General features: G+C 69.0%; 52 protein-coding genes and 2 pseudogenes (1 of these 54 cut by a window edge). 25 read left to right on the forward strand and 29 right to left on the reverse strand.

Annotated elements, in window-relative coordinates; all coding sequences use genetic code 11:
- Together H074_RS07885 and H074_RS07890 are read left to right on the forward strand one after the other, a co-directional pair.
- On the forward strand, positions 1–227 hold the end of the coding sequence (locus H074_RS07885; RefSeq protein WP_007029503.1) for an ABC transporter ATP-binding protein. Its footprint begins 781 nt before the window's first position; only the last 227 of its 1,008 coding nucleotides appear in the window; its start codon lies off the left edge, out of view; the stop codon is at positions 225–227.
- Positions 224–3,544: a serine hydrolase gene (locus H074_RS07890; RefSeq protein ID WP_007029504.1), complete on the forward strand. Its 3,321-nt coding sequence runs from the start codon at positions 224–226 to the stop codon at positions 3,542–3,544. The genes H074_RS07885 and H074_RS07890 overlap by 4 nt, the downstream gene beginning before the upstream one ends.
- 45 nt (positions 3,545–3,589) lie before the next feature.
- On the opposite strand, the gene H074_RS07895 is transcribed toward H074_RS07890, so the two are convergent.
- Positions 3,590–3,784: a hypothetical protein gene (locus H074_RS07895; protein WP_007029505.1), complete on the reverse strand. Its 195-nt coding sequence runs from the start codon at positions 3,782–3,784 to the stop codon at positions 3,590–3,592.
- 134 nt (positions 3,785–3,918) lie between these two features.
- Between H074_RS07895 and H074_RS07900 the strand changes: the two genes are divergently transcribed.
- The gene (locus H074_RS07900) at positions 3,919–4,365 is read left to right on the forward strand and encodes a VOC family protein (RefSeq protein WP_007029506.1); all 447 of its coding nucleotides are present in this window, start codon (positions 3,919–3,921) and stop codon (positions 4,363–4,365) included.
- A gap of 680 nt (positions 4,366–5,045) precedes the next feature.
- Here H074_RS07900 and H074_RS07905 read toward each other — a convergent pair.
- Entirely contained in the window at positions 5,046–5,693 is a 648-nt protein-coding gene (locus H074_RS07905; RefSeq protein ID WP_007029507.1) for a response regulator transcription factor, read from the reverse strand.
- Positions 5,681–6,880 carry a sensor histidine kinase gene (locus tag H074_RS07910; protein WP_007029508.1) on the reverse strand — a complete coding sequence of 400 codons (1,200 nt, stop codon included), beginning with the start codon at positions 6,878–6,880 and terminating at the stop codon, positions 5,681–5,683. Before H074_RS07910 ends, H074_RS07905 begins: the two co-directional genes overlap by 13 nt.
- 108 nt (positions 6,881–6,988) lie before the next feature.
- On the opposite strand from H074_RS07910, the gene H074_RS07915 reads away from it, so the two are divergent.
- Positions 6,989–7,309, forward strand: a complete 321-nt coding sequence (locus H074_RS07915; RefSeq protein WP_007029509.1) for a putative quinol monooxygenase — start codon at positions 6,989–6,991, stop codon at positions 7,307–7,309.
- Here the strand turns inward: H074_RS07915 and H074_RS07920 are convergent.
- Positions 7,306–8,157, reverse strand: coding sequence for an alpha/beta fold hydrolase (locus H074_RS07920; RefSeq protein ID WP_007029510.1), 852 nt, complete (start codon positions 8,155–8,157; stop codon positions 7,306–7,308). The two genes, H074_RS07915 and H074_RS07920, sit on opposite strands and share 4 nt — an antisense overlap.
- Before the next feature lie 132 nt (positions 8,158–8,289).
- Here H074_RS07920 and H074_RS07925 point away from each other — a divergent pair, with 132 nt between their 5' ends.
- Both H074_RS07925 and H074_RS07930 read left to right on the forward strand, forming a co-directional pair.
- On the forward strand, positions 8,290–9,207 hold the full coding sequence (locus H074_RS07925) for an AurF N-oxygenase family protein (protein WP_007029511.1): 918 nt from the start codon (positions 8,290–8,292) through the stop codon (positions 9,205–9,207).
- A gap of 1 nt (position 9,208) precedes the next feature.
- Positions 9,209–10,714 carry an FAD-dependent oxidoreductase gene (locus H074_RS07930; RefSeq protein WP_007029512.1) on the forward strand — a complete coding sequence of 502 codons (1,506 nt, stop codon included), beginning with the start codon at positions 9,209–9,211 and terminating at the stop codon, positions 10,712–10,714.
- Positions 10,715–10,744: 30 nt separating this feature from the next.
- Here H074_RS07930 and H074_RS07935 read toward each other — a convergent pair whose 3' ends face one another.
- Entirely contained in the window at positions 10,745–11,980 is a 1,236-nt protein-coding gene (locus H074_RS07935; protein ID WP_007029513.1) for a cytochrome P450 family protein, read from the reverse strand.
- Positions 11,981–12,303: 323 nt separating this feature from the next.
- Here H074_RS07935 and H074_RS07940 point away from each other — a divergent pair, with 323 nt between their 5' ends.
- The gene (locus tag H074_RS07940) at positions 12,304–13,044 is read left to right on the forward strand and encodes an ABC transporter ATP-binding protein (protein ID WP_039921852.1); all 741 of its coding nucleotides are present in this window, start codon (positions 12,304–12,306) and stop codon (positions 13,042–13,044) included.
- 4 nt (positions 13,045–13,048) lie between these two features.
- Positions 13,049–15,619, forward strand: coding sequence for an FtsX-like permease family protein (locus tag H074_RS07945; protein WP_007029515.1), 2,571 nt, complete (start codon positions 13,049–13,051; stop codon positions 15,617–15,619).
- A gap of 19 nt (positions 15,620–15,638) precedes the next feature.
- Here H074_RS07945 and H074_RS40930 read toward each other — a convergent pair whose 3' ends face one another.
- The gene (locus H074_RS40930) at positions 15,639–15,818 is read right to left on the reverse strand and encodes a hypothetical protein (RefSeq protein WP_039921803.1); all 180 of its coding nucleotides are present in this window, start codon (positions 15,816–15,818) and stop codon (positions 15,639–15,641) included.
- Positions 15,819–16,229: 411 nt separating this feature from the next.
- Between H074_RS40930 and H074_RS07955 the strand changes: the two genes are divergently transcribed.
- Entirely contained in the window at positions 16,230–17,207 is a 978-nt protein-coding gene (locus tag H074_RS07955) for an Acg family FMN-binding oxidoreductase (protein ID WP_007029516.1), read from the forward strand.
- On the opposite strand, the gene H074_RS07960 is transcribed toward H074_RS07955, so the two are convergent.
- The 5 genes from H074_RS07960 to H074_RS07980 all read right to left on the reverse strand — a co-directional run bounded on the left by H074_RS07960 (position 17,117) and on the right by H074_RS07980 (position 21,941).
- Complete coding sequence (locus H074_RS07960; RefSeq protein ID WP_007029517.1) at positions 17,117–18,514, reverse strand: DJ-1/PfpI family protein; 1,398 nt, start codon at positions 18,512–18,514, stop codon at positions 17,117–17,119. The two genes, H074_RS07955 and H074_RS07960, sit on opposite strands and share 91 nt — an antisense overlap.
- Positions 18,515–18,516: 2 nt before the next feature.
- Positions 18,517–18,915: a hypothetical protein gene (locus H074_RS07965; protein ID WP_007029518.1), complete on the reverse strand. Its 399-nt coding sequence runs from the start codon at positions 18,913–18,915 to the stop codon at positions 18,517–18,519.
- A 99-nt stretch (positions 18,916–19,014) separates the two neighbouring features.
- Positions 19,015–19,662 carry a response regulator gene (locus tag H074_RS07970; RefSeq protein ID WP_007029519.1) on the reverse strand — a complete coding sequence of 216 codons (648 nt, stop codon included), beginning with the start codon at positions 19,660–19,662 and terminating at the stop codon, positions 19,015–19,017.
- Positions 19,659–20,762 carry a sensor histidine kinase gene (locus tag H074_RS07975; RefSeq protein WP_007029520.1) on the reverse strand — a complete coding sequence of 368 codons (1,104 nt, stop codon included), beginning with the start codon at positions 20,760–20,762 and terminating at the stop codon, positions 19,659–19,661. Before H074_RS07975 ends, H074_RS07970 begins: the two co-directional genes overlap by 4 nt.
- A gap of 180 nt (positions 20,763–20,942) precedes the next feature.
- Positions 20,943–21,941: a LacI family DNA-binding transcriptional regulator gene (locus H074_RS07980; RefSeq protein WP_007029521.1), complete on the reverse strand. Its 999-nt coding sequence runs from the start codon at positions 21,939–21,941 to the stop codon at positions 20,943–20,945.
- Positions 21,942–22,102: 161 nt separating this feature from the next.
- Between H074_RS07980 and H074_RS07985 the strand changes: the two genes are divergently transcribed.
- From H074_RS07985 to H074_RS08010, 6 genes are all read left to right on the forward strand, one after another.
- Positions 22,103–23,170 carry an ABC transporter substrate-binding protein gene (locus tag H074_RS07985; RefSeq protein WP_007029522.1) on the forward strand — a complete coding sequence of 356 codons (1,068 nt, stop codon included), beginning with the start codon at positions 22,103–22,105 and terminating at the stop codon, positions 23,168–23,170.
- Positions 23,171–23,172: 2 nt separating this feature from the next.
- Complete coding sequence (locus H074_RS07990) at positions 23,173–24,648, forward strand: sugar ABC transporter ATP-binding protein (RefSeq protein ID WP_007029523.1); 1,476 nt, start codon at positions 23,173–23,175, stop codon at positions 24,646–24,648.
- A 34-nt stretch (positions 24,649–24,682) separates the two neighbouring features.
- On the forward strand, positions 24,683–25,639 hold the full coding sequence (locus H074_RS07995; protein WP_007029524.1) for an ABC transporter permease: 957 nt from the start codon (positions 24,683–24,685) through the stop codon (positions 25,637–25,639).
- Positions 25,636–26,628, forward strand: coding sequence for an ABC transporter permease (locus H074_RS08000; protein ID WP_007029525.1), 993 nt, complete (start codon positions 25,636–25,638; stop codon positions 26,626–26,628). Before H074_RS07995 ends, H074_RS08000 begins: the two co-directional genes overlap by 4 nt.
- Before the next feature lie 9 nt (positions 26,629–26,637).
- Positions 26,638–29,361: an AbfB domain-containing protein gene (locus H074_RS08005; RefSeq protein ID WP_007029526.1), complete on the forward strand. Its 2,724-nt coding sequence runs from the start codon at positions 26,638–26,640 to the stop codon at positions 29,359–29,361.
- Between the two features lie 82 nt (positions 29,362–29,443).
- Entirely contained in the window at positions 29,444–30,196 is a 753-nt protein-coding gene (locus H074_RS08010) for a LysR family substrate-binding domain-containing protein (protein WP_007029527.1), read from the forward strand.
- A 401-nt stretch (positions 30,197–30,597) separates the two neighbouring features.
- On the opposite strand, the gene H074_RS08015 is transcribed toward H074_RS08010, so the two are convergent.
- The 3 genes from H074_RS08015 to H074_RS08025 all read right to left on the reverse strand — a co-directional run bounded on the left by H074_RS08015 (position 30,598) and on the right by H074_RS08025 (position 32,474).
- The gene (locus tag H074_RS08015) at positions 30,598–30,948 is read right to left on the reverse strand and encodes a DUF5997 family protein (protein WP_007029528.1); all 351 of its coding nucleotides are present in this window, start codon (positions 30,946–30,948) and stop codon (positions 30,598–30,600) included.
- 108 nt (positions 30,949–31,056) lie between these two features.
- Positions 31,057–32,124, reverse strand: coding sequence for a DUF1648 domain-containing protein (locus H074_RS08020; protein ID WP_235096696.1), 1,068 nt, complete (start codon positions 32,122–32,124; stop codon positions 31,057–31,059).
- Positions 32,079–32,474, reverse strand: a complete 396-nt coding sequence (locus tag H074_RS08025; RefSeq protein ID WP_007029530.1) for a GntR family transcriptional regulator — start codon at positions 32,472–32,474, stop codon at positions 32,079–32,081. The genes H074_RS08020 and H074_RS08025 overlap by 46 nt, the downstream gene beginning before the upstream one ends.
- Positions 32,475–32,545: 71 nt before the next feature.
- On the opposite strand from H074_RS08025, the gene H074_RS08030 reads away from it, so the two are divergent.
- The gene (locus H074_RS08030) at positions 32,546–32,908 is read left to right on the forward strand and encodes a hypothetical protein (protein WP_039921857.1); all 363 of its coding nucleotides are present in this window, start codon (positions 32,546–32,548) and stop codon (positions 32,906–32,908) included.
- Here the strand turns inward: H074_RS08030 and H074_RS08035 are convergent.
- Positions 32,905–33,399: a polyhydroxyalkanoic acid system family protein gene (locus H074_RS08035; RefSeq protein ID WP_007029532.1), complete on the reverse strand. Its 495-nt coding sequence runs from the start codon at positions 33,397–33,399 to the stop codon at positions 32,905–32,907. The genes H074_RS08030 and H074_RS08035 overlap by 4 nt on opposite strands.
- A gap of 219 nt (positions 33,400–33,618) precedes the next feature.
- Here H074_RS08035 and H074_RS08040 point away from each other — a divergent pair, with 219 nt between their 5' ends.
- Both H074_RS08040 and fusA read left to right on the forward strand, forming a co-directional pair.
- Positions 33,619–34,755, forward strand: coding sequence for a serine hydrolase domain-containing protein (locus H074_RS08040; RefSeq protein ID WP_007029533.1), 1,137 nt, complete (start codon positions 33,619–33,621; stop codon positions 34,753–34,755).
- A gap of 309 nt (positions 34,756–35,064) precedes the next feature.
- A complete protein-coding gene (gene fusA, locus H074_RS08045) occupies positions 35,065–37,116 on the forward strand; it encodes an elongation factor G (protein ID WP_007029534.1) in 2,052 nt (683 codons plus the stop codon).
- Positions 37,117–37,212: 96 nt separating this feature from the next.
- Here the strand turns inward: fusA and H074_RS08050 are convergent, their stop codons facing one another.
- The 6 genes and pseudogenes from H074_RS08050 to pdhA all read right to left on the reverse strand — a co-directional run bounded on the left by H074_RS08050 (position 37,213) and on the right by pdhA (position 43,008).
- The gene (locus H074_RS08050) at positions 37,213–37,995 is read right to left on the reverse strand and encodes a PE-PPE domain-containing protein (RefSeq protein WP_007029535.1); all 783 of its coding nucleotides are present in this window, start codon (positions 37,993–37,995) and stop codon (positions 37,213–37,215) included.
- A gap of 77 nt (positions 37,996–38,072) precedes the next feature.
- Positions 38,073–38,348, reverse strand: a pseudogene (locus H074_RS08055) (VOC family protein); the annotation flags it as partial.
- On the reverse strand, positions 38,257–39,645 hold the full coding sequence (locus H074_RS08060) for an MFS transporter (protein ID WP_083920387.1): 1,389 nt from the start codon (positions 39,643–39,645) through the stop codon (positions 38,257–38,259). The gene H074_RS08060 and the pseudogene H074_RS08055, both read right to left, overlap by 92 nt.
- An 81-nt stretch (positions 39,646–39,726) precedes the next feature.
- Positions 39,727–40,920: a dihydrolipoamide acetyltransferase family protein gene (locus H074_RS08065; RefSeq protein ID WP_007029538.1), complete on the reverse strand. Its 1,194-nt coding sequence runs from the start codon at positions 40,918–40,920 to the stop codon at positions 39,727–39,729.
- Positions 40,913–41,911: an alpha-ketoacid dehydrogenase subunit beta gene (locus tag H074_RS08070; RefSeq protein WP_007029539.1), complete on the reverse strand. Its 999-nt coding sequence runs from the start codon at positions 41,909–41,911 to the stop codon at positions 40,913–40,915. The genes H074_RS08065 and H074_RS08070 overlap by 8 nt, the downstream gene beginning before the upstream one ends.
- On the reverse strand, positions 41,911–43,008 hold the full coding sequence (pdhA, locus tag H074_RS08075) for a pyruvate dehydrogenase (acetyl-transferring) E1 component subunit alpha (RefSeq protein ID WP_007029540.1): 1,098 nt from the start codon (positions 43,006–43,008) through the stop codon (positions 41,911–41,913). Before pdhA ends, H074_RS08070 begins: the two co-directional genes overlap by 1 nt.
- Before the next feature lie 135 nt (positions 43,009–43,143).
- On the opposite strand from pdhA, the gene H074_RS08080 reads away from it, so the two are divergent.
- The 3 genes from H074_RS08080 (at position 43,144) to H074_RS08090 (ending at position 45,591) form a co-directional block, all read left to right on the forward strand.
- Complete coding sequence (locus H074_RS08080; protein WP_007029541.1) at positions 43,144–43,626, forward strand: Lrp/AsnC family transcriptional regulator; 483 nt, start codon at positions 43,144–43,146, stop codon at positions 43,624–43,626.
- A 56-nt stretch (positions 43,627–43,682) separates the two neighbouring features.
- Positions 43,683–44,594 carry a lysyl endopeptidase gene (locus H074_RS08085; protein ID WP_235096697.1) on the forward strand — a complete coding sequence of 304 codons (912 nt, stop codon included), beginning with the start codon at positions 43,683–43,685 and terminating at the stop codon, positions 44,592–44,594.
- 535 nt (positions 44,595–45,129) lie between these two features.
- A complete protein-coding gene (locus H074_RS08090) occupies positions 45,130–45,591 on the forward strand; it encodes a hypothetical protein (RefSeq protein WP_007029543.1) in 462 nt (153 codons plus the stop codon).
- On the opposite strand, the gene H074_RS08095 is transcribed toward H074_RS08090, so the two are convergent.
- The gene (locus H074_RS08095) at positions 45,548–46,723 is read right to left on the reverse strand and encodes an ROK family transcriptional regulator (protein WP_007029544.1); all 1,176 of its coding nucleotides are present in this window, start codon (positions 46,721–46,723) and stop codon (positions 45,548–45,550) included. The two genes, H074_RS08090 and H074_RS08095, sit on opposite strands and share 44 nt — an antisense overlap.
- Positions 46,724–46,818: 95 nt before the next feature.
- Between H074_RS08095 and xylA the strand changes: the two genes are divergently transcribed.
- Positions 46,819–47,988, forward strand: coding sequence for a xylose isomerase (xylA, locus tag H074_RS08100; protein ID WP_007029545.1), 1,170 nt, complete (start codon positions 46,819–46,821; stop codon positions 47,986–47,988).
- On the opposite strand, the gene H074_RS08105 is transcribed toward xylA, so the two are convergent.
- The 3 genes from H074_RS08105 to H074_RS08115 all read right to left on the reverse strand — a co-directional run bounded on the left by H074_RS08105 (position 47,985) and on the right by H074_RS08115 (position 50,867).
- On the reverse strand, positions 47,985–49,001 hold the full coding sequence (locus H074_RS08105) for an alpha/beta fold hydrolase (RefSeq protein ID WP_007029546.1): 1,017 nt from the start codon (positions 48,999–49,001) through the stop codon (positions 47,985–47,987). The genes xylA and H074_RS08105 overlap by 4 nt on opposite strands.
- 99 nt (positions 49,002–49,100) lie before the next feature.
- The gene (locus H074_RS08110; RefSeq protein ID WP_039921862.1) at positions 49,101–49,856 is read right to left on the reverse strand and encodes a thioesterase II family protein; all 756 of its coding nucleotides are present in this window, start codon (positions 49,854–49,856) and stop codon (positions 49,101–49,103) included.
- 63 nt (positions 49,857–49,919) lie between these two features.
- On the reverse strand, positions 49,920–50,867 hold the full coding sequence (locus H074_RS08115; RefSeq protein ID WP_007029548.1) for an alpha/beta fold hydrolase: 948 nt from the start codon (positions 50,865–50,867) through the stop codon (positions 49,920–49,922).
- A 57-nt stretch (positions 50,868–50,924) separates the two neighbouring features.
- Here H074_RS08115 and H074_RS08120 point away from each other — a divergent pair, with 57 nt between their 5' ends.
- Complete coding sequence (locus H074_RS08120; RefSeq protein WP_007029549.1) at positions 50,925–51,749, forward strand: helix-turn-helix domain-containing protein; 825 nt, start codon at positions 50,925–50,927, stop codon at positions 51,747–51,749.
- Here the strand turns inward: H074_RS08120 and H074_RS08125 are convergent.
- Entirely contained in the window at positions 51,720–52,409 is a 690-nt protein-coding gene (locus H074_RS08125; RefSeq protein WP_039921813.1) for a hypothetical protein, read from the reverse strand. The genes H074_RS08120 and H074_RS08125 overlap by 30 nt on opposite strands.
- Before the next feature lie 96 nt (positions 52,410–52,505).
- On the opposite strand from H074_RS08125, the gene H074_RS08130 reads away from it, so the two are divergent.
- A complete protein-coding gene (locus H074_RS08130; RefSeq protein WP_039921814.1) occupies positions 52,506–53,363 on the forward strand; it encodes a fructosamine kinase family protein in 858 nt (285 codons plus the stop codon).
- Position 53,364: 1 nt separating this feature from the next.
- Here H074_RS08130 and H074_RS08135 read toward each other — a convergent pair whose 3' ends face one another.
- Positions 53,365–54,033 (reverse strand): TetR/AcrR family transcriptional regulator, encoded by a 669-nt coding sequence (locus tag H074_RS08135; RefSeq protein ID WP_007029551.1) that lies wholly within the window; start codon positions 54,031–54,033, stop codon positions 53,365–53,367.
- Between H074_RS08135 and H074_RS08140 the strand changes: the two are divergent.
- A pseudogene (locus H074_RS08140) lies at positions 54,017–54,486 on the forward strand (SDR family oxidoreductase); the annotation flags it as partial. The gene H074_RS08135 and the pseudogene H074_RS08140 overlap by 17 nt on opposite strands.
- A 13-nt stretch (positions 54,487–54,499) precedes the next feature.
- On the opposite strand, the gene H074_RS08145 reads toward H074_RS08140, so the two are convergent.
- Both H074_RS08145 and H074_RS08150 read right to left on the reverse strand, forming a co-directional pair.
- Complete coding sequence (locus H074_RS08145; protein ID WP_083920389.1) at positions 54,500–55,096, reverse strand: DUF2510 domain-containing protein; 597 nt, start codon at positions 55,094–55,096, stop codon at positions 54,500–54,502.
- On the reverse strand, positions 55,093–56,454 hold the full coding sequence (locus H074_RS08150) for an SNIPE associated domain-containing protein (protein WP_007029554.1): 1,362 nt from the start codon (positions 56,452–56,454) through the stop codon (positions 55,093–55,095). The genes H074_RS08145 and H074_RS08150 overlap by 4 nt, the downstream gene beginning before the upstream one ends.
- Between the last annotated feature and the right edge of the window lie 27 nt (positions 56,455–56,481).

The raw sequence follows: 56,481 nt of genomic DNA on the forward strand, positions 1-56,481 counted from the left end.
ACGCCGAGCCCGCCGACCCACACGATCCGCCGGGCGGGTGCCGCTACCACACACGCTGTCCGGTCGGCCCGCTCGTCCGCGCCGGCCGTGAACTCTGCCTTCAGGCGGATCCTGCCGACACGGTGCCCATCAAAGGCGTGGCACACCGACGTCACTCGGCGGCCTGCCACTTCAGCGAAAACGAGAGCCACCAGCTCACGATCCCCAGAGGAGCAAGCGCACCATGACCCGACGTCTCGGTCTCGACGACCTGTACGAAATCGCCGTCCCGGGCCAGCCTTCGTTGTCACCGGACGGCGACCGGATCGTCTACGTCCTGCGCACCGCCGACCGCGACGAGGACCGGAACGTCCACACGCTCTGGGAGGTCGGCGCGACCACCGGCGAGGCCCGGCAGCTCACCCGCGGAACCGCCGACATGGCACCGGACTGGGCACCGGACGGCAGGCGGATCGCGTTCCTCCGCGCCCAGGACGGGCCGCCGCAGGTGTGGTTCCTGCCGTCATCGGGCGGAGAGGCCGAACGGATCACCGAACTGCCACTCGGGGCGGGCGCCCCGGTCTGGAGCCCGGACGGCGGCAAGATCGCGTTCTCGGCCGCGGTCGACCTGACGGGCGGCGACGCCGCGCCGAACGCGCCGGTGGTGGCGGACCGGCTGGACTTCAAGGCCGACGGCGCCGGGCTGATCAAGACCGTCCGCAAGCATCTGCACGTCCTGGACGTCGGCACGCGGGAAATCCGGCAGGTCACCTTCGGCGACTGGCACGCCGGCGATCCGTCCTGGTCGCCCGACGGCACGCACCTCGCCTTCTCCGCCGGACGGGACGGCGACGCGGACCTGACTTTCCGTACCGGTGCCTACGTTCTCGACGTGACCACGAAGACCTCCGAGCCGCGGCTGATCGGCTCCGGCGAAGGCATGGCGGGCCCGGTCGGCTGGACCGCCGACGGTGCCGCGCTGCTGGTGGTCGGCCGCGCCGACACCCGGGTCGGCCACCTCGGGTTGTGGCGGGTCCCGCTCGACGGCGGTGACGCGGTCGACCTGACGGCCTCCTTGGACCGCAACGTGATGTCCGGCGGCGCCGGCTACCCGGGCGCGCTCCCGAAGCTGACCGAGGACGGCGGCTCCGTGCTGTTCGGCCTCCGCGACCGCGGCTGCACCCACCTGTACCGAGTGGACACCGACGGCGGAAACCCGCGAGCGGTGCTGGCGGGCACGGACCGAGTCGTGTCCGGAATGGACACCGCGGGCGGGAAAGTCGTGGTCGTCATGGCCACGGCCGGCTCATTCGGCGAGGTCACCGTCGTCGACCCGGCCACCGGCGCCGTCGACGTGCGCACCAATCACGGTGCCTCCGTCGCCGAGGTCGAGCTCTTCCGCCACGAGGAACGGGAATTCACCATCGGCGACGGCACCGTCGTCCACGGCTGGCTGCTGCGGGACCCGGCGCGGTCCGGCGCCGCGCCGCTGCTGCTCGACATCCACGGCGGCCCGCACAACGCCTGGAACGGCGCGGCCGACTCGATCCACCTCTATCACCAGGCGCTCGTCGCGCGCGGCTGGGCGGTGCTGCTGCTCAACCCGCGTGGAAGCGACGGCTACGGCGAGGACTTCTACACCGCCGCCGTCGGCGGATGGGGCGTCGCCGATGCGGCCGACTTCCTCGAACCTTTGGACCACCTTGTCGCCGAAGGAATCGCCGACGCGGACCGGCTCGCCGTGGCGGGCTACAGCTACGGCGGGTTCATGACCTGCTACCTGACCAGCCGCGACGACCGTTTCGCCGCCGCTGTCGCCGGCGGCGTGGTCAGCGATCTGACCAGCATGGAGGGCACGTCCGACGCGGGGCACTACCTGGCCGTCGGTGAGCTCGGCGGTCCGTCGTGGGACAAGAGCAACGAGCGGTTCTCGCCGTTCGCCCAGGTGGAGCGGGTGCGGACGCCGACGCTCGTGATACAGGGCGCGGAAGACGACCGGTGCCCGGTCGGCCAGGCCGAGCAATGGTTCGGCGCCCTGCGTGCGCGGGGTGTCCCGTCCCGGCTGGTGCTGTACCCGGAGGCCTCGCACCTGTTCATCCTCGACGGCCCGCCTTCCCACCGCCTCGACTTCAACCGGCGTGTCCTCGACTGGGTCGAGCAGTACGCCGCGCCCGCGGACGGCGTGTCACGAGTGCCGATCGAGGCGGCGCATTGGCGGCGGCGCCTGGCCGAACTGGCTCGCAAGCACCGCGTCCCCGGGGCGGCGCTGGGCATCGTACGGATCGGGGACGGCGCGGAGGTGCATGCCACCTACGGCGTGCTCAACACGGCGACCGGTGTCGAGGTCACCGAGGACTCGGTGTTCCAGATCGGCTCGATCTCCAAGGTGTGGACCGCGACCGTGGTCATGCAGCTGGTCGACGAAGGCCTCCTCGACCTGGACGCGCCGATCGCCGATGTCGTCCCCGAACTGCGGCTCGCCGATCCGGACGTCGCCAAGCAGGTGACCATGCGGCATCTGCTGACGCACACCAGCGGAATCGACGGAGACGTCTTCACCGACACCGGTCGCGGCGACGACTGCCTCGAACGCTACGTGGAGATCCTCGACCAGGCCGCGCAGAACCATCCGCTCGGTGAGACGTTCTCCTACTGCAACTCGGGTTTCGTGCTCATGGGCCGGGTGATCGAGAAGCTCACCGGGCAGACCTGGGACGCCGCGATGCGGGAGAAGCTGTTCGCCCCGCTCGGTCTCGCCCACACCGTGACGCTGCCCGAGGAGGCGCTGATGTTCCGCGCCGCCGTCGGGCACGTCGCCGGCGAGGACGAAGACCCGAAGCCCGCGCCGATCTGGGGACTGCCACGGAACATGGGACCGGCAGGCCTGATCACCGCCACGACCAAGGACGTGCTCGGCTTCGCCCGGCTGCACCTGACCGGCGGGCTCACCCCGTCCGGCGAGCGGATCCTGACCACGGCGTCCGCCACCGCGATGGCCGAGAAACAGGCCGACCTCCCCGACAAGCATTCGCTCGGTGACTCCTGGGGCCTCGGCTGGATCCGCGACGACTGGAGCGGACGGCGCGTCATCGGCCATGACGGCAACACGATCGGGCAGTCCGCGTTCCTGCGGCTGCTGCCCGATCAAGGGCTCGCCGTCACGCTGCTCACCAACGGGGGCAACACCCGCGACCTGTTCCAGGAGCTGTACCGGGAGATCTTCGCCGAATTGGCCGATGTGGCGATGCCGCGACCGCTGGCGCCGCCCGCGACCCCGGTCACCGTCGACGGTACGAGGCACGTCGGCGTCTACGAACGGGCCGGTGTGCTGATGGAGGTACTGTCCGAAGAGGACGGACTCCGGCTCCGGCAGACCGCCACGGGACCGCTGGCCGAGCTGATGCCGGAGAAGACGATGGAGTTCGACCTGGTCCCGGTGGCCGACTCGCTCTACGTCTGCCGTGAGCCGGGCGCGCAGACCTGGATGCCGGTCACGTTCTACACGCTGCCGACAGGGGAGCCGTACGTGCACTACGGCGTGCGCGCGACGCCGAAGGTGTCCTGAAGGCACTTGGCCCGCCCGGGCGGCTTTCCGGGCGGGCCGAAGTGTTCAGGCCTTGCGCCGTGCTACGTAACGGATGATCAGCAGCACGATGCAGACGACCGAGACGGCGCCCGCGACCATGCGATAGGTCCAATCCAGCCCCGCGAACTGGCCGATCGAGTTGGCGGCCGCGCTGACCAGGAGGACGAGCCAGAGGGATGCGGTGACCAGTGCGCCGCCGGATTTCGCGTTGTCGTTCATGGGAAAGACGCTAGGGTCCGGCAGGTTGGGCGAACAGGGGAGTGACCCCCGTCGCGGGGTGGTGCTGGCGCTACCCCGCGAGCGAACCGGGCGACGCGGTCTACTGTGGCCACACCGAGCGAAGGAGTTCGAGCGTGGCGATTCAGCGGATGGACAACGTCCTCATCGTCGTCGAAGACCTTGACGCGGTCATCGCGTTCTTCGTCGAACTGGGGATGGAGCTGGAGGGTAAGGGACCACTCGATTGGCCAGGCGCGGAACGGGTCATCGGGCTCGAGGACGTCCGTCAGGACATCGCCATGCTGCGGATCCCGGGTGGACCTGGACGGGTCGAGCTGGCGAAGTTCCATCGGCCGAAGGCCATCACGCCCGAGCCGAAGGACGCTCCGGCGAACACGCTGGGCATCCGCCGGGTCATGTTCGCGGTCGACGACATCGAGGACGTCATCGCCCGCCTGCGTGCCCACGGCGCCGAACTCGTGGGTGAGCTGGAACAGTACGAGAACATCTATCGGCTCTGCTACGTCCGCGGTCCCGAGGGCATCGTCGTCGGGCTCGCCGAACAACTCGGGGCCTCGTGAGTGGTAAGTCGTGTTCTCTTGAGGGGTAAGGCTCGTGGTGTGTCCGTGAAGGCCTCCTTCCCTACTTTCAGGGTAGGGAAGGAGGCCTTCACGGACTTTCCTGACTCGCGGTTTCCGATGAACGCGCCTGCGGGGTGGCCGTGAGTGGCGAGTCGGGTTATTGAGGGGTAGGCAAACGTGGCGTGTCGTGGTAGCGAGTCTCGTGAGTGGTAAGGACGGTTAGAACCGTCCTTACCACTCACGAGCCCCACCACGGTCCGCCGCTCAGGTCGCCTGAAGTTTGTGAAGGCCCCCTTCCTTGCGCCTAACGCAAGGAAGGGGGCCTTCACGTACTGGCCGACCATGCGCCCCGCCACACCCAACGTCGCGAAAGCCACTTTCGGGACATCCAACGTCGCGAAAGTGGCTTTCGCGACACGCCCCGACACCACGCCACGTTCGCCTTCCCCTCACACGCCACGTTTGCCTTATCCCTCAAATAGAACGCTCCTTATCGCTCACGACCCCTGCGCGAGGCCGTGCAAAATGCACAAATCGGGCATTCTGATCGGGATCAGTGTCTCTTGTGGATAGTCAAGAATGCGCCAGATCGCTGTGGCGAGCCCGCTCCCGCCGCCAATCCCACCACGCCACCTTTGCCTTATCCCTCTTTAGAACCGTCTTCACCACTCACGAGGACCTCAGCCCTTCCCGCCCAAATAGGCCAGCACCGCCAGGACCCGCCGATGCCCGCTGTCCTCCGGCAACCCGAGTTTCGCGAAGATGTTCCGGATGTGCTTGTGCACCGCGCCGTCGCTCACCACCAGCAGTTCGGCGATGGTCGTGTTGTTGTAGCCCTCCGCCATCAGCCCGAGCACCTCGCGCTCCCGCGCGGTCAGCCCTTCGAGCGGATCGGTCGCCCGGCGGTGCGCCATCAGCTGGGTGATCACCTCGGGGTCCATGGCCGTCCCGCCCTTGACGACCCGGTCCAGCGCGTCGAGGAACTTCTCGACCTTCCCGACCCGCTCCTTGAGCAGATACCCGACAGCGCCCTTGCCGTCGGCCAGGAGTTCAGCCGCGTAACCGGTTTCGACGTGCGCGGACAGCACGAGCACAGGCAGCCCGGGGTGTATCTTCCGCGCTTTGACGGCGGCACGGAGACCTTCGTCGGTGTGCGTCGGCGGCAGCCGGACGTCGGTGATCACGGCGTCGGGCCGTTCCTTGGCGACCAGTTCGAGGAACTCGTCCACGTCGTCCACCGCCGCGGTGACGTCGATGCCCGAGGTGTTCAGCAGCATCACCAGGCCTTCGCGCAGCAGCGCGTCGTCCTCGACGATCAAGACCCGCATGGCAACTCCACTTTCAGTACGGTCGGCCCACCGACGGGGCTGGACAGCTTCAAGGTCCCGTCGAACGCCTCGGCCCGTTTGCGGATCCCGGACAGACCACTGCCGCCGGATTCGTCGGCGCCACCGTGGCCGTCGTCACGGATCTCGATGAGCAGGGTGTCGGCGTTGCCGTCGAGCGTGATCCAGGCGTGTTCGGCGCCGGAATGTTTGGTGATGTTGGCCAGCATCTCGGCGACGACGAAGTAGGCGGCCGCCTCGACGGCGGCGGGACGGCGGCTGCTGCTGTGAACGTCCACAGTGCACGGAACGGGGCAGCGGTCGGCCAGCGCGGTGATCGCGCCGTCGAGGCCGCGGTCGGACAGCAGCGGCGGATGGATACTGCGCACGACGGTCCGCAGTTCGGCCAGCGCGCCGGTCGCGGTGTCCTGCGCCTTGCCCAGCAACTCCCTCGCCCGCTGGGGATCCTTGTCGAACAGCGAATCGGCGATCCCCAATTGCAGGACCACCGCGGCGATCCTCGCCTGCGTCCCGTCGTGCAGGTCCCGTTCGAGACGACGGAGTTCGGCGCCGTGCGCCTCCAGCGCGGCGGCACGGGAGGCGGCCAGTTCGACCACGCGGTCGGTGAGCACGACACCGGGTGCCGGAGCGAGCAGCTTGCGTGCGACGGAGGCTTGCCAACGAGCCACCCTCGGGAACAGGAATATCAGCGCGACCATGCCGACGCCCGTGATCGCGCTGAGCGCCGCCATCGGCCACGACGTCACCATGAAACCGAGCGAGCTTTCCATCCCGCCGGGCACCGTCGGCCACACCAGTGCCGTGACCATCTGACGGAGCCCGCCGAGCGGCAAGCCGATGGCGAAGATGCCGATGACGAAACCGGTGGCACCGTGGAAGGCGAGCCACCCCAGGTCCCGCCGCGAGGCCGGGTCGGTCACCGGGTTCCCGGACCGGTACGGCTCGGGGATCGGCTCACCCAGCAGGCGGGCGGCCCGGCGGCGTTCGAAGCCGACCGGGCGGCGGATCAGCCGGAGCGCGATCGGCAACGCCGGGATCCCGACGCCGAACGGGCACATCAGCAGCACGAACAGCATGCCGACGAGGACTAACCAGGCGACTATCGAGGAGGCCGCGCCGACCGCCAGGTACCGGATCGCGGACCAACAGGACCGGAGCCGGGTGATCACCCGGACAGTCTTCCATCCGGCCGGCGACGACGTTCACGCGAGAGGGGGCTGCCGATGGCGGTGTCGAGCAGGAGGGCGAGGGCCTCGTCCCTTTGCGATACTCGAACCATGATCTTGATCGTCCTCAAAGCACGGATCCGTCCCGAGAAGCGAACCGCATGGCTGGCCGGTATCGAGCGGTACACGCAGCAGGTGCGCGGCGAACCCGGCAACGTCTCGTTCGACTACTACCAGAACGGTGGTGACGAGAACGAGTTCGTCCTGGTCGAGGTTTTCGCCGACAGCGCCGCCGGTGACGCGCACGTCGCCACCCGGCACGCCCAGGACTTCTTCCCGTTCATGTCGACCGTCGTCGCGGAGAAGCCCCGGATCAACTACCAGAATCTCGACGGCGATGCCTGGTCGGAGATGGCCGAGGTCGCGCCCTAGGTCGCGTCCGTGGCGGTGCGGTCGATGATGGCGGCCAGTGCCGTGGCCGCCTCTTCGGGGACCCAGTGGCTGACGCCGGTCAGGATCTCGAGCCGGTAGCCGGCGTCGACGTACTGGCCGGCGAGTTCGGCGCTTCGGCGCGACAGGGCCGTGTCGCCGTCGCTCCATACGTGGGTGGTCGGCACGGTGACCCGGGCGCGGAGGGCCGCCGGGGGTTGCAGCAGCATCGCGCGGTACCAGTTCAGTCCGCCGGTGAGGGCTCCGCCGAGGATGATGTCCCGGCGGACCTGGTCGATCTGGGCCGCTGTCATCCCGGTGCCTGCCAGCGTGCGCTCCAGCGCGCGTGGACCGCGCCGGATGACAAGTTCGGGCAGCCAGGGGATCTGGAACAGGAACATGTAGTAGGACCGGATGAGCTGGTCGCTGGTGAGCATCGCGCGGAGGAACGCCCCGGCGTGGGGGACCGACACGGTGGTCAGCGACCTGATGAGGTCGGGCCGCTGTGCCGCGGTCGACCAGGCGGCGTTGGCGCCCCAGTCGTGCCCGGCCAGGTGTACCGGTCCGGCTCCGATGGCGTGGATGAGTGCGACGGTGTCGGCCACGAGGCGGCTCGACCGGTAGGCGAAGCGACCCCGTGGGCGCGCGCGAGGTGAGTAGCCGCGCTGGTCGGGCACGATCGTGCGGTATCCCCGCTCGTGGAGCAGTGCGGCGGTCTCCGCCCAGGAGGCACCGGTCTGCGGGAATCCGTGCAGCAGGACGACGACGGTGCCGTCGAGCGGACCGGTGTCGCGTACGTCGAAGGTGAGTCCGTCGTGGTCGAAGGAGTCGACGCGGCGGGATGCGGTCATGGGCGGATCTCCCATTCTTCCGTGATCTGACACGTCCACTCGCGAGACGGTCGGCTATATGTTACCTTGAGTAACAGTGAATCGCGGTAACAGGTAGCCGCGCGCTCAGCCGACGTCGTCAGGGAGGTCCGTATGACCAGCACCGATGTGCCGCGCACCGCGGGAACGGCCGGGGCAGGCCGCCACGAGACCGCGCAGCGGCTCCTCGATTCCTCCGCGATGCTGTCCTACGATCCGGCCACCGAAGTGGACTGGGAGACCCCGCTGGACAAGGATTTCCACGGTGCGAGCCCCGAGTGGAGCACTCTCTACGGCACGAGCTACTGGGCCGAGATGAGCCCGGAGCAGCAGAAGGAGCTCACGCGCCAGGAGGCCGCTTCGGTCGCGAGCACCGGTATCTGGTTCGAGATGATCCTGCAGCAGATGGTGCTGCGTGATTTCTACGCCAAGGACCCGACCGACCCGGCGTTCCAGTGGGCACTGACCGAGATCGCCGACGAATGCCGTCACTCGATCATGTTCGCCCGCGGCGCGGCGAAACTCGGCGCGCCCCCGTACCGCCCGCGCAAACTCGCCGTCGAGCTCGGCCGGGTCTTCAAGGCGACGGCCAGTGGCGAAGCGGCGTACGCGGCGATCCTCGTCGCCGAAGAAGTCCTCGATGTCATGCAGCGCGACTGGATGCGTGACGATCGCGTGGTCCCGTTCGTGCGCACCATCAACAACATCCACGTGGTCGAAGAGTCCCGGCACATGAAGTTCGCCCGTGAAGAGACGCGTGAGCAGCTGGAGGGCGCGGGCTTCGTCCGCCGCCGGATCAACGCGCTGATCATCGCGATCGCGTCGTACTTCATCGTCAGCAGCATGATCAACCGTGACGTCTACAAGAACGCGGGCCTCGATACGGGGCGCGCGTTGCGCGAGGCGAAGGCCAACGAACACCACAAGGCGATGATGCGGTCCAGTTGTGCCGGCCTGATGGAGTTCCTCGGCTCGTGCGGCCTGCTCACCCGGCCCGCCCTGGTGTTCTACAAGCGGGCGAACCTGATCTGACATGGCCTTCGCGATCACCCAGACCTGTTGCAACGACGCGACCTGCGTGTCGGTCTGCCCGGTCAACTGCATCCACCCGACGCCGGACGAGCCCGATTTCGGCACCACCGAGATGCTCTACGTCGATCCGGCCTCGTGTATCGACTGCGGGGCCTGCGCGGACGCCTGCCCGGTGGACGCGATCTTCCCGGCGGATCTGCTGAGCGGATCATTGAAGGTCTACGCGGGAATCAACGCGGCCTACTACGCGGACCGTGAAGCCGTGCCCTCCGCGGATCCGTCGCCGAACTTCCACCGGTGGAGCCCGCCGACGTTCGACAGGGCCATTCCGAGCGACTTCGCGCCGCCGGACATCGCCGTCGTCGGAACCGGCCCGGCCGGCATGTACGCGGTGGAGGACCTGCTTCTCCACACGAACGCGCGGGTCACCCTGATCGACCGGCTGCCGGTCGCGGGCGGGCTCGTCCGCTACGGCGTCGCCCCGGACCACCCCGCCACGAAGCGGATCGGTGAGACGTTCTCGCGCTTTCACGAGCATCCTCGGCTGCGGATGCGGCTGGGTACCGAGGTCGGTCGTCAGGTGACCGTGGACGAGCTGGCCGAGCGCCACGACGCCGTCGTCTACGCGGTCGGGGCCTCGTCCGCGCGCGGCCTCGGACTGGACGGCGAGGAACTGCCCGGCAGCATCGCCGCGACCACGGTCGTCGGCTGGTACAACGGTCACCCGGACGTGCCCGCGAACGCGGTGGACCTGTCCGCGGAACGCGTCGTGCTGGTCGGCACCGGCAACGTCGCACTGGACGTGGCCCGCATCCTCACCGCGGACCCCGACGACCTCTCCGCGACGACGATCGCCCCGCACGCGCTGGAACGCCTGCGTACCAGCAAGATCCGGGAGGTCGTGCTGCTCGCCCGGCGCGGGCCGGAGGACGCGGCCTGCACCTCCCCGGAACTGCTCGCGCTGGCAGGACGCGTCGGCGTGCCACTCGTCGTCGACGACGCGGACCCGCGCACCGCGGCCGCGATCGACGCGGGCACCGGGAAAGCGACGCTGCTGCGCGAACTCGGCCGCGAGACCGTCGACTGGACCGCGCAGCCGGTCGCGGACTCGCGCCGGATCGTCCTGCGCTTCCACTCCACGCCCACCGAGATCATCGGCGACACCCACGTGCGGGGCCTTCGCGTCACGGGTCGGGACGGGCCGGTCGAAATCGCCGCGGGCCAGGTCGTCCGCGCCGTCGGCTATCGCGGTGTCCCGGTGCCGGGTCTTCCGTTCGACGACGCCCGCGGCACGATCCCGAACACCGCCGGCCGCGTCGACGGACTCAGTGGTGCCTACGTGGTCGGCTGGATCAAACGCGGCCCTTCGGGCGGAATCGGCGCGAACCGCACTTGTGCGCGGGAGACCGTGGCGACTCTCCTGGGGGACATCACGTCCGGCAGGCTCCCGGTACGCGCCCGCCGGTCGCCGGTCGCCGCCCTGGCCGCGCGATTCCGCCGCCGCTGACCGACCGCCGAGACCGATCGAGCCGTGGGTTCACGGTGTGGCGGAGGCCGTCGGGCCGTTCAGCAGCACCGGCAACACGCGGTGCCCGTTGGAGATGAACGAGTCGAGGTGCCGCAGCTCCTCCGGGGAAGTCGCGAGGGTCATGTCCGGGAATCGTTCGAACAGCGCCGGAAGGGCGATCGCCGCCTCCAGCCGGGCCAGCGGCGCGCCGATGCAGTAGTGCGCGCCGTGGCCGAACGCGACATGCGCCTTGTCGGTGCGGGTGACATCGAACGCGTCGGCGTCGTGCCCGTGCAGCGCCGGGTCCCGGCCGGCGGCGGCGTAGGCCGCCAGGATGGCGTCGCCCTGCCGGATGACCACATCGGCGACGGCGATGTCCTCGACGGCGTAGCGCAAGGGCAGATTCGCCACGGGTGCTTGCCAGCGCAGCGTTTCCTCGATCGCGTCGGTCCAGGAGACCCGGCCGTCGCGGATCAGGGCGAGTTGATCGGGATGGGTCAGCAGGGCGGTGATGGCCTGGTCGAGGAGATTCACGGTGGTTTCATGGCCCGCGGAGATGAACAGGATCAGGGTGTCGATCAGTTCGGTTTCGTCCAGCCGGGCGCCGTCGTCCTGGGTGTGCGCGGCGATGAGTGCGGTGGTGAGATCCTCGCCGGGGCTCACCCGCTTGGCGGCGACGAGCTCGGTGAAGATCGAGTGGATGTCCTGATAGGCGGCCAGCATCGCCTCTTGGCTCGCCGAGGTCCGGAAGAAGACGTCGACGGAGTGGCGCAGCCCGCCGCGGGCCGAGTCCGGTACGCCGAACAGGTGGCAGATCACCTCGATGGGCACCGGATAGGCGAAGTTCTCCCGCAGGTCGACGGGTTCGTCCGCCGGCATGGCCTCGATCCCGGCAAGCAGGTCGGTGACGATCCGCGTGATCCGGGGTTCCAGCGTGGCGATCCTGCGCGCCGTGAAAGCCTGCGTCACGAGCGAGCGCAGCCTTTTGTGGTCGGCGCCGTAAGCGGTGAACATGTTCCGCACCGAGACCCACGTCAGCAACGGCCAGTCCGCGCTGACCTCGGCCAGCGCCGGCCAGTGCCGCCGGGCGTCCTTGGACACGCGCGGGTCGCTGAGGAGGCCACGCAGCAGTTCGTAGCCCGTCACGGACCAGGCCACCACACCACCCGGCAACTCCACTCGGGTGATCGGTCCACGTTCGCGCAGCCGCTCGTTCTCGGCGTGGATGTCGTGGCCGTTCGGGTCCAGCACCAGGGGACGTGTCACCGGGGATCACCCTTTCTCGGCGGATCGGACCGGGTCCAGCGTGCCAGCGGTGCCGTCGCCCGGCTATTCGCCGATCGGTGGCGAAGACACGCTACTGAACGTGTCCGTGACACCACCGGCCACGAGGACGCGGCGGTCCGCAACTTCGGCGCGCACTGGAGAAAGCGAACGGTCACACCGCACGCAGGCCGGCGATCTCGACGAGGTGACCGCGTCATGGTGGTGCCAGCGCTACCACGAGTCTTCCCTCCCGCGGGATCGATCCCGGCCCTCGCCGACCGTAGGTTTTGGCGAGAGAGATCACCACCGCTTAAGGGGACATGATGAATTCAGGGGGCGCGTGCGCCTTGAAGCTGGAATCCGTGAGCAAGGTCTACGGATCCGGCGACGGCGCGGTCACGGCTTTGAACGGGGTGACCGTCGAAGTGCGCAGGGGCACCTTCACCGCGGTGATGGGACCGTCGGGCTCGGGCAAGAGCACTTTCCTGCACTGCGCGGCAGGGCTGGACAAGCCGAGCTCGGGCCGGGTGCTGCTGGGGGACACGGAACTGAGCAGGCTGCGGGAGAAAGCGCTCACCGAGCTGCGGAGGACCCGCATCGGATTCATCTTCCAGGCCTACAACCTGTTGCCGTCGCTGAACGTGCTGCAGAACATCACCCTGCCGACGCGGCTGGCCGGGAAGAAGCCGGACCCGCAGTGGCTGCGTGAAATCGTCGAGGGAGTCGGGATCGCGAAGCGGCTCGAGCACCGTCCGTCGGAACTCTCCGGTGGCCAGCAGCAACGGGTCGCGATCGCCCGCGCGCTGATCACCCGGCCGGAGGTCGTCCTCGCCGACGAACCGACCGGGGCGCTCGACACGCGAACCGCTCGCCAGGTGCTCGACCTGCTTCGCTCCATTGTGGACCAGATGGGGCAGACCGTGCTGATGGTCACGCACGACCCGGTCGCGGCGTCGGCCGCGCACGGTGTGCTGTTCCTCGCCGACGGCGAACTCGCGGGTCACCTCCCGCGGCCGACGCCGGAGCGGGTCGCCGAGCGCATGACCCACCTCGGGGAGTGGTGACGTCATGTGGGATTTGGCATGGCAGACGACGAAGACCCGCTTGAGCGGTTTCGTCGGCGCGTTCGTCGCGATCCTGTGCGGGACGGCGCTGGTCGCCGGCTGCGGCGTCCTGATGGAATCCGGTCTGCGGGCGGGTGTCCCGACCCAGCGGTACGCCGACGCGGCGGTCGTCGTGGGCGGTCGGCAGACGGTCGACCCGCCCGGTGCCGGACCGCTCGACAGCAAGCAGGTCGCGGAGCAGGCTTCGGTGCCGGTGACGCTCACCGGGGCGATCACCGCTGTGCCCGGGGTTCGTGGCGTGGTGGCGGAGCAGAGTTTCCCGGCCAACGTGGTGACCGCCGACGGCCGGGCGCTGAACGGCCCCGAAGGCGGCCAGTCGCTGGGCCATAACTGGGACGCCGCCGCACTGGCGCCGTTCTCGCTGCGTGAGGGCCGGGCGCCCACCGGTGCCGACGAGGTGGTCCTGGACGCTGAACTGGCGTCCCGGAGCGGGGTGTCGGTCGGACAGCGCGTGAAGATCGCCGCCCGTTCGACACCGGCCGACTTCCGGGTCTCCGGTATCGCCGCTCCGAAGACGGGCGACGGCCTCACCCGGCAGTCGGCGGTGTTCTTCTCGCCGGAGAAGGCCACCGAACTCGCCGGGACACCCGGACAGGCTCACGCCATCGGCGTGCTGGCGGATCCGGGCGTCACGCCGGGCGACCTCGCCGACCGGATCCGCGACGCGGTCGGTGCCGACACCGTGACGGTGACGACCGGGGTCGAGCGCAGCACGGTCGAGTTCCTCGACGTCAGCCAGACCCGGATGCTGCTGATGGCGCTCGCGGGCTCGTTCGGCGGCTTCGCCCTCCTCATCGCGGTGTTCGTCGTGGCCAGCACGCTGGCGCTGGTCATCAACCAGCGCCGCCGGGAGTTCGCGTTGCTGCGCGCGATCGCGGCGACACCGCAGCAGATCCGCAAGCTCATCGGCGCCGAGACGATGCTGGTCGCGTCGGTCGCCGGGGTGCTGGGCAGCGGTCTCGGGGTGGCGGTGGGCTTCGGGCTGAGGAACGCCTTCGGTGCCATCGGGGTGATCCCGCCGGACTTCGAATTGGCGATCAGCCCGATCCCGCTCGTCGCCGCGCTGGCGCTGGGTCTCGGCACGGCACGGTTGGCCGCCTGGTCGGCGTCGCGGCGTCCGTCGTCGATCCGCCCGGTGGAGGCGCTCGGCGAGGCCGCGGTGGAGCGGCGTGAACTCGGCCGTGTGCGGGTCGTCGTCGGCTGCGCGCTGGTGGTGGCCGGTCTCGGCGGTTCGATGGTCCCGATCTTCCTGCGTGGCGAGCCCGGCCTCGCGGCCTCCTCGATGTCGGCGCTGATCATCGTGATCGGACTGGCCGTGCTGGGCCCGAAGGTGGTCGCCCTCATGACGCGGCTGATCGCCCCGGTGCTGAATCGGACGTCGCGGATCAGCGGCTACCTGGCCGCCGCGAACAGCCAGGCCAACTCGCGGCGGTTGGCCGCCGCGGTGACGCCGGTGATGCTGGCGGTCTCGTTCGCGCTCTCCATGTTCTACAGCCAGACCTCGGCGGCCGCCGCGCGGCAGGAGGAGACCGTCGAGTCGACCACGGCGGACTATGTCCTCGCCAGTGGTACGGGCGGGCTGTCACCGGAGGTGGCCGAGGCGGCACGGCGCGTCCCCGGAGTCGCCGCCGTGACCCCGGTCGTGCGCACCGAGGTGCTGAACACGGTGCAGGAGCAGGACCGCGTGCGTGTCGAGCGGTACGCGGCGCAGGGGCTGGACGGCGCGCAGGTCCGCGGAAACCTCGATCTGGGTGTCGTGTCGGGCAAGATCACCGACCTGACCGGGAACACCGTCGCGATGAGCGAATCGGAAGCCGGCTGGTACGAGAAGAAGATCGGCGACGAGGTCGAGTTCTACTTCGGCGACGGCGCCCCGGCGAAGCTGCGGCTGGTCGCCACCTACACCCGCGACCAGGCTTTCGGCCGCTACGTGCTGCCCGCCGATCTCGCGAGGGCGCACACCGGCGACCGCATGGACGATTCGGTGCTGGTCCGGCAGCAATCCGACGCGGACTCCGCGACCGTGACCGCCGCCCTGCGCGACCTCGCCGGCCGGTACCCGGGTCTGGCCGTGACGCCGGGTTCGGCGGTGGCCGCGCCCGCCGGTGGGCAGCAGCAAGCCCAGTTCTACGTGAACCTGGTCGCGGTCGGCGTGATCCTCGGCTACGTCGTGATTTCGGTGGCGAACACGCTGGTGATGAGCACGGCACAGCGCTCGCGGGAATTCGCGCTGCTGCGCCTGATCGGCACCACGAAGCGCCAGGTGATGCGGATGATGCGCTTCGAAGCACTGGCGACGGTGGGGGTCGCCGCGTTGCTGGGGACCGTGGTGGCGGCGGTGCCCCTGATGCTGCTGAACCTCGGTCTGCGCGGGACACCGCTGCCGTCCGGAACGATCGCCGTCTTCGGCGGGGTCATCGCCGGAGCGATCCTGCTCGGCCTGGTCTCGCTCGGCCTCGCCACCCATGTCGCGCTGCGGTCGAAGCCGATCGAGGCGATCGGAATCCGCGAGTAGCGTGCTCCCCGTCGTCGGGTCAGCCCTCCGCGGCCGGCCGGACGGCGGGGGCGTGAGTCCCGAGCGCCACGTTCGAGACGGTGAGTGTCCCGGGCGAGGCGCTTGAGACCCGCCGATCCTCGCCGAGCGGACGTCCGTCCACCAGGCCCGGCCGGAGCAATGTGCCCGATATGTCGGGCAGGTCACTCTTGATCTCCACCTAGGTCGAGGGTGAACCCTGGCTTTACCACCTGCTTCGAGGAGTGAACATGAGTGAGGACAAGGGTTTCTACTCGATCATCGAGTACGCGGTCGACGGACCGGAGACCCAGGCGGCCTGGTCAGCTGGGCGAGCGAGGCGGACTACCGGCATTTCGAAGAGACGTCGGACACCGCCGGACGGCTCGCGGCCATCCAAGCGGCGCTCGACGGTCTGCCCGGTGAGGCCGAGCCGCGGGTGAGCGCGAGTCCTCGCTACCGCGTCGTCCGGGAGACCGGCCCCGGCCCGCGAACGGGTGACTGACACCGGGCCGGGAAGGCCGAAAGTCCCGGTCCGAAGAGGACCACGGTCACTCCCGGCCCCCGCTACCGCACGACAGGCTGAGGGGACCCTCTCCGGCTAGGAGTCGCGATGATCCTCACCGAAGCACCGGTCGTCACCGCCGCGCTGGAGGCCGCCGTCCGGGCGCCGTCACCCCACAACACCCAGCCGTGGCTCTTCGAACTCGGGCCGGACGTCATCGGCGTCGTCCTCGACGAGGACCGCGGGCTCGAGGTCTGTGACCCGGACCGGCGCGAGGCGCGCTTGTCCTGCGGTGCGGCGTTGCTGAATCTCGAACTCGCGATCGCCGTCGCCGGGCGGTCCTGCGACGTGGAGTTCCTGCCGGAGAAGGACCGGCCGGAACTCCTGGCCAAGGTCGGGATCGGGCTCCGGCACCGGCCGACCGCGGCGGAACAGCGCCTGGCGGCGTCGATCCGCGTGCGCTACAGCAACCGGCGGCCGTTCGCCTCGACCCCGGTCCCGGCCTGGGCCCGGCACGCGGTGCGGCGGGCGGCCAGGGAAGAGGGCGCGAAGCTGATCCTGCTCGACGAGGTCGGCCTGCTGGAAACCGTCGCGGGACTCATCCGGCGGGCGGATCACATCCAGCTGCTCGATGAACGCTTCCAAGCGGAACTCCGGGAATGGACAAGGGAAGCCGGGAGCCATGACGGCGTCCCGGCCTACGCGGGCGGACCCCGCCCCTCGGGCGGACTGTTGCCGGTCCGGCACCACGGGGAGAGCGACCGGGTCCGGGAATTCGAACGCGACCCGGTCGTCGCGGTGCTGACGACACCGACCGATGGGCCGCTCGCCCAGATCCGGGCCGGGCGCGCGATGCAGCGGGCGTTGCTGACGGCGACTTCGCTCGGCCTCAGCGTGTCGTTCTATTCGCAGCCCATGGAAATCCCCTCCGCACGCGCCGCCCTCCGGTCACTGCTCGGCGAGAACGAGCACCCGCAGGTCGGTTTCCGTCTGGGTTATGGCTTCCCGGGCACGACCACCCCGCGACGGCCGGTCGAAGAGGTCACCCGGTCCAGGCCGGACTCGGAAGGCCTGCGGCGGCGATAGCCGGCACGGATCCCGAAAGCGGCCAGCAGGCCGAGGATGGCCAGCCCGAAAGGCCGGAGCGTGACCGTCCACGGCCATACCTCGCCGTCGAGCGTGAGGTGCCCGGTCCGGTACTCCAGCGTCCTCGCCGTCCACCGTGTGGTCGCCGTGTCCGTGGTGCGCGCCAGGTCTTCGAGTACGGCGTCGAACGGGAACCCCGGCCCGGCGTGCAGGTACACCGGTGAGAACCCGGAGTACCGATCGGCCGCGTGACTCGCCGCGGCGCCGGCGCCGGGCACGATCAGCCGGTCGAGGTCGTTCGTCATCGGTGTGCCGCGCGGGGCGAAGGTCAGCCCGTACCGGGACTGGATCGGCGTGCCGTCGAGACCGACCGCCGTCGTCTCGACCGCCAGCGACTGGCCGTAGGTGTCGAACACCGCGGCGAGTTCCAGCTCCCGGATCCCGGTGGTCAGCAGGACACCCAGCATCGGCTTGTCCCACCGGAAGGCGGTGTTGAACCCGACCACGGTGTCCGCCGCCTCGAAGGTGTTCTGCGCCATCGGCGGGCTGGAGCCGGGGGAGTAGTGGGTCCAGCCGATGGCTTCGGCGGCCTCCCGCGCGGTTCCGATGCCGGCGAACCGTTCGGTGATGCGGAGCGCCCCGTCGATCCCGGAGAGGATCCCGGCCGTGGTCAGGATGTTCCCGTCGTCGACGTAGCGTGTGCCGCGAATCCAGTCCACGGCGGGGAATTCGTCTTCGAAGCCGCCGATGCGGATCCAGTGCGCGGTGGCCTTCCGTCCGTCGAGGAGCCCGGCCGAGGCGAGAACGCCCGAACCGTTGCAGACACTCATGAGCAGCGAGCCCCGCGACGCTTGCCGGTTCAGCCAGTCGGTCACCGGTCGCGTGGTCGGTTCGCCGAGGTCCGGCAACGCGGGCACCACCACGACGTCCGGGGCGGCGGAAGAGAGCAGTCTGTCGAGATCGGCGAAACTCAGGTCGGGGATCAGGTCGAGCCCGCCGGTCAGGGTGACCGGCCGGGCCTCCGGCGCGACCGTGTAGACGTTGAACGCGCCGGACGCCGCCAGGACCTCGAAGGGTGCGAGCGCGTCGGAGACGACGGCACCTTCGTTCCCCACGACGACCACCGCGGTGGGCTTGGCGGGATCGTGCGCCCGGGGTACCGGTCGCGGCGAGATCCCGTCGGTTCTCGCGGTGTAGCGGTTTTCGAAGCTGGTGGCGAGCGTGACGGCGCCGAGTGTGAGCGGCAGGGCCAGCGCGGCGACGGTGAACGCCAGCACGGTCAGCGTGACGCGGGCGAAGGATCGCATGATCAGGCTCCGTACTCGGCGCGACGGCGGAGCATGGCGGCGAGCATCGCGGGCACCATCAGGACGTGCCCGGCCATCATCAAGGTCGTCCCGGAGACCAGGCCGGTCCAGAAAAAAGGCATGAACAGCACGTAGGGCAGGTACATCGCGGCCGACATCTCCACGATCGAAGCCCAGCCGTGGCGCCGGATCCGCATCCACAGCGCCATGCCGAGCGACATGTTCGTAGCCATCACCAGCGCGTTCGCGGTCACGTTCCCGGACAGACCTGGCCACAGGAACGACCAGACCGGTTCGAGGACGATCATCCCGGCCACCATCGAGAGCAGCATCTCCACGGCGTGGCGGGTGAAGTGCAGGGTGGCCTGCTTGCGGGTCTTCTGTTCTGTCGTGTGGTTCATTTCCGGCTCCCTCGGTCGGTGCGACGGGAGCAATGTTCGGCCGGGGCGGGGCACGAGGGCAGGTGCCGGAAGTCATGTGCGAGGTCATGTGACCGGTGTTCAGAACAGGCCGAGTTCCTTCGCGCGCAGGGCGGCCTGGGTGCGGTCACGCACCTGAAGCTTGGACAGGACACTCGTCACGAGGTTCTTCACCGTGCCCTCGGCGAGGAACAGGGTCTTGGCGATCTCGCGGTTGCTCCGGCCGTCCGCCAGGAGCCGGACGACTTCCAGTTCCCGTTCCGAAAGCGGTGTCACCAATGGCTGGGAGCGAGGTGTCTCGGCGGGCAGCCGAGCCACCCTGGCGACGAGTTTCGCCGCGACCGACGGCTGCAGCACCGATTCGCCCCGTTCGGCCGCGACCAGCGCTTCGACCAGCCGCGTCGACGAGACGTCCTTGAGCAGGTAGCCGACGGCGCCCGCTCGCAACGCGGCGAACACGTCCTCGTCGTCATCGAACGTGGTCAGTGCCAGGACGCGCACACCCGGCTGTTCGGCCCGGAGCCGCGCGGTGGCCGCGATACCGTCCAGCACCGGCATCCGCAGATCCATCAGCGCGACGTCGGGGTGGAGTTCGGCGCAGAGCCGGACGGCTTCCTCGCCGTTGGCCGCCTCACCGACGACGTCGATCCCCGGTTGCACTTCCAGCAGGGTCGCCAACGCCTCACGGAACAACGCCTGGTCGTCGACGATCAGCACGCGGACGCTCATCCCGGTACCTCCACGGTGAGCGTCAAGCCGTGCCCTTCCCCGGAGTCGACCGAGACCCGGCCACCGAGCCCGGCGACCCGTTCGCGGAGCCCGACGAGACCGAAACCCTTGTCCGGCGCGGAATCGCCGGCGAGTCCGAGACCGTCGTCGCGGATCTCGAGCCTGACCCGATCGGTGACGGCGTAGTCGAGCACCACGGTCGCGGCGCCGGCCCGCGCGTGCTTGCGCACGTTGGTCAGTCCCTCCTGAGCCGCCCGGAACAGCGACTCCTCCACGTCGGCCCGGGTGTCCCGCGCGGTGCCCTTGACCTCGAACCCGGTCGGCACGCCCGCCGCGGAAGCCTCGTCGGTCAGTGCCCGCAACGCGTCCGCCAGAGGTTCCTGGCGCGGCTCCCGCAACGCCGACACCGACCGGCGGACCTCCGCCAGCGCCTCACGCGACTGGTCCTGTGCCTTGGCGAGCATCCCGTCGGCCCGTTCCGTGTCGCCCGTGCCGATCACCGCGCGGGCGGCCTGCAACATCATCTGCACGACCGTGAGGTGATGACCGAGCCCGTCGTGGATGTCGCGCGCGAGCCTGTTGCGCTCCTGGATCGTCGCGAGCTGCTCGGCTTGCGCGGCGTGGTCGCGAAGACGTTCGTGTGCCTCGGCCAACTCCTCCCGCGCTCGCTTCTCCCGGACGACCAGCTCGGTCACCACGGCGGCGAAGACCATGACCGCCAGTGTCCCGAGCCCCTCGCGGAGCCCGTCCATCGGCGCCATCGGCAGGTGGATCAGCGGGATCAGCACCGCGACGCCGAATGCCACCGGCAGCGGCAGCAGCAACACGGTGTGACAGACGAGGACGACGAGAAGCAGGACAGCCCCGACAGCGGCTCCCGAGAGCGAGAACAGGGTGAAGCCGAGCGGTAGCTGAACGCAGACATACGCGACCGCCCACGCGCGTCCGTGCTTCTGCACCCAGGGGAAGCCGGCGATCGCGATGGCCGCGTAGACCAGCCCGGCGACGAGCGTCGGCAGCACGAGCGTTTCGTATTTGGCCGAGCCGAGCGGCAACGTCACATAGGCGACGAGGGTCAGTACGGCCAGGGCCCGGTTCACGGACCCACCATGCCACGTACCGGCGCGGGATGGGCGAACTCGCGTGCTCAAGTCCGGATCTCGCGTGCTTGGACGCGGAACACGAGAGTTCGCCGTCCAAGCACGCGTGATCGGCTTTCAATCACGCGAGTTCGGTGTTCGATCACGCGAGTCTCGTGTTTCGCCTCCTGAAGGCGGGCGTCAAGCGGTGGTGCTGTTCCGGATCTCCAGCGAGAACGGCGTCTGGACGTCCTCCGGTTCCAGGTCGCTCCCGCCCGCGATACGCCGGCGCAGCAGATCGACCGCCGCCCGCGCGATCGCCGCCTTGTCCGGCGCGATCGTCGTCAGCGACGGAAGGCTGTACGCGCTCTCCTCGTTGTTGTCGAAACCGACGATCGCCATGTCCGACGGCACCTGGACACCGCGCTCGGCCGCGGCGCGCAGGGCGCCGATGGCGAGAAGGTCGTTGAAGCAGAACACCGCGTCGGGCGGTTCCGGCAGCGCGAGGAGGTGCGCCATCGCTTCGGCGCCGTTGGCGCGGTGGTAGCGCAGAGCGGGCAGGACCAGTTCCGGAATGGGCGCTAGCCCCGCCTCGTCGAGCGCGGAGTGGTAGCCCTCCAGCCGTTGGGCGGCGGTGTGGCGCTGCGGATGCGCGCCGATCGCGGCGATCCGGCGGCGGCCGAGCGAGATCAGGTGCCGCACCGCGATCCGGGCCGCCTGGACGTTGTCGATGCCGACGTGGTCTATCGGGACGTCGACGACGTGCTCGCCGAGCATCACCAGGGGTACGCCCGGTGCCAGGTCTTCGAAGTCATTGGTGTGCAACGCTTCCGGGCTGATGATCGCGCCGTCGATCAGGTGCGGGCCCAGCGCGGACAGCGCGTTGCGCTCGCGTTCCCTGGTGCCGAGGGTCTGTTCGATCAGGACGTTCCACTCGTGCTCCTGCGCCGCCTGCAGCACCAGACCCGCCAGTTCGCCGAAGTACGGGATGCTCAGTTCGGGCAGCATCAGCCCGAGGAACCCGGTGCGGCCGCGGCGGAGGTTGCGGGCGCCGAGGTTGGGCCGGTATCCGGTCGAGGCCAGTGCCTCCTCGACGCGCTTGCGGTTCTCCGGCTTGACGAAGTCGTAGCCGTTGACCACGTTCGACACGGTCTTGACCGAGACGCCCGCAAGCTTGGCGACGTCCTTGAGCGTGGCCACCCTCGCTCCCCTCCGCAGTGCTCCGGTACAGATCCGGCACAGCCTAGCCGCGCGAACGGCGGATTTACAACGTTGTACCAACGATGTAAATCTGGCATCGTCCCTATGAGTGACATGGGTCACCGCAGACCCGTGTGCTCGACTTCCCCGAGGAGCGATCGATGTCCCTGCCCATCCGCCGCACCCTGCTCCTGGTGACCGGCCTCGCGCTCGCGCTGACGGCCTGCACCAGCCGTGAGACCCAGCAATCCGCCCCGTCGGGGGCGGGGCCGGCCGCTTCGGCGGCGCCGAACCAGGCCGCGGGGCCGGGATGTGCCCGCGAGAAGACCGGCTACCCGCAGGTGGACGTGAAGAACGCGGTCATCGGCTTCTCCCAGTCGGAGAAGGAGGCGAACCCGTTCCGGATCGCCGAGACGCAGTCCATCAAGGACGAAGCGAAGAAACTCGGTGTCCCGGACGACAAACTCCTGGTCACCAACGCGCAGAGCGATCTCAACAAGCAGGTCAGCGACATCAAGTCGTTGCTGGACCGGGGCGCGCAGCTGCTCATCGTCGCCCCGCTGAACTCCGACGGCCTGCAGCCCGCCCTCGACGCGGCGAAGGCCAAGAAGGTCCCGGTCATCACGATCGACCGCAAGGTGACCTCGCAGCCGTGTTCCGACTACCTGACCTTCATCGGCTCCAACTTCGTCGAGCAGGGCAAGCGCGCGGCGCAGGAGATGGTGAAGGCCACTGGCGGCACCGGCAAGGTCGCGATCCTGCTCGGCGCGTCCGGCAACAACGTGACCACCGACCGCACCAAGGGTTTCAAGGACGAGATCGCCGCGACCACGGGCATCCGGATCGTCGCCGAGCAGACCGGTGAGTTCGACCGGTCCAAGGGGCAGGCGGTCATGGAGCAGCTCATCCAGAGCAACCCCGAGATCACCGCCGTCTACGCCGAGAACGACGAGATGGGCATCGGCGCGGTCACCGCGCTCAAGGCCGCGGGCAAGACGCCGGGCAAGGACGTCAAGATCGTCTCGATCGACGGCACCCGCAACGCCGTCCAGCTCATCGCCGACGGCAGCTACAACGCGGTGATCGAGTCCAACCCGCGTTTCGGCCCGCTCGCCTTCTCCACGCTGCAGGACTTCGCCGCCGGCAAGGAGATCCCGCCGACCGTGGTGATCTCCGACGACCAGTACGACTCCGCGAACGCCGCGCAGAAGCTCGGAAACGCGTACTGACGATGGAACCGGTTCTCGAGGTCGAAGGCGTGACGAAGACGTTCGCCGGGGTGCGCGCGCTCGACGACGTGTCGTTCGTGCTCCGGCCGGGCGAGGTGCACGCGCTGGTGGGCGAGAACGGCGCCGGCAAGTCGACGCTGATCAAGGTGCTCACCGGCGTGCACAAACCGGATTCCGGCACGATCCACGCGCGGGGCGCGATCTCCACGATCTACCAGGAGGTCAACCTCATCCCGCTGATGAGCGTGGCGAGCAACGTGTACCTCGGCCGCGAGCCGAGGGGCCGGTTCGGGCTGGTCGACTGGGCGCGGATGAACTCCGACGCGGCGGCCTTGCTGGCGGACTACGGCATCGACGCCGACGTCCGCCGTCCACTGGGGACACTCAGTGTCGGCGCGCAGCAGATGGTCGCGCTCGCCCGCGCGGTGTCGGTCGACGCCGACGTGGTGATCATGGACGAGCCGACGTCCTCGTTGGAGCCGCGTGAGGTCGAGACGTTGTTCGAGGTCATCGGCAGGCTGCACGAACGCGGGATCGCGATCGTGTACGTCAGCCACCGGATGGACGAGCTGTACCGGATTTGCGAACGGGTGACGGTGCTGCGGGACGGCAAGCGGGTCCACACCGGACCACTCGCCGATCTGCCGCGGCTGGAACTGGTGTCGATGATGCTCGGCCGCAGTGTCGGCGACATCCGTTCGCACGGTGCGACGGCCTTCGAGGGTGATCACCAGGCGGGCCGGGAGCCGGTGCTGCGTGCGGAGAACCTCACCAGCGGCAACCGTCTGGGTGGCGTCTCGGTCGAGATCAAACCCGGTGAGATCGTCGGTCTCGCGGGACTGCTCGGCTCCGGCCGGACCGAGACCGCGCGGGCGATCGTCGGCGATCTGCCGCTCTCCGGTGGCACCGTGCTCGTCGGCGGAAGGCAAGTTCCGCAAGGGAATGTGGCCGCCGCGATGCGTGCGGGCGTCAGCATGCTCGCCGAGGACCGCAAGACCGAGGGCATCATCCCGCATCTTTCGGTACGGGAGAACATCGTGCTCGCCGCGTTGCCGAAGCTGTCCCGCTTCGGCCTGGTCAGCCGGGCCCGCCAGGACAGGATCGTCGACACGTTCGTGAAACGCCTGCGGATCAAGGTGTCCAGCCCCGACCAGAAGGTCGCCGAACTTTCCGGCGGTAATCAGCAGAAGGTGTTGCTGGCCCGCTGGCTGTGCACCGAGCCGAAGGTGCTGCTGCTCGACGAGCCGACCCGGGGCATCGACGTCGGCGCGAAGGCGGAGGTGCAGGCGCTGATCGACGAACTCGCGAAAGACGGGCTCGCCGTCCTGCTGATCTCGTCGGAGATGGACGAACTCCTCGACGGCGCGGACAGGCTGGTCGTGCTCAAGGACGGAGCGGTGGTCGGGGAACTGGCGGGGGAGCAGCTCACGCAGGACCACGTGCTGGCCGCGATCGCCTCGGGTGGCGCGGATGACTAGCACCCAGCGGAGAACGGAGGAACCGGGGACCACCATGACGGACGCGGGGAAGACGGTGGACCGGACCCGGGTGGCGCGGTGGCTGCAGGAGTACGGCGTGTACGTCGCCGTCGTCGCGCTCGTGCTGTTCAACATCGCGTTCACGGCGAACTTCCTGACCGTGGGCAATTTCCGCACCCAGCTCATCCAGGCCGCGCCAGTACTGGTGGTCGCACTCGGGATGGCGCTGGTGATCGGTACCGAGGGCGTCGACCTGTCGGTCGGCGCGGTGATGGCGCTGTCGGCCGCGCTCGTCCCGCTCTACCTCGGCGCCGGAACTCTCCCCGCGGTGGCGGTCGCGCTCGCGGCGGGGCTGGCCGCCGGAACGCTGAACGGTGTCCTCGTGGCCAGAGTCGGGATCCAGCCGATCGTGGCGACACTCGCGCTGCTCGTCGGCGGGCGCGGGCTCGCGCTGGTGCTCGCCGACGGCCAGCTCGTCCAGCTGCACGATCCGGATTTCCTGGCTCTGGGCAACGGCGAGGTGCTCGGGATCCCGGTGAGCGTCCTCATCGCGGCCGTGCTGGCGGTGCTCATGTCGGCGCTGGTCGGGAAGACGGCGTTCGGCAGGCGGCTGGTCGCGATCGGCGGCAACCGGCGGGCGAGCGTGCTGGCCGGGTTGCCGGTCAACCGCGTCCTCATCGGCGTCTACGCGATCTGCGGGCTGCTCGCGGCACTGGCCGGGGTGCTTTCCACCGCCAGGCTCGGCGCGGGCGACCCCGCGGACGCCGGCTTGCTGATGGAACTGTCCGCCATCACCGCGGTCGTGGTCGGCGGCACTCCGCTGACCGGCGGCCGTGTCCGCATCCTCGGCACGGTGATGGGTGTCCTGCTCATGCAACTCGTCCGCGCCACGCTCATCAAGCACAACCTGCCGGATTCGACCGCGCAGATGATCCAGGCCGCGATCATCGTCGGCGCGGTGTACGTCGCACGGGAACGGAGCAGCCGATGACCGCGGCGCCCACGATGGCCGCCCAGGACTCCACGCGGCGCGAGCTGATGACCGGAGTGCTGCAGAAACAGGGCGCGGCGATCGCGCTGGTGCTCATGGTCGCCGTCGCGTGGCTGCTCTTCCCGCGCTTCGGCAGCCTGGACAACCTGCGCGACATCGCGTTGCAGAGCTCGTTCCTCGCGATCATCGCGCTCGGCATGACGTTCGTGATCATCACCGGCGGGATCGACCTGTCGGTGGGGTCGGTCTACGCCCTCGGCGGGGTTCTCGCCGCCTACGGGTCCCAATGGGGATTCCTCGTCGCGCTGCTGTTGCCACTGGCGGTGTGCGGGCTGATCGGCCTGATCAACGGGCTGCTCGTCGCGAAGACCGGGATGGCACCGTTCATCGTCACGCTGGCTTCTCTGCTGTTCGCCCGCGGTCTGCTGCTCGCGATCACCACCGAAGGCGCGACGACGTACAAGATCCCGGAAGGCGAGGCATTCGTCGAACTCGGGCGCGGCACGCTGTTCGGCTTCGGTTATCCGGTGTTCATCGCGGCGGCACTGTGCCTGATCGGCGGGCTGCTGCTGCGGCGGACCCGGTTCGGGCAGTCGGTGTTCGCCACCGGCGGCTCGGAGCAGTCCGCGAAGCTGATGGGACTGCCGGTGGCGCGCACCAAGGTCACCGTCTATGTGATGAGCGGTGTCCTTTCCGGACTCGCGGGCGCGCTCACCGCGGCCTATCTGCAATCCGGCGTCACGGTGATCGGGGTCGGCCTCGAACTGGACGCCATCTCCGTCGTCGTCATCGGGGGCACCCTGCTCACCGGTGGCGCGGGCACCATCCTCGGCACCGTCATCGGGGTCGGGATCCGCACCGTCATCCAGAACGTGATCAACCAGATCGGAACTCTCGACAGCAACTACCAGTCGGTGGTCAGCGGTGCGTTCCTCTTGGTGGTCGTTGTGCTGCAACGGTCATTGGCCCGTACGACCGCCCGGAGATAGGGAGATCGCATGCACCGAAGAACCGCGCGCGCCCTGAGCGTCGTGGCCGGTCTGCTGGCCGCCGCGACGACACTCGTCCCCGTCGCCCAAGCCGCCCCCGTTCCGCTCCCGACCCCGTGGACGGACCAGGTCTCGCCGTCGAACGCGCTGCCCGAGTATCCGCGTCCGCAGCTGGTGCGCTCGGAATGGCTCAACCTCAACGGCACCTGGGGTTTCACCGGTGCGCCGAACCTGAACTCGCCCCCGATCGGCAGGCCGCTGAGCGAGAACGTCCTGGTGCCTTACCCGATCGAGTCGATGCTTTCGGGGATCGAACGGCATGAGGACAACATGTTCTACCGCCGGACGTTCACCGTTCCGTCCACTTGGGACGGTCGCAGGGTGAAGCTCAACTTCGGCGCCGTCACCTGGGAGACCCGCGTCTGGGTCAACGGGACGTCGATCGGGAGCCACACCGGCGGTTTCGACGCCTTCTCGTTCGACATCACCCCGGCGCTGAAGGCGGGGGAGAACGAGATCGTCGTCGGCGTCGCGTCGCCGGTCGACGGCAGCCGGTACCCGGTCGGGAAGCAGCGCAAGACGCCCAGCGGCATCTTCTACACGGCGGCGTCGGGGATCTGGCAGACCGTGTGGCTCGAACCAGTGCGGGCCGAGCACATCACGTGGCTCGACACCACGCCCGACGTCCCGGGCGGCGCGCTCGACCTCGTCGTCCAGGGCACTGCCGGACAGCAAGCGACCGCCGAAGTGCTTTCGGGCGGCCAAGTGGTCGGCACCGCCACCGGTGTCGTCGGCTCTCATCTGCGAGTCCCGGTCCCGAACGCGCGGCTGTGGTCACCGGACGATCCGTTCCTCTACGACCTGCGCGTCCGGCTGCCCGGAGGCGACGTCGTCACCGGGTACTTCGGCATGCGGTCGCTGGGCAAGGCGATGGTGGGCGGCGTCATGCGACCGCTGCTCAACGGCAAGTTCGTCTTCCAGCTGGGCACCCTGGACCAGGGATACTGGCCGGACGGTATCTACACCGCGCCGACCGACGAGGCACTGCGGTTCGACCTCGAACGCCAGAAGGCGCTGGGCTTCAACATGGTCCGCAAGCACATCAAGGTCGAACCCGCGCGGTGGTTCTACCACGCCGACAAGCTCGGTCTGATGGTCTGGCAGGACATGCCCGCGCTCGACTCCATCGACGAGGTCCCGAACGGGCACGCGAACTACGAGTCCGAACTGCGGCGGATGATCGAGCAGCACAAGGGCATCACGTCGATCGTGCAATGGGTGCCGTTCAACGAAGGCTGGGGCGAATACGACGCCGGCCGCATCGTCGACCTGGTCCGCTCGATCGACGACGCCAGGCTGATCAACCACAACTCGGGATCCAACTGCTGTGTGTCCGATCCGGACCCGGGCAATGGTGACGTGATCGACGATCACGCGTACCAGGTCTCCACCGGCACAAGACAACCCGACGCGCGACGGGTCGCGGTGCTGGGGGAGTACGGCGGTCTCGGCAGACGCGCCGTCGGGCACGAGTGGGAACCGGGCAAGGGTTTCGCGTACGGCGCGCTGTACCCGGACGAGACGTCGCTGACGAACCGGTACGTGGAGATCACCAAGCAGGTCGGGCGGTTCGTGCACGGCCGCGGGCTTTCCGCGTCGGTCTACACCGAGCCGTACGATGTCGAGAACGAGGTCAACGGCTTCTACACCTACGACCGCCGCGTGCTGAAGATGACCGAGGCACGGGTGCGGGAGATCAACCAGAAGGTGCTTGCCATCGCCAAGGGCACCGAGGTGGGCCGGGGCGAACTGGTGTCACTGCGGGTCACCACGGCCGGGTACACGGATCGCTATCTGAGGCATCAGGACGACTTCGTCCGCACCGACGTCCTCGGCGAAGGCAGCGCGGATCTCGCCAAGAAGGACGCGACGTTCTGGGTCCGGCAGGGGCTGGCCGACGCGTCGTGCCTGTCGTTCGAGTCGCGGAACTACCCCGGGCACTTCCTGCGGCACGCGTCGTCGCGGATCCGCAAGGACGCGAACGACGGTTCGGCGCTGTTCGCCGGGGACGCGACCTTCTGCGCGAGGGAAGGTGCCGGTGGGACGGCGTTGGAGTCGTACAACCAGCGTGGCGCCTACATCCGGCACTACGCCGAGACCGTCTACCTCGCGCGCAGCGGCGGGGTGAACCCGTGGGACACGCCGTCGAGCTTCGCGGCGGACACGACGTGGGCGGCGTCGGTCCCGCTTTGGCGCAGCGGCGCCGATCTGCCACTGGACCAGGCGCGATCGTTCAAGGTGACCACTCCCGGCTTCACGGACCGCTTCCTGCGGCATCGTGACGGCCTCGCACGGACGGACGTGGTGAACGCGTCGAGCGCGGCGTTGCTGAAGGCGGACGCGACGTTCGTCGTACGGCGCGGTCTCGCGGATCCGTCCTGCTACTCGCTGGAGGCACGTAACTATCCTGGTCAGTTCCTGCGGCACGCGGACTTCCGGGTGCGGCTGGGCGGGAACGACAACACGGACCTGTTCCGGAAGGACGCGACGTTCTGCGCCCAGCCCGGTGCCGGCGGAGTCCGGTTGGCGTCGGTGAACGAACTGGGCACGAACATGCGGCACTACGCCGAGGAGGTCTACGTCGCGACCAGCGGTGGTGGCCACCGGTTCGACAATCCGGTCTCGTACGACCAGGACGTCACCTGGGCGGTCTCCGCGGCCTGGGCTCCTTAGCAGGTCTCGTGAGTGGTAAGGACGGTTCTAACCGTCCTTACCACTCACGAGGACGGTGACCACGCCCGGTAACCTTGCCCTCATGACCGGCCCGGATACCCCCGTCTCCTTCAAGCTCGCGTACGTCCCCGGCGTGACGCCCTCGAAGTGGGTCCGGATCTGGGAGGAGCGGTCGCCCGACGTCCCGCTCGAGCTCGTCCAGACGACGGCCGCCGACGCCGTCGCGCTGGTCCGGGAGCGCGAGGTGGACGCCGTCCTGCTCAGGCTCCCGATCGATCGTGAGGGCCTCCACGCGATCCCGCTCTACACCGAGACGACGGTCGTGGTCGTCCCGAAGGACCACCTGGTCGCCGCCGCGGACGAGGTCTCGGTCGACGACATCGCCGACGAAGTCGTGCTGCACCCGCTCGACGACACGCTGGACTGGGACGCGCCGCCGGGGAAACCCGCGCTGGAACGTCCCGCCACCACGGCGGACGCCATCGAGCTGGTCGCCGCCGGCGTCGGGCTCCTGGTCGTCCCGCAGTCGCTCGCGCGGCTGCACCACCGGCGTGACCTGACCTACCGCCCGATTTCGGGCACTCCGGAGTCCGGGGTCGCGCTGTCCTGGCCGGACGACGAGACCACCGACCTGATGGAGCAGTTCATCGGGATCGTCCGCGGCCGGACGCTCAACAGCACCCGCGGAAGGCAGCAGCCGCAGGAAAAGCAGGCGCCGGAGAAGAAGGCCCCGGCGAAGAGCAAGCGCCCCCAGTCCGCCGGCCGGAAGCCGCAGTCCGGGAATCGTCGCGCTCCTCAGGGCGGGAAACGTGGCAAGCCCCGTCGTCGCGGTTAGCGAGAGCTCGTGAGTGGGCTTGCCACAGCGACCTGGCGCATTCTCGACTATCCCTAAGAGACACCGACCGCGATCAAATGCCCGATTCGTGCACTTTGCGTGGCTTCGCGCAGGGGTCGTGAGTGATAAAGAGCGTTCTAAAGAGCGTTCTAACGACCCTTGTCACTCACGACCCCCGTGGGGAACTGCGCATATGGGCATCAATCGGATATTTTGCCGCCAAGAAGTGTCCCGTGTGGACACTCGGTGCACGGCCGGCCCCGCCGGCCAGTCCAGAACAGCGCGGCGAAGGACTCTCTGCCCACCGTGAAGGCGGCGAAGAAGGCCTTCACGACAGCCCCGAAAGGAGCTTTCGCGCATGATCGCTGGACTCTCAGGTCCGGCAAGGGCCCTGCCTCTGGTCAGCTCTCGCTGCGGGCGGCCTTCAGGCGCGCCTCCTCCTTGCGGACCTCGGCCTGGGTCTCGCGCTCCCGCTTCAGCCAGTCGGGGTTCTCGCTCTTGACCGCGTCGATCTCCTCGGTGGTGAGGGCGCCGGTGATGCCGCCGCGCGCCAGGCCGCTGATGGAGACGCCCAGCTTCGCCGCGATGACCGGACGCGGATGCGGCCCGTTGCGGCGCAGTTCCCGCAACCACTCGGGCGGCTCGGCCTGCAGCGCGTTCAGTTCGTCGCGGGAGACGACACCCTCCTGGAACTCCGCCGGGGTGGCCTCGAGGTACACACCCAGCTTCTTCGCCGCTGTCGCGGGCTTCATCGTTTGAGGGGTTTTCTGCGACGTCATTGCCTCAGGGTAACGAGCGGCCAGGGCACCGCCGATCACACCCGGTGATCGGCCCTCTGCCTGGTGCTCGCGAGACTCGTCTCAGCCACCCTTCGTGGGGAGTGCCACGACACCGAATCCGGTGAGCACCCCGGCCACGGCGACCGCGACGAGGACCAGCCAGGCGACCGGGTGCCCGAGGTTGAGCGTCCAGTAGGTGCCCACCCGCCGGTGCACCAGCAGCGCAGGGTCGTCCCGGTTCACGTAGATCATCCCGGCCGCGTACCAGTGGCGATCGTCGTCGCGTTGTTCGTGCCGGGTCTCCGGTTCGTCGCCGGTGGGCGGCAACCGGTGCCCGGCGTCGCCCGCCCGGACGGAGAAGCCGATCCACGCGATGAACGCGGTGGCGATGGGCAGGTAGGCCACGATCGTCACCGGCACGGTCGTTTCGGCGACATCCCACAGTTGAAGCGAAACGACGAGCAGTGTCGCGTTGACGCAGCCCGCGGAGATCAGCAGCAGACCGAGCACGCCGTGCAGGTACTCCCGATACCGCGAAGCCGACGCCGACGGCTGTGCGGCGTCGATCTCGGGCCGGGCCCGCGAGATGGCGACGGTCATGAGCGCGACCAGCCCGATGACCAGGACCTGCGCGACGATCGTCGAGAAGCTCGCCGCGCCCGCGAACAACCCGACGACCGCCGTGGCGACCGCGAGCAATACCGCGGGCGCCAGAAGGATCCACTGTGGACGAACAGGGTCCGAGCGCAGCGAAGTGTCGGTGGCGACAGCCTGTCGCGTCCCGGCGTACCAGCCCTCCTTGCGTTTCGCGGCGACGATCGAACGCTGTGCCAGTCCGCCGAGCAGCGAGCAGACGACGACCAGGCCGACGAGGACGGCCTCGAACGCGAGCCAGCCGAGGAGGACGACGGCGCAGGCCGCGATCGCGGCCGCCCCGATGCCCCGGTTGTAGCGACGGCGCGCGAGAAGGATGACGGCTTCTCTTGAGCGCCGGGCCGGGACCCGGACGCCGAAGGGAAGCGTCGGCCGGGCAAGTGCGGGCGCCGAGCCGAAGGCGGCCGCGGTGAACGCGATCAAGGCCAGGTGCAGCCAGACCGGGCCGATCATCGCCGCGCGCTCGCCGCGAAGGAGTCCAACACCGTTTCGCACCGGCTCGCCACTTCGCGCGGCCCCAGGCCGAGAGCGACGGCTTCGGCGAGCAGAGTGCGCAGGCGCTCTTGCCATTCGTCCGCATAGCCGTCCTCCGCCGGTCCGGAGGTCGCGTCCCGCCGGACGACCGCGCCGGTCTTGCGGTTGATCCGGATGAACCCCTGGGCCCGCAGCAGGTCATAGGCCTTGTTGACGGTATGGAAGTTGATCCCGAGGTCGGCACCGAGCTGCCGGGTGGAGGGCAGGGCGCTGCCCTCGGCCAGCGCACCGTCGGCGACGGCTTCGACGATCCGGTCGCGGATCTGCTGGTAGATCGGAACCTCGCTGTCGAGGTCGAGAGTCAGCAACACCAGTCAAGGATATCTGCTATACACTTGCTATAACAGCTACATCAGCTGGCTATCAGTGGGAGGTGGTCATGATGGCGACGATGGACATCGCCGATGGCGGGGTGCGAGTGAGGTTCTCGGCCTGGGAGCGGCTGGCCGTGTGGCGTGACGAAGTGGTCGTGCCGGCGGCGGCGATCAAGGCCGTCGAGCTCGTCGACGCGCCGGTGGGGCGGGCGCGCGGGGGACGGGCTGGGATTCTGGTCAGCGGTGTGCTGAAGGTGGGTTACTGGGGGCTGGGAACGGGCGTCCGTCAGCTGGTGTCGGTCCGCAGGGGTGTGCCGGCACTGCGGGTTGAGATCGATCGCGGGGTCGCCAGGCTCCCGTTCGACGAGGTGCTCGTCAGTGTGCCGAACGCGGCGGAACTCGCCGGCGCGCTCGCGTCGAGCTACACCTAGAGGTAGTCGAAGAACCGGTCCCACCACGACGGCGGCCGGTCCGGCGGGTACAGGGCGTCGAAACCGCTGATCCCGGTGTACTTGGTCCACAATGGGTGTTCGGAGACGGGCAGGTAGCCGAGTGCTTCCAGCTCGTCTTCGACCCGTCTTCGGGCCGGCGCCGGGAAGAACTCCCGTTCCTCGTCCTCGTCGTAGCTGCCGGGATTCCCCAGTGTCACCGCGACGAGGCCGCCGAAATTGCTGACCGTGACGGTCACCTGGTCCCGTGCGGCGGTCGCGCTCGCCGGGATCACGATCCTGCCGAGGTGGCTGGCGTCCTGGACGTGGCGGTCGACTTCGCAGGAGCAGCCGAATCGTCGCTCGAGCCGTTCGATCAGCTGCTCGAATCGCGCCCGTGCGGCCGGTCCGTCGAAATCGTGCGGTACCTCCCAGTGGCCGGGTTCGTCCAGCTCTCGCAGCAGCGCCCAGGTCTGCTGTTCGTCGAGGGGCATCGTCGCCTCCCGGCCTCGGGTGGTCTAGTCCACTTTCCGGACTGACCTTAACCAGCCGCATCCCGTGCGGACAATGGTGGGACGAATTCTGGTCGGAAAATTTATCGAGCGTCTCGGGTAGCGCCAGCGCTACCCGAGATTCTGCAGTCCACACTCCTGATCTTCGCGCCCTGTTCGGGCAGGCTCGTAGGTGTCGATCCGAACGAGCAAGGAGTGTGAATGACGGTGCGCAAGGGCGTCGTGGTCCTGACGGTGGCCGGCCTGCTGGGAGCCTCGTGGACCACGGCGGCGGACGCGGTCCCGGCCAACGGGGCGGAGCTGCGGAAGGGGCTTGACGCGTTGGTGCGTCAGGAGAAGTTCCCGGCCGCCCTGGCCTACGTGAGCGACGGCAGGCGGACGACGTCGCTGGTCGCGGGATCGTCGCGGATCGATCGGCAGGTCCCGGTCCCGAAGGACGGCACGGTCCGCGCGGGCAGCAACACCAAGGCGTTCACCGCGGTCGCCGTCCTTCAGCTCGTGGCCGAGGGCAAGGTCGAGCTGGACGCGCCGATCGAGAAGTACCTGCCAGGGATCGTGCGAGGGGAGGGGATCGACGCCACCAAGATCACCGTCCGGCATCTGCTTCAGCACACCAGCGGGTTGGCCGACTACGCCGATTACCTCGGGTTGCCGGATTTCGAACGGGTACAGCACCGGTACATCCCGAATCACGAACTGCTCGCCTTGGCGTTCAGCCATCCGGCGAAGTTCGCGCCCGGCGCGGGCTGGGCGTACAGCAACACGGGCTACTTGCTGGCGGGAATGGTGATAGAGAAGGTGACGGGGCGCCCGGTGCAGGAACAGATCACCGAGCGGGTGATCAAGAAGGCGGGACTGAAGCACACGTATTGGCCGCAGGTCGGAGACCAGACCATCCGCGGACGGCACCCGCAGGGTTACGCGATCGGCGACTCCGCCACCGGCAGGGTGGTCGACGCGACCGAGATGGATCCGTCCTGGGGCGGCGCGGCCGGGCAACTGATCTCGACGCCCAGTGACCTCGGCAGGTTCTTCCGAGTGCTGCTCGACGGTGGGCTGCTGCCCGCCGCGCAGCTCGCCGAAATGCGGAAGACGGTCGACGCGCCGGTGTTCCCGGGTGCGAAGTACGGGCTGGGCCTGATGAGCAACCCACTCAGCTGCGGCGGGGTGTACTGGGGCCACGGAGGGGACATCCCCGGATTCGAGACCCGTGGCGGGGCCACGGAAGACGGTCGCACAGTCGGGCTCGCGGTGACAGCGATGCCAGGAGTCTTCGGTGACTTCAAGCAGGGGAACAAGGCCGTATTGGCCACTGTGGACACCGCGTTCTGCAAGTGAACCCGCTCGCGGAAAACCGGTTCCCGATCCACCGAGGAGTGGCTAAACTCGCCACGAAGTCACCCCGGCGAGGAAGGACAGGACCGTGCGTCATCACAACGCCGTCGTCGTCCCCTCGGCTCGCTACGAGGTGATCCTGGTGTCTCCGCGCACCCGGTGCCTGCCGCGCGGCTCGCACCGGTCCGTTTGACGAACGTCTGAGCTCCTCGCGCCTTCTTCCCTTTGTCCGCAATGGGAAGAAGGCGCCTGCCCGCGTTCGCCGAATCGCGCCGTCGGAGTTCCCGGAGTTCCCCTCGAAAGGCCCGTGCCATGCGCACCGACCCGCACCGCGTTCCCCTGTCCGCTGTCCGCAATCTGGGCATCCTCGCCCATGTCGACGCCGGCAAGACCACCCTCACCGAACGGATCCTGTACGTCACCGGCACCACCTACAAACGCGGTGAGGTCCACGACGGCACGACCGTGACCGACTTCGATTCCCAGGAGCGTGACCGTGGCATCACCATCTTCGCCGCCGCCGTCAGCTGTTCGTGGGACGGTCATCTCGTCAACCTGATCGACACCCCCGGCCACGTCGACTTCTCCGACGAGGTCGAACGGTCGCTCCGGGTCCTCGACGGCGCGATCGCGGTGTTCGACGGCGTCGCCGGGGTCGAGCCGCAGAGCGAATCGGTGTGGCGCCAGGCCGACCGGCACGGCGTGCCGCGGATCGCGTTCGTCAACAAACTCGATCGCGCGGGTGCCGACCTCGACGCGGCCGTGGTGTCGATCCGGGAGCGGCTGCATCCGCGTCCACTGGTGGTCCAGCTGCCGATCGGGATGGAAGACGGCTTCGTGGGCGTCGTCGACCTGCTGCGGATGCGGTCACTCGTCTGGGCCGATGGTGCCGAGACGGCCGAGGAAGGGCCTGTGCCGGAGTCGCTTGTGGACGAAGCGAACCGGCGTCGACGGCTGCTCGACGAGGCGGTGGCGGAAGCCCATCCGGCGGCGCTGGAGGAGTTCTGCGAGTCGTCGGCGGTTTCGACGGAGACGCTGGTCTCGGCGCTGCGCGAGCTGACCCGGACCGGCGACGGCGTCGTGGTGCTGTGCGGCTCGGCCTACCGCAACCGTGGTGTGGAGCCGTTGCTGGAAGCCGCGGTGGCGTATTTGCCCGCGCCGTCGGATGTTCCGCCGGTGCGGGGCGAGTACGAAGGCACGGCCCAAGAACGTCCCGCCGATCCTTCGGCGCCGTTCGCGGCACTGGTGTTCAAAGTGACCTCGACCGCCACCGGGCGGTTGACGTTCCTGCGGGTGTATTCGGGCACGATCCGGACTTCGGAGGCGGTGATGGACGTGGGCAGTGGCCGTATCGAGCGTGCCGGCCGCATCCTGCGGGTCCAGGCGGACCGGCACACCAGGGTGGACAGCGCCGTCGCGGGTGACATCGTCGCGGTGGTCGGGCTGAAGACGGTCCGTCCCGGCGCGACGCTGTGCACGCCGTCGGAGCCGCTTCTGCTCGAGCCGCCCGTCGTGGCCGATCCGGTCGTGTCGGTCGCCCTCGAGCCGCGGACGGGAACCGACACGGAACGCTTGATGTCGGCGCTGGCACGGCTGGTCGAGGAGGACCCGTCGCTGGTCATCCGGACCGATCGGGAGACCGGTCAGACCCTGCTGTCGGGGATGGGTGAACTGCACCTGGAGGTGGCGGTGGAGAAGATCCGGCGTGACCACGGGCTGGACGTCGGGGTCGGACGGCCCCGGGTCGCCTACCGCGAGACGGTCGCCCGTGGCGTGTCCGGTTTCGTCCACCGGCACGTCAAACAGGACGGCGGCGCAGGGCAGTTCGCCCACGTCGTCATCGACACGGAACCACTGGAGGAAGGGGAATTCGAGTTCGAGTCCACTGTGGTCGGTGGCCGAGTGCCGAAGGAATACGTCCGCGCTGTCGAAGCGGGTTGTCGTGACGCGCTGGCGGAAGGCCCGCTCGGCGGGCATCCGGTGACCGGCGTCCGGGTCACGCTGACGGACGGGGCGACCCATTCGAGGGACTCTTCGGAACTGGCCTTCCGGGCGGCCGGGCGGTTCGCGCTCCGGGCGGCTTTGGCCGCCGGTGCGATGACGCTGCTGGAGCCGATCGCCGAAGTGACCGTCACGGTGCCCGAAAGCGCCGTCGGCGTGGTGCTCGGCGACCTCACCGCCCGGCGCGGCCGGGTCCTGGGGTCGGCGGTGCGCGCGGGAACGACCGTGATCACCGCGACCGTGCCGCTGGCCGAACTGTTCGGCTACGCGACGCGGCTGCGCAGCCGGACCCAGGGCCGGGGCACGTTCACCGCCCGGCCGACCGGCCACGCCCCGGCACCGGAGGGGCAGCCGGCCCGGTGAACCGACGATGGCCCGCCCACGACACTGTGGGCGGGCCATCGCCCGAACCGCTGCCACCCGGCGATCGGGCGCCGGGCGGCAGCCGTCTTCAGCCGGTCACGCCGAAGGCCACGGCGGACGGCAGTTCTGCCGCGGCAATGCGTGCGATCCGTTGGTGAACACGCCGTCCGCGATCGTGTCCTCCATGATCGAACGGTGATCGGTGGGACGGGCCCACTGGTAGCAAAGGTGCTGGGCGAAATACCCGCCAGGCGCTTCGATGGTGTCGAAGTGGCAGACACCGTCGGTTTCGATGCAGTAGCGGATGAACGGGATACCACCGAAGTCGGTGCGGCCGGGCCCGAACGACACGTAGCCGCCGAACGGCGACGGCGCCCCGGTCCCCGCCGGGAGAACCGCGCTGATCCCGCGTCCTGGCCTGCCGACGGGCTGCATCGGGTCGGCGAAGATCTTCGCCCTGAACCGCGACTTGTCCACGGCCAGTTTCCCGTCGGCGATGTCGTTCAGCACCAGGTTCGCGACCAGTGCGCCCTGCGAGTAGCCGACGACGGTGAATTCCGCCCCGGGGTTCTCGTCGAAGGAGCTCTGGACGACACGACGGGCTTCTTCGTGCCCGCGCGCGACGCTCTGGTCCATCGGCGTCTGGTCGCAGTCGGGGGCGCCGAGGGCGCCCGCCGGGTAGTGGACCACCTTCTTGACGCCGCCCCGCAACCAGGCGTCGTTGTAGACCGTGGCGGCCCCGTCGCAGGTGCCGCCGATGAGGAGGTAATAACGCGCCTCGTCGGCCGTCGCGGCCTGGGCCGACGGCACGACGGCGCCGATCAGTCCGGCGGCCAGCGCGGCCGCCGCCAGAACCCCCCTGAGTTTCTTCACATGCATCGTCCTTTCGTTCGACTACGGTGCGTGTTCGAACGCTAGGGACGCGTCATGAAATTCTGATGAAACCCCGTCGGGCGTCAGCGATGGGAGAGCACGTTGACCACGTGCCCGCTGGGATCGCGGACGAAGAACCGCCGGACGCCCCACGGCTCGTCGGTCAGTTCGTGCACGATCTCGGCACCGGCCGCCTTGGCCGCCGTGTACCGCGCGTCGACGTCGTCGACCTCGATCGAGGCGACCGGCACGACGGGCGCCGTCTCGTCATGGGTCATGAGGCTCAGCTGGACCTCCGGCCGCCGCGGATCGGCCAGGGTCACGATCCAGCCGTGATCCATCACCACCTCGAAGCCGAGAACCTGTACGTAGAAGGCTTTCGCCTGCTCCAGCGTCTGGGTTTCGAGGTCGGTGACCACTCTCTTGATCGACATGCGCGGATACTGGCACAGGGGTCCGACGGTTTCGGGGGAGCAGGAGCGGCGTCGCGAGCATGAGCGTCCCGGCGATGCCGACCGCGACACGCGGGCCGGTGAACGCGGCGAGCAGGCCCCACAACGCGGTCAGTGCGGCGGTGGTGAGCTTGCCGGCGATCGACCAGGCCGACAGCGTGCGCGCCGCGCGGTCGAGGGGCACCTGTTCGAGCCTGCTGGTGGCGAGCACGGGGTTGAACACGCCGATGCAGGTGATCAGGCAGAGCTCGACGACGATGACCAGGATCAACCCGGGCACACCTGGCTGGATGAAGACCAGCCCGACGGGCCAGCAGATCCGCAGCCGACCTGCGACGAAGAGGACCTTGTCCCGGCCGTACCGGGCGACCACGGTCCGGGAGATTCTCGCCCCGATCAACCCGCCGAGACAGGGCACGGCGAAGGCGACCGCGTACTCCCACGGCGCGAAGCCGAGTTGCCCGAGCATCAGGACGGCGACCAGCGGCGCGGTCGCCATGATCAGGCCGTTGACCACGAGCGTGTTGACGAACAGGGGCCGCAGCAACGGATGGGTGAGGATGAACCGCCACCCCTCGCGCAGGTCGCGGCCGGTCAACCGAAAGCCTTCCGGCCTCGCGGGTGGCGGTTCCGAACCGCCGGCCGCACGGATGCCGATCGCCGAGAGCAGATAGCTGACCGCGTCGGCGGCGATCGTGATCACCGGCCCGAACAGGCCGACGGCGAAACCGCCGAGCGGGGGGCCGAGCACGGTCGCCGTCCAGGTCGTCGATTCGAACCGGGCGTTCGCGACCAGCAGATCCTCGGGCGGCAGCAGGGTTTTCAGGAACGCCCCACTGGCGGCCAGGAACGTGATGTCGGCCGCGGCGACGACGACGGACACGGCGAGAAGCTGACCGAAACCGAGCAGCCCGAGCGCGTACGCCACCGGGACGGTCAGCAGCGCTACGCACCGGACCAGGTCCATCGCGATCATCACCGGTCGTTTGCGGCGGAATTCGACCCAGGGCCCGAGCGGCAGCGCGACCACGGCGCCCACGACGAGACCGGCGGCGGCCAGCAGCGAGACCTCGGTGGTGCCCGCGCCGAGCACGACGATGGCGATCAGGCTGAACGCGTCGAACGCGAACCTGGTTCCGAACGCGCTCGCCGCGTATGCCGCCCACAACCAGCCGAACCGTCGCCCCAGCGATCTCCCACCCACCCGCGAGATCAAAGCAAGCCGGGGCGCCGAAGTCGAACAACGGGTCGTTGGCGGGTCACAACCGCGAGTTGTACGACCCGCTCAGAGATCCCCGAGCGCGGTGACCGGCGACTCGACGCAGTCGGCGACGAACCGCAGGAAGCCGCCGGCGGTCCCGCCGTCGCACACCCGGTGGTCGAACGCCAGCGTCAGCTCGCAGATCTTCCTCGCCACCAGCGCGCCGTCGACCACCCAGGCACGGTCGATGATCCGGCCGATGCCGAGAATCGCCGCTTCCGGGTGATTGATGATCGCGGCGGAACCGTCCACCCCGAACACTCCGTAGTTGTTCACCGTGAAGGTCCCGCCGGTGAGGCCGGCCGGGCCGAGCTTTCCTTCCCTGGCCTGCGCGGTCCGGTCTCCGATCGCCGCCGAAAGCTCCCTTGTGGACAGCGAACCCGCGTCACGGACCACCGGTACGACGAGACCCCGGTCGGTTTGCGCGGCGAAACCGAGGTTGATGTCCCGCAGCTGGACGATCTCGTCGCCTTCGACGCGCGAGTTCAGCTCGGGGTACTTCCGCAGACCCGCGACGGCGAACCGGGCGACGAGGCCGAGAAGACTCACCGGGCGATCCGGCGACGAGGCGTTGAGGGACTTCCGCGCGGCGACGAGTTCGGTCGCGTCGACGTCGACCCAGACCGTCGCCTCGGGGATCTGACGCCGCGAGGTCGTCAGCTTGTCCGCGACCGCCTTGCGGACCCCGGTCAGCGGTATCCGCGTTTCGCCGTCCTTTTGCTCGGGGACGGTGAGCGCCGCTTCGACGTCGGCGCGCCGGATGATGCCGCCCGGACCGCTGCCGATCAGCTTCGTCAGGTCGATCTTGTTGTCGACGGCCATCTTGCGGACGAACGGCGAGATCACGCCCGGCGCTTTCGGCGGCTTCCCGGGAGTGGCGACGACGGTGCGCGTCCGGCGGCGCCTGGCCGTGGTGGTCGTGCCGTAGCCGATGAGGACGTTGCCGCTGCCTTCGCTCGCGGTCGTCACGCCGGGTTCGGCGAACCCGGGGCCGATGGTGAGCAGGGGAGCGCCGACCGGCAGCGACTGACCGGGTTCGCCATGGAGGCGGGTGACGACGCCGGCGAACGGCACCGGCACCTCGACCGCTGCCTTCGCGGTCTCGATCTCGACGACGGGCTGGTCGACGCCGACGGTGTCGCCTTCCGCGACGAGCCAGGTGACGATGGTGCCTTCGGTCAGTCCCTCGCCGAGGTCCGGGAGCAGGAAATCAGGCACCGGCCACCACCGGTTCGTCGTTCCACTGCAGCCGGGCGACGGTGTCCAGGATCCGGTCGACGTCCGGAAGCTGATGGCGCTCCAGTTTCGGTGGCGGATAGGGGATGTCGAGCCCCGTGACCCGCAGAACGGGCGCGTGGAGCTGGTGGAAGCACTGCTCGGTGACCCGGGCGACCACCTCGGCACCGTAGCCGCCGAACCCGGCGGCCTCGTGGACGACGACCGCGCGCCCGGTGCGGCGCACCGAAGCGGTGACGGTCTCGTCGTCGAACGGGCTCAGCGACCTCAGATCGACCACCTCGACGTCCCAGCCTTCGGCGGTCGCGGCCTCCGCGGTCTCCAGCGCGGTGGCGACCATCGGGCCGTACGCGATCAGCGTGACGTCTTTGCCCTCACGGCGCACGATCGCGCGGTCCATGGCCGCGCCGTCCCGGGTGAAGGACACGGGTTCCTTCGACCAGTAGCGGCATTTGGGTTCGAGGAAGATCACCGGATCCGGTGAGTCGATCGCGTCGCGCAGGAGGTCGTAGGCGTCCTGGGGAGTGCCGGGCGTGACGACACGCAGGCCGGGCGTGTGGGTGTAGTAGGCCTCGCTCGAATCGCAGTGGTGCTCGACGCCGCCGATCCCGCCCGCGTAGGGGATCCGGATGACCATCGGCAATGACAAGGCGCCGCGGGTGCGGTTCCGCAGTTTCGCCACGTGCGAGGTGATCTGCTCGAAGGCGGGGTAGGCGAAGGCGTCGAACTGCATCTCGACCACCGGACGGAACCCGCCCATCGCCATCCCGACCGCGAAGCCGACGATGCCGGATTCGGCCAGCGGTGTGTCGAAACAGCGTTCCTCGCCGAAGTCGGCGGTGATGCCGTCGGTCACCCGGAACACGCCACCGAGCGGGCCGACGTCCTCACCGAAGATCAGCACGCGATCGTCGTCCTTCACGGCGTCGCGCAAAGCGATGTTGAGTGCCTGGGCCATCGAGATCTCAGTCATCAGCCCTCCACGGCTTCCAGCTCGGCCGCGACCAGCGCCCGCTGAGCGGCCAGCTGACGGGTCGGAACGGCGTACACGTGCTCGAACAGGGACAACGGGTCCGGCTCCACGTCGGCGTTCAGGGTGTCGCGCACCCCGGCGGCGAACGTCTCCGCCTCAACGCGGAATCGCTCGATATCGTTGTCGTACAACAGGTTCTCGTTGGTCAAGTAGGTCTCGAGACGGCGAATCGGATCGGCCGCGCGCCACTTCTCGACCTCGGCCTGGTCGCGGTACCGGGTGGCGTCGTCGGCGTTGGTGTGTGCGTCGATCCGGTAGGTGTGCGCCTCGACCAGGACGGGCCCGCGACCGGAGCGCGCGTGCGCGACGGCGTCGTCCAGCACCGAAAGGACGGCGACGGCGTCGTTGCCGTCGACCTGTTCGGAGCGGATGCCGTAGCCGACACCCTTGTAGGCCAGCGCGGGGGCGGCGCTCTGCTTCTCGAACGGCACCGAGATCGCGAACCCGTTGTTCTGCACGAAGAACACCACCGGTGCCTGGAACACGGCCGCGAAGTTGAGCGCCTCGTGGAAGTCGCCTTCGCTGGTGGCGCCGTCCCCGATGAGCGCGAACGCGACGGCGTCCTCGCCGCGGCGTCGCATCGCGTGGGCGAGCCCCGCCGCGTGGAGGGTCTGGGTCGCCAGCGGGGTGCACTGGGGAGCGACACGGGTTTTGACGGGGTCGTAGCCGCAATGCGCGTCGCCGCGGAGCAGCGTCAGGATCTGACCCGGTTCGAGCCCACGGGCGACCAGCGCGACCGAGTCGCGATAGGTGGGGAAGAGCCAGTCGGCGTTGGTGAGGGCCAGCGCGCTCGCGACCTGGCAGGCCTCCTGGCCGGCACTCGACGGATACACCGCGAGACGGCCCTGTTTGGTCAGCGCGGTCGCCTGCGCGTCGAACCGGCGGCCGAGCACCATCAGCCGGTAGGCCTCGACGAGCCGTTCGGACGGCGGCTCCGAATAGCCGGCGTGCTCGTCGACGCGTGTGCCGTCTTCGGCGAGGAACCGCACCGGCACTCCGGACGGCAGCAACGCGGCGGCAGGGGTCTCCCGCGGCATGACGCAGCACCACCTTTCACAGACATATGATGCTGAGATGGTGGTTTCCGAAGTCCCAGTGTTCAAGAGGCAAGCGAAATGAGCGACAAACTGTCCGCAGGATCGGTTCAGAGAGGCCAACCGTCCAGTAGCGGTGTGGCTCACGGCCGGGATCCGGGACGAACGGTCCTTGCCCTCGACGACATCGACCGCGCGATCCTCGCCGAGCTGACCGTCGACGGCAGGCTCGCCGTCCGCGCACTGGCGGAACGACTGCACATCTCGCGCACCAACGCCTACGCGAGACTGGACCGCCTGATGTCCGAAGGCGTCATCACCGGCTTCGGCGCCCGGATCGACCCTCGGCGTGCCGGGCTCGGGACGAGCGCGTACATCCTGATCACCGTCGAGCAGACGTCGTGGCGCACGATGTCGGCCGAGTTGCGGGAGATCCCGTTCGTCGAGCACGTTTCGCTCGTCGGCGGCGACTTCGACATCCTGCTGCTGGTGCGGACGCCGGACAACGCGTCGCTACGGGATGTCGTCCTGGAACGGCTGCAGGCACTGGACGGCGTGCGGTCGACGCGGACCTGGCTGATCTTCGAGGAGCAGCCGGGCGCCGCCCCTCGTGAGTGGTGAGGACGGTTAGAACCGTCCTCACCACTCACGAGTCCGTGGTGAGCAGGTGGACCTGGGTGCGTGCGACGGTGGCCCTGATGGTCGCCGCGGCGAGTGTCGCGATCGTCCAAACGATTCAACCGGGCACCGCCGAAGCCCAGGCGGCACCCGCCGCGGCCGGCCGGTCCGCGATCTACGGCGGGGGACCGTTCTATCAGGACGGGCAGGGTGTCATGGACGTCCTGCGCTCGTCGGGCTTCACCGCGGTCATCCTGTGGAGCATCCACGTCCACGACAACGGGGACCTGTACTACAACGACCACCTCGTGGTCAGGGGTGGCCAGTACGTCGGCGACGCAGGGTGGCCCGCGCGCCTGCGGACGCTCAAGCAGGCGCCGACGTCCGTCGACCGCATCGAGGTCTCGGTCGGCGCCTGGGGCACGCCGGACTGGGAAGCGATCGACAACCTGATCACACGCGACGGCACCGGCAGCGGGACCGTGCTGTACCGCAACTTCCTCGCGCTGAAGAACGCCACCGGCGCGGACGCGATCAACAACGATGACGAAGCGCACTACGACGTCGACTCGACCGTCGCTTTCGCGCGAATGGCGAACGCCATGGGCTACCGGAACTTCACGCTTGCGCCGTACACGGCGGTCTCGTACTGGCAGGGCGTGAAGAACGGGCTCGGCGGCCTTGTCGACCGCGTGTACCTGCAGGCGTACGCGGGCGGCAGCGGCAACGACCCGGCGACGTGGTCGCGGTCGCTCGGCATGCCGGTGGATCCGGGACTGTGGAGCAAGAACGGTTCCGGCTGCACCGCTGGGGACTCGCCCGCGCAGGTGGAGAGCAAGATGCGGGCCTGGAAGTCGTCCGCGGGGATCCCCGGCGGCTTCATGTGGCTGTACGACGACATCAAGAAGTGTTCGGCGCAAGGTACGGCCGCCGACTACGCACGGGCGATCAACACCGCCACCACCGGCTGACCCGGGGTGCTGTAACGCTCTCCGCCCTTCCGCCGAATATAGGCGGGTTCGATGGCGGAGGCGGAGGGATCGTGGCGCGTGTCCTGCTCCTGTTGTCGGTCGCCGTGTTCGTCTTCGCGACGGCCGCCGGCGCGAGGTCGAATCCGCGGCACGTCTTGCCGTCACGGGCACGCGTCCGAACCGGCCACGGGCAAGGTGTCCACCAAGACGAAGGCAGACCAGCGCAGGGCGGCCTGCGGCAAGGACGAGGATCAGTGCTACGAGCCGGGGACGAACACCCCCAGTGCCGGACCGGCGGCTGCGTCAACGCCGGACGAGGGATGACACAGCGCGACGTCGAGAAACAGCGCGACGAAGTGGCTCCGCGAGCATCCGGGTTGGTGTCCGGCGGGCGAGACGGGAGCCGTGGCGCCGTGTTGACCGAAACGCACTGCCGAACACCCCATTCGGGTGATAACGGTTCGGCATTCGATGTATCTGACGTACTTCCCATTGACACCTTCCTGCGATCGCGGCGACCGGGTGGAGGAATGCGGTGACGGTGAAGGGCGCGGGTCAGGAGTACCTGACGCGGCAGATCGGGGCGCTGCTCGAAGCGATTCGTGAGGAGGGGCCGGTCGGCGAGGGCAGACGCAGCTTCCGGCTCGCCGGGCATCTCGCCGCCGAGGGCGGGTTCCACCTCGGCGACATCCTCGCCGCGACGGCGCATTTGCTGGCGGTCCACGCCTGGAACAACGGCTACCTCGCCGCGGCGGAACTGCTGACGCGCCGTATGCGGGACTTCGGCGCCGAGTCGGTGGAGCTGGTGCAGTACCTCGTGCGGTTGGAGACCGGGATCGAGCAGGGGTGGCTTCCGCAGGAGGACAGGGAAGCCCTCATCGACTACGCGCGGCGCGCCCAGCGGCCCGACATCGAGCGCCGGGCGCAGGCGATCGAGCCGTTGGTGCCCGGGGTCAGCGACCCCGAGTGTCCTGATCGGATGGCCAGTGAGTCGTGAGATAGTGCTCGGGATCCGCGAGGACGCCGCGTATCACCGAGCCGGCCGCGCCGCGTACGGCGGCTCCCGTGCCGAGCGCCGAGCGGACGACGCGCACCGGCGACCACGCCGCGCTGGGTACGCGGCGTTCCAGTTCGGCGAGGAGCGGCTCTCGTAGCCACGGCTCGAGTCGCGCGTAGGTTCCGCCTAGCACCACCGCCGGAACGTCCATCAGATTGACCACAGTGGACAGTCCGATGCCGAGGTGTCCCGCGGCGGTGGTCACCGCGGAAAGTGCCGCGTCGTCGCCGGACTCCAGCGCGGAGACCAGATCGTCCACGGTCTCCGCGCCCGCGAGCCGCAGGATCTCCTCTTGTCCCGCCATCCGTTCCAGGCAGCCGTTCGCGCCGCACGAACACGGCGGGCCGTCGGGCGCCACCGGCAGGTGGCCGATCTCGCCGCCCGCGCCGCGGACGCCTTCGAACAGGGCGCGGTCCAGCACGATTCCCGCACCGATCCCGATCTCGCCGGACACGTGGACGAAATCCGGCAGCGCCGAGCCGTGCCAGAGTTCGGCGAGTGCCGCGAAGTTCGCTTCGTTGGCGACAGTGAACGTCTCGCCGAGCCGGTCGGCGAGGTCGACGTCGCGCCAGCCCAGGTTGGGGGCGAGCCGCACAAGGCCGGATTCGACCAGGCCCGGAACCGCGATACCGACACCGCCGACGGGGACTCCGAGCGCGTCCGCCTGCTTCCGTGCTTCGCGCAGGAACTTCGAGACGCGCTGGAAGACGCGCGGGGTCCGGTTGTCCGCGTATCGGACCTCCTGCGCCCGGACGGTGCCGGTCAAATCGACGAGGCAGGACGCCAGGTAGTCGACGCCGATCTCGATGCCGAGTCCGTGCGGGCCGGTGGAGGAGAGCGACACGACGGTGCCGCGCCGTCCGGGGCCGACACGCTGTTCCGGCTCGCCTTCGGCCACGAGATCCGCCGCGATCAAGCGGTCGACCACGATCGACACGGTGGCCTTCGTGAGTCCGGTGGTGGCGGCGAGACCCGCCCGCGAGGTGCCCGGGCCGTCCGCGATCGCGCCGAGGACGAGGGCGGCGTTGTGCTGCCGCACGGTGTGCTGTCCCGCCGGGCGCGTGCCGATCATCGCGCGATTCTATTCGTTCGATGCCTGAACGAAAGCCTTGACCCGCCGGATTCGCATCGATAAGTTCAGGCATCAAACTAATTGGTGGAGGCGAGATGGCTCAGGCACCGACGCGTGAGGACAAGTTCAGCTTCGGGCTGTGGACCGTGGGCTGGCAGGCGAACGACATGTTCGGCCCGGCGAGCCGGGCTCCGCTCGACCCGGTCGAAGCCGTGCACCGCCTCTCGGATCTCGGCGCCTGGGGGATCACTTTCCACGACGACGACCTCGTTCCGTTCGGTTCGGCCGAAGCGGAACGCGCGCGGCATCTCAAGCGGTTCCAAGGCGCGCTCGCCGAGACCGGTCTCGTCGTGCCGATGGTGACCACGAACCTGTTCAGCCACCCCGTTTTCAAGGACGGCGGCCTGACCAGCAACGACCGCGACGTCCGCCGCTACGCGCTGCGGAAGGTGCTGCGGAATTTCGACCTCGCCGCCGAACTCGGCGCGTCGACGTTCGTGCTCTGGGGCGGCCGCGAAGGCAGCGAGACCGACGCCGCGAAGGACGTTCGCGCGGCGATGGACCGCTACCGCGAGGGCATCGACTTCCTCGCCCAGTACGTCCTCGACCAGGGTTACGGCCTTCGGCTCGCGCTCGAGCCGAAGCCGAACGAACCTCGTGGCGACATCCTGCTGCCGACCATCGGGCACGCGCTCGCGTTCATCTCCACGCTGGACAACCACGAGATCGTCGGGGTGAACCCCGAGGTCGGTCACGAGCAGATGGCCGGGCTCAACATCGTCCACGGCATCGGACAGGCCCTGTGGCAGGGCAAGCTGTTCCACATCGACCTCAACGGCCAGCGCGGCCCGCGGTTCGACCAGGACCTCGTGTTCGGCCACGGCGACGTGCTGTCGTCGTTCTTCCTGGTCGATCTGCTTGAGCACGGTGGCTACGACGGGCCGCGTCACTTCGACTACAAGCCGCTGCGCACGGAGAACATGGATGGCGTCTGGGCCAGCGCCGAAGCCAATATGGCCAGTTACCTGCTGCTCGCCGAACGTGCCCGCGCGTTCCGCGCCGATCCCGAGGTGCGGGCCGCGCTGGACGCCGCCCTCGTCCCGGAGCTGGCGACGCCGACCCTCGGCGAGGGCGAGACGGCGGCGGATCTGCTCGCGGACCGATCGGCGTTCGAGGACTTCGATCCGGACAAGGCGGCGGAACGCGGTTACGGCTTCATCCGCCTGTCCCAGCTCGCCCTCGAACACCTCACCGGGGCCCGCTAGAACCGGTCGACGTTGAGGACGGCCTTGGCGAACGCCTCCGGCGCTTCTTGCGGCACGTTGTGGCCGATCCCGTTCAGGACGCGGTGCTCGTACTTGCCGGAGAACTTCGACCGGTACGCCTTGCCGTCGGTGTTCGGGCCGTCGAAGTCGCTGCCGATCGTGATGGTGGGCACGGAAACCGCCGGTCCCTGAGCGAGTTTCTGTTCCAGCACGTCGAGTTTCGGGTCGCCGTCGGCGAGGCTCAGCCGCCACCGGTAGTTGTGGATCACGATGGCCACGTGGTCCGGGTTGTCGAAGCACGCCGCCGAGCGGTCGTAGGTCGCGTCGTCGAAGGTCCACTTCGGCGACGCGATCTTCCAGATCAGCTTGTTGAAGTCGTGGCGGTTCTTCGTGTAGCCGAGGATGCCGCGCTCGGTGGCGAAATAGAATTGGTACCACCAGCCGAGCTCGGCGGCGGGGGAGAGCGGCTGCTTGTTCGTCTCCCGGTCGGTCACCAGGTAGCCGCTCACCGACACGAGCGCTTTGCACCGCTCGGGCCACAGCGCGGCGATGATCACGGCCGTGCGGGCGCCCCAGTCGAAGCCGCCGAAGACCGCCTTCTCGATCTTGAGGGCGTCCAGCAACGCGACGATGTCGGCGGCGATCGCGGACTGCTGCCCGTTGCGGAACGTGTCCTTCGACAGGAACCGCGTCGGCCCGTAGCCGCGCAGGAACGGCACGATCACCCGATACCCCGCCGCGACCAGGCGCGGGGTGACGTCGACGTAGCTGTGGATGTCGTAGGGCCAGCCGTGCAGGAGGACCACCACCGGACCGTCTGCGGGGCCGGCTTCGGCGTAACCGATGCTCAGTTCACCGGCGTCGATCTGCTTGAGCGGGCCGAACGAGGTGTTCCCGCCGGTCGTGGCGGGCGCCACCACAGGTGCCGCCGCGGGCTGGGCCGAACAGCCCGCCACGGTGGCTCCCGCTGTCGCCGCGACGACGGCCTGTGCGAACCTTCTCCTGCTGAGCATCCTGATTCCTCCCGCGAAACGCTTGGTACGGGACGAAATTAGGGGGATGGCTCCGGGCGCGGCGACCGTCGGACGACGTCACGGGTGTAAGTCACGTGCCTAAGCGACTTCCGGTTCGGCGTTCACGAAGGCCGCTTCCAGCCTGCGGATCCGGGCCCAGAACTCGGTCTCCCGGCCGGACTCGAGAACGCCCAGATAGCCGCCGGGGACGGCGCGGCCCACGAACGGACCGGACGTCCACACCCGCCAGCCGCCGGTGGCGTCGTCTCCCGAAGCGGAGGCGGGATCGTCGATGCCGCGGATCGCCGCGATCGGGCATGAGAGCCGTGTCCTGGCAGGCCCACGGTAGGCGTTCAGCAACTGGAGATCGCCGAGGAGCAGGTCCAGGGCATACTCCCAGCTTTCGGGCGAGTCACGGTAGCCCGCGACGGGGGTGAGCCCGGTGCGGCCGAACACCCGCCCCAGCGCCGACGCTCCCGCCTTGGCGTTCTTGTCCGGTGAGCGCCGCTGCGGGGCGCACGCGTCCACGACGATCAGCGCGCCAGGGGCGACGCCAAGCCGTTGAGCCGCCTCCAGGGCGACGAAGGCCCCCATTCCGAATCCGATCGTCACGGAACGGGAGAACCAGGCCTTCGGTGTCGCGGCGGCCAAGACCGTGCCGAGTTCTTCGAGAGAGGACGCCGGCGACTCCGCAAGCCGTTCCCCGTGCCCGGGGTACTCGGCGCCCCGGACGTCCGCATCGGCCGCGCCGGCGAGCGGATCGAACGCCCGGAGCGTACCGCCGGCGGGCGGAACCAGCAGGTAGCCGGGGCCGCGACTGTCTGATGTGGACAGTGAAACGAGTGCGGCCGTCATGATCCGAAAGATACGCGCCATTAACCCGAATGGGGTAACGGTTCGGATTCGACGAAGATCAATTCACCCGCCGGGGGGAGCTTTCGGAGACAAGTCCGCCCGGCCGTGTCGTATCTGGCGCTCCCGTTCGACCTGTCCCCGGATGACCGCCACGGCCGCCTTGAGGACACGCTCGATGATCAGGTCGCGATCTTCCGGGCGGAGATAGAGGTAGTGACCCGCTTCCGGCAGGATTTCGACGTCGGCATGGGGGAGCAGGCTTTCGAGTCGTGCGGCGGCAGCGGCCGAATCGTGCACGACGCCGCGTCCGCCGAACAGGGCGAGCGTGGGAACTTCGATGGACCGCAGTGCCTCCTCGCTCGGGCAGACCTGGAACGGCACCCGCGCACGGTAGGACCGGATCCCGGCGAGCACCAGCCGGACGGCGGGCTGGTCGAGGATGTCCTCCCCGGCGGACCACGTCACGAACCGACGCCACAGCCGGTCGCTGTCGAACACCGCCGCGAGCAGGCCGTACCAGAGCACCTTCCGGACGAACGGCGCCGAAACCGTGGTCGCGTCCAGCAAGCCGATGGAGATGAGCCTGCCGGGGAAGTGGATCGCCTGGTTGACCGCGTGCCACCCACCGGTCGACCCGCCTACGAGGTGCACGGCGGTCAGCTCCAGGCTTTCGAAGACGTCGTCGAGGGCGCTCGCGCGCTCACGGATGTCCTTGAACGGCGCCGTTTGCACGCTTCGGCCCGCCTCGCCGAGAGTGTCGATCGCGTAGACCGCGTGCCGCTCGGCCAAGGCGGGAATCAAAGCGGCGAAACAGGCGGAAGTCGCCATGAGGCCCGGCAGCAGGGCGATCGGCGGGCCGCTGTCGCCGTAGCGGTAGACCCGCGTCGTGCCGTGGCGCGTCTCGACGTCGAAAACAGCGCCCGGCTCCGGGCACTCGGCCATGGCGCGGTCGTAGGCGGCGAAGTAACGCTTCTCGGCCGCCGGATTTCTGAATCTCCCGATTTTCTCCATGGCCGGAACGCTAGGCGGAGCCACGTTTCGGGTCTTGAACGAAAGTAAGATGGCGGCATGGGCGGGTGGGGTCTCGTGGTGCCGCGGCGGGACATCCTCCGCGCACCCGGCGAGCGGGTACTCGGGTGGCCTCCTTCCGGCCTCACCGCCCACGTGTCGAGCTACGTCGCGCATGACCTTCCCGATGCCGGCGCGAATTCCTGGCAGATCACTCCGTTGTCCGTGCTCGCGTGGGTGATCGACCTCGAAGCGCCGCGCCGTCCCGGGATCCCGGAGTCACCCGTGCTGGGGTTACGGGACCGCCCGTTGCGCGTCGAGCAGGCCGGGGCTTCGCGCGGGATCATCGTCACCCTGACCCCGCTCGGTGCGTACGCGTTGTTCGGGATCCCGTTGCGGGAGCTGGCGAATTCGGTGGTCGCGGCGTCCGACCTGTTGCCCGCCGGGGCGTTGACCGAACGGCTGGCCGAGGCGGCGGACTGGCCGGAAAGGTTCCGGCTGCTGGACGAGTACCTGGCGGCGAGCTTTGCCCGCGGCCCCGCGCCGGCGGCACCGGTCCGATACGCGTGGGACCGGCTTTCGGCGGGCCCGGTCCGCGTCGACACCCTCGCGGACGAGATCGGCTGGAGCAGGCAGCACCTCACTTCCCGCTTCCGCGAGCAGGTCGGGCTGAATCCCCGCACGGTCGGGCGAGTCGCCCGGCTCAACCGCGTGATGGCGCTGGTGAACCGGGCGTCGTCCCTTTCGTGGGCGGAGGTCGCGCACCTGGGTGGCTACAGCGACCAGGCGCATCTCATCCGCGAGTTCCGGGTGCTGACCGGATGCAGCCCGACCGAGGCCGGGAAACCGGCGGGGCTATTTGTTCCGCCACGTGACGGCGCGTGAATCGGCGCTTTCATAAGGCTGCGACGTGTACGCGAGCGACGTGATCGGATCCGACGCGACCCCGAAGTGCAGACGGCAGGACTCGAAGACCGCTCCCTTGGTCGAGAAGTCCTTCGGCGCGAACTTCTCGTCCTGGCAGCCGGTGACGTCGGTGTCCCCCATCCCCAGCAGGGAGCCCGGCCAACCACCGCTCTTGGTCTTGGCGCTGAGGATCGGTGCGTACACCTCGGCCATGTTGGTGCCGTCGACGTTGGTCAGCTTCTCGCGGACGAAAAAGAAGTTCTTGCCGCGCAGCTTCGCCTTGTCCTCGTCCTTGAGGGGCAGGCCGTCGATGTCGGCGTCGGGCGCTTTGACCGATTCCACGGTGACCGTCAGCCCGATGACGCCCTTCGCGTAGTGGCTGTAGAACGGAATGATCGCCTGTTCGCCGAACTTCAGTTTCGTACCCGGCTTCACGGCCTCGCCGGTGACCTCCAGCGTCGGCGTTGTGGTCAGGTACGGCTTCGCCGTCGTCGTCGGCTCGCTGGCGGACGCTTCCCCGGACGTGGTCGCGGCGGCGCTCCGGGCCTGGCCGGTGTTCGACGGCGGCGTACAGCCGATCAGCGCGGCGCCGAGCATCGCGGCGATGACGGCATGACGAACTCTCGGACGTGTGGGCACGACCGATCTCCCCTCGAAAGTGAAAGCGCGTGGATTCCCCCGAAGAGCACTCTAGACAACGAGCGTTCACTCGATCGGTGGAGGTAGGTTGCGGGCATGACCCAGGTTTCGACGCCTGCCGAGGCTGCCACGAGGATCACCGGACGAGCTGTCGCCGAGCAGAGGAGTCTCTCGGGCGGAGTGACCGAGGTGGTGCTGGACAGCGGCGACACAGTGGTCGTCAAACGGGGTCACGCCCGGAACGCGACACCGGCGGAGGCCGCGGGCCTGCGATGGCTGGGTGAGCCCGGTGCCGTACGGGTGCCCGAGGTACGCGGCCATGACGGCGAATGGCTGGTCACGGAACTGGTCGGCGGCGGACGGCCGACACATCACGCGGCGGAGCGGCTGGGGCGGGGACTCGCGGCGTTGCACGCGGCCGGTGCGCCCGCGTTCGGCGCGGCGCCGCCGGACGGGCCCGTCGACGCATGGATCGGCCTGGCCCCGATGAAGAACACTCCAGGGGAGGACTGGCCACGGTGGTACGCCGAGCACCGGGTCCTGCCCTATGTCCGCCGTGCGATCGACGAGGGCACTTTGACCGGCGAGGAAGCCGTTGTCATCGAGAACGCCTGTGCGCGGCTCTCCGTCGTGGCCGGACCGGCCGAACCTCCGGCGCGTCTGCACGGTGACCTGTGGAACGGCAACGTGCTGTGGGGAGCCGTCGAGGCCTCGCTCATCGATCCGGCCGCGCATGGTGGCCATCGCGAAACCGATCTGGCCATGCTCCAGTTGTTCGGCTGCCCGCTGCTCGATCGGGTGCTCGCCGCTTACCAGGAGGTCGCCCCGCTCGCCGACGGCTGGACCGACCGGATCGGCGCGCACCAGCTGTTCCCGCTCCTGGTCCACACCGTCCTTTTCGGACGGTCCTATGCCGGGCAGGCGGTCGCGGCCGCGAAGGCCGTCGGCCGGTAGCTCACCGGGCGAGGCGGTCGAGCCATTCGGCGAGCATCGCGTGCTCGGCGGGGGTCAGCACGTCCCCGGGTTCCTTCTCCAGCACGGCTTTGAGCGCGATCGCGCGGCTGGGGATGTCCGAAGCCCTGTCCGCGTTGCCGGTGGTGATGGTCGCGATCACATGCTCGCGCGCGGCGGTGATCAGGTCCGGATCGCGTTGCTCCGGCGGGCTCGCGAGGAAGGAGAGGATCACGCCCATCCCGGTCGCGTGCACCAACTGCGCGGCTTGCTCGACCGGGACGCGCAGCCTGCCTGCCTCGGCGATGCGTTCGACTATCCGGCGGAGCATCCTGTCCGCCTCCTGGCGCGCTTCGCGGACGCGGGGCTCGCCGTACATGAGCATGTAGAAGGCGGGCTGGTGCAGGCAGAACTCGACGTGCAGGTCCCAGCCTCGCCGGAGGTCGTGCACCGGGTCGTCCGTCTCGCCGAGGGCGTGCTTTCCCTCCAAATAGCTCTTGAAGCCATACGTGGCGACCGCGTCGAGAAGGCCGTCCTTGTCGCCGAAGGTCCGGTCGAGCGTCGGCGCCTGCACTCCGGCGGCGGCGCTGACCGCACGCGTCGACAACGCGTCGCGTCCACCCTCCTGCAGGAGTTCCGCCGCCGCGTGGACCAACCACGCCGCAGGCACCATGTACCTCGCGCCGGTGGCCGAACTGGATCTGGACCGGCTGGACCGGTTGCACCGCACCAACATCCGCGGCACCTTCGTGGTCGACCAGCAGCCGGCCCGCCGCGTTCGCGACGGCGGCGCGATCATCAACTTCTCCACCTCTGTGCTCGGCCTCGCCCTGCCGGGATACGCCGCCTATGCCGCCACGAAGGGCGCGGTGGAGGCGATCACTCTGGTTCTCGCCCGAGAACTGCGCGGCCGCGACATCACCGTGAACGCGGTCACCCCTAGCCCGACCGCCACGGCGCTGTTCCTCGACGGCGAGGACGAGGCCACCATCGCGAGCATGGCGGCGCAGCCCCCGCTCGAACGTTTCGATACCCCGTCCGACATCGCCTAGGTCGTCTCGCTCCTCGCCGGTCCGCGCGCTGGGTCAACGGCCAGGTCCTTCGCGCTAACGGCGGCATCGTCTGAGCCGGGCTTGCGGTCAGACGACGTCCAGCCGCGGTGCGGCCGACGCGGACTGGGCCGCGTAGGCGATCGAATTGGCGTCGTTGAGATTGTTGACCCGCACGGTGAACGCCGGAACGGCTCGCTTGGTGTACTTCGTGGTGTAGACCGAAAAGGTCTTGGTGGCCTGCGAGTAGAAGATGTGCTTGGTTTGGTTCCAGTCGACTTCGAGGAACTGACGGCGCACGACGCCGACGAAGAGGAAGAGCAACCGGCGATTCGTGCAGGCGAGGACACCCTGGCCTTCGCCCTGAGCGCCGGTGAGCGCGAGTACCCGCTCTTCGGGCCTGAGGTAACCGGGCAGGAGGTTGACCTCCTTCATGGAGCCCACCAGCATCCCGCGAACGTTCCCCAACGCCGCCGCGATATCCGGGCGTGTGGCGGGAACGGGCTGAGGCGCCTGCCGTGGGGGTTCGGGCGCCGGAGGCGCGACCACCGGGCGCTCGGCTGTGTGGAACGTCCAGCGATGCCCGTCCCAGTACCGCAGCAGAGAGTCGTCCATCGGATCGGGAAACCACGACGCGGGACGGGTGGGTGTCGGTGGGGGACCGGGCCGTGAGGTGGGGTGACTCATGTCAGATCGCCATCCGAAGACAGGTCGCCGTCTTCGCCCGCGTCGGTATCCGACGCGACGGCCGACAGTGCGAGGGAGCGAGCGTTCGCCGGATCGGCGTCGCGGCGAGACGCACGCCATTCGACAGCGTCCGCGGTGTCCTTGTATTCGAGGATGTGGTCGTCACCGAGCTTGGTGAGCAGCTCCTTCACCCGGGCGGGCGTGGCATAGAAGAACTCCCGGCGCGGATTCACCATGTTGACGCGGTCGGCGGCGAGTTGCTGGTGCAGGGCGGTTTCGAGCGCGACCGCGTCTTCGGAGAAGAAGAGTCCGTGGACGTCGAACCGGAACGGCACGGACGCGTCGCCGAGCTCCCGGACCCGGTCCATCGGTTCGAGGCGACGGGTCATCCCGATCTTCACCACGTCGGGGCCGAACGCGCCCAGATTGGAGATGACGTAGACGTAGCCGGCGCGGACGTTGGCGGCCCGCTGTTCGACGCCGGCGATGGCATCGTCGACGGCGGCCAGCTGTTCCTTCGCCCGGGCCCAGCCTTCGGTGTCCCCCTTCGCCTCGAGCCGGGCGAGGATGGTGGCGTAGTGGGTGCGCTCCTTCGCGAGACGCGCGCGCTCCCGCTCGACCTCCTTCATGACCTTGGCCTCTTCGCGGAGTCTGGCACGTTCTTCCCTCGCCGCCTCGCGTTCGACCTCGACCTTCATCAGGTAGTCGGCGGTTAGGTCGATCTCCTTGAGCCTGAGCCGGTGATAGTCGTTGGAGATGACGATGCGCATCAGGGTGCCGAGCTTGCCGATCGTGTCCCGCGTGGTCGTCAGCCGGTTCTTGACGGATTCCACCGTATGCGGCTTGACCACGCGGACGGCGTTATCGGCTTCGGCGTTGTACGCCCGGAGCATCAACTTGGCCATGTCACGGCCAAGTTTCTGCCCCTCTTTGACGGAACCGTTGACCGCCCAGTCGACCTGGCAGGTCACGGCGTCCGCCTTCGCCGCTGCTTTGATCTTCAGCCGCAGTTCGCCGAGCGCGTCCTTGTAGGCCAGAGCGTCCTCGAGCGGATGCGCGTACTCGTAGATGCCCACTTGCTGTAGCAACGCGAGTTCACGGGTCTCGACGAGCTGGGAGCGCCAAGACTCCAGTTCGGCCACCAGTTGCTGCCGTGCGGCGGACTGCGCCGAATGCTCCGCCTTGGCCTGCTCGACCGCTGCTTTCAACCGGCGGAGGTCGGCTTCGAGCGCGGGAGTTTCGGCTCCGCGAAGGTGCCCGACCCAGCCTCTCAACTCCGCGATCGTCGCGTGGGCCGCCGCCAGTTGTTGTTGAAGGGTGACGACTTCCGCGCTCTGATTGTTGCCGAACAACGCCACTCTGCTTCCTCCCCGTATGGCACCGGC

The sequence above is a fragment of the Amycolatopsis decaplanina DSM 44594 genome, from assembly GCF_000342005.1.
Lineage (GTDB): Bacteria > Actinomycetota > Actinomycetes > Mycobacteriales > Pseudonocardiaceae > Amycolatopsis > Amycolatopsis decaplanina.

Excerpts from the sequence above, each read along its gene's own strand:
- H074_RS07965 (WP_007029518.1), bottom strand. The coding sequence starts at position 18,915 with ATGAACCACACGACAGAACAGAAGACCCGCAAGCAGGCCACCCTGCAC.
- H074_RS08000 (WP_007029525.1), top strand. The coding sequence starts at position 25,636 with ATGACCGCGGCGCCCACGATGGCCGCCCAGGACTCCACGCGGCGCGAG.
- H074_RS08120 (WP_007029549.1), top strand. The coding sequence starts at position 50,925 with ATGGGCGGGTGGGGTCTCGTGGTGCCGCGGCGGGACATCCTCCGCGCA.
- H074_RS08030 (WP_039921857.1), top strand. The coding sequence starts at position 32,546 with ATGGCGACGATGGACATCGCCGATGGCGGGGTGCGAGTGAGGTTCTCG.
- H074_RS07905 (WP_007029507.1), bottom strand. The coding sequence starts at position 5,693 with ATGCGGGTCTTGATCGTCGAGGACGACGCGCTGCTGCGCGAAGGCCTG.
- H074_RS08015 (WP_007029528.1), bottom strand. The coding sequence starts at position 30,948 with ATGAAGCCCGCGACAGCGGCGAAGAAGCTGGGTGTGTACCTCGAGGCC.
- H074_RS07920 (WP_007029510.1), bottom strand. The coding sequence starts at position 8,157 with ATGACCGCATCCCGCCGCGTCGACTCCTTCGACCACGACGGACTCACC.
- H074_RS07990 (WP_007029523.1), top strand. The coding sequence starts at position 23,173 with ATGGAACCGGTTCTCGAGGTCGAAGGCGTGACGAAGACGTTCGCCGGG.
- H074_RS08050 (WP_007029535.1), bottom strand. The coding sequence starts at position 37,995 with ATGCATGTGAAGAAACTCAGGGGGGTTCTGGCGGCGGCCGCGCTGGCC.
- H074_RS07945 (WP_007029515.1), top strand. The coding sequence starts at position 13,049 with ATGTGGGATTTGGCATGGCAGACGACGAAGACCCGCTTGAGCGGTTTC.
- H074_RS07960 (WP_007029517.1), bottom strand. The coding sequence starts at position 18,514 with ATGCGATCCTTCGCCCGCGTCACGCTGACCGTGCTGGCGTTCACCGTC.
- xylA (WP_007029545.1), top strand. The coding sequence starts at position 46,819 with ATGGCTCAGGCACCGACGCGTGAGGACAAGTTCAGCTTCGGGCTGTGG.
- H074_RS07955 (WP_007029516.1), top strand. The coding sequence starts at position 16,230 with ATGATCCTCACCGAAGCACCGGTCGTCACCGCCGCGCTGGAGGCCGCC.
- H074_RS08145 (WP_083920389.1), bottom strand. The coding sequence starts at position 55,096 with ATGAGTCACCCCACCTCACGGCCCGGTCCCCCACCGACACCCACCCGT.
- H074_RS07930 (WP_007029512.1), top strand. The coding sequence starts at position 9,209 with ATGGCCTTCGCGATCACCCAGACCTGTTGCAACGACGCGACCTGCGTG.
- H074_RS08110 (WP_039921862.1), bottom strand. The coding sequence starts at position 49,856 with ATGACGGCCGCACTCGTTTCACTGTCCACATCAGACAGTCGCGGCCCC.
- H074_RS07940 (WP_039921852.1), top strand. The coding sequence starts at position 12,304 with ATGAATTCAGGGGGCGCGTGCGCCTTGAAGCTGGAATCCGTGAGCAAG.
- H074_RS08130 (WP_039921814.1), top strand. The coding sequence starts at position 52,506 with ATGACCCAGGTTTCGACGCCTGCCGAGGCTGCCACGAGGATCACCGGA.
- H074_RS07925 (WP_007029511.1), top strand. The coding sequence starts at position 8,290 with ATGACCAGCACCGATGTGCCGCGCACCGCGGGAACGGCCGGGGCAGGC.
- pdhA (WP_007029540.1), bottom strand. The coding sequence starts at position 43,008 with ATGCCGCGGGAGACCCCTGCCGCCGCGTTGCTGCCGTCCGGAGTGCCG.
- H074_RS08005 (WP_007029526.1), top strand. The coding sequence starts at position 26,638 with ATGCACCGAAGAACCGCGCGCGCCCTGAGCGTCGTGGCCGGTCTGCTG.
- H074_RS08105 (WP_007029546.1), bottom strand. The coding sequence starts at position 49,001 with ATGCTCAGCAGGAGAAGGTTCGCACAGGCCGTCGTCGCGGCGACAGCG.
- H074_RS08135 (WP_007029551.1), bottom strand. The coding sequence starts at position 54,033 with ATGGTGCCTGCGGCGTGGTTGGTCCACGCGGCGGCGGAACTCCTGCAG.
- H074_RS07970 (WP_007029519.1), bottom strand. The coding sequence starts at position 19,662 with ATGAGCGTCCGCGTGCTGATCGTCGACGACCAGGCGTTGTTCCGTGAG.
- H074_RS07895 (WP_007029505.1), bottom strand. The coding sequence starts at position 3,784 with ATGAACGACAACGCGAAATCCGGCGGCGCACTGGTCACCGCATCCCTC.
- H074_RS08040 (WP_007029533.1), top strand. The coding sequence starts at position 33,619 with ATGACGGTGCGCAAGGGCGTCGTGGTCCTGACGGTGGCCGGCCTGCTG.
- H074_RS08010 (WP_007029527.1), top strand. The coding sequence starts at position 29,444 with ATGACCGGCCCGGATACCCCCGTCTCCTTCAAGCTCGCGTACGTCCCC.
- H074_RS08070 (WP_007029539.1), bottom strand. The coding sequence starts at position 41,911 with ATGACTGAGATCTCGATGGCCCAGGCACTCAACATCGCTTTGCGCGAC.
- H074_RS08115 (WP_007029548.1), bottom strand. The coding sequence starts at position 50,867 with ATGGAGAAAATCGGGAGATTCAGAAATCCGGCGGCCGAGAAGCGTTAC.
- H074_RS08095 (WP_007029544.1), bottom strand. The coding sequence starts at position 46,723 with ATGATCGGCACGCGCCCGGCGGGACAGCACACCGTGCGGCAGCACAAC.
- H074_RS07985 (WP_007029522.1), top strand. The coding sequence starts at position 22,103 with ATGTCCCTGCCCATCCGCCGCACCCTGCTCCTGGTGACCGGCCTCGCG.
- fusA (WP_007029534.1), top strand. The coding sequence starts at position 35,065 with ATGCGCACCGACCCGCACCGCGTTCCCCTGTCCGCTGTCCGCAATCTG.
- H074_RS08035 (WP_007029532.1), bottom strand. The coding sequence starts at position 33,399 with ATGCCCCTCGACGAACAGCAGACCTGGGCGCTGCTGCGAGAGCTGGAC.
- H074_RS07915 (WP_007029509.1), top strand. The coding sequence starts at position 6,989 with ATGATCTTGATCGTCCTCAAAGCACGGATCCGTCCCGAGAAGCGAACC.
- H074_RS07890 (WP_007029504.1), top strand. The coding sequence starts at position 224 with ATGACCCGACGTCTCGGTCTCGACGACCTGTACGAAATCGCCGTCCCG.
- H074_RS07995 (WP_007029524.1), top strand. The coding sequence starts at position 24,683 with ATGACGGACGCGGGGAAGACGGTGGACCGGACCCGGGTGGCGCGGTGG.